This window comes from Bradyrhizobium sp. USDA 4341, assembly GCF_054063755.1.
The window spans coordinates 5,726,292-5,783,962 of record NZ_JBSSGO010000002.1 but is presented as its reverse complement, the minus strand read 5'-3'; the positions used below and the strand labels follow the sequence as shown (position 1 = coordinate 5,783,962).

Genomic DNA, 57,671 nt, shown 5'->3' with positions numbered 1-57,671 from the left:
CGGTCCGGCGCCGACCACCACGACCGGATGCTCCGCGACGTTGGCGCCCGACCGCTCCTGGTCGGGATGACGGCGATAGCCGAACTGGGTTTTGGCCTGTGCCGTATTGGCTGGTGCCATTGCGTGACCCTGATTGCGTGACCCTGGATGTTCCCTGGCGCCGCCGGCCCTTTTTGTAGCTTGGGCTGCGGCTTGTGTGACCGGTTTGCGACCGGGACCTTGCGGGCCGGGCGCGACCTTGCTAAATTAGTCTCACTTGCAACTATCTTAAACTCCCAGTCGGACCCGCCGTCAACTCAAATTGGAGGAATTTTTGGCCAGGACCTCTGCAAGCCAGCCTCCAGCCCGGCCACGCAGCGCCGTGGAAGCGGACGCGCGCGACAATGTCGCGCCAACCAAGAAGCGCCTCGACCTCTTCCACTTCATGCCGTTCCGCCTGAACCGGCTGGCGGCCGAGGTGTCCTCGGCGCTGTCGAGCGAATACCAGGCGCGGTACGGCCTCGACATTCCGGAATGGCGCGTGCTCGCGACGCTCGGTTTCCGCAGCGATCCCTGCAGCGCGCAATACATCGCGCATTGCACCCGCACGCATAAATCCACCATCAGTCGCGCGGTCTCGGCGCTGATGGAGCGCGAGGTCGTCGAGCGCGTCGAGAACGCGGACGACCGCCGCGAATTCCGCCTGCGCCTGACCAAAAAGGGCCAGGTACTCTACGAAGAGCTGATCCCGCGCCTGCTGCGCAAGGAGCAGGAGATCTTGTCCTGCCTCTCCGCGCAGGAACGCCGCGATCTCGCCCGCCTGCTCGGCAAGGTCGAGACCAGCCTCGAGCTGGTACAAACCAGCGAAGAGGCCGACGCCAAGGACGTGTATTAGCCTCACACTCCGCCGTCGTCCTGGCGAAAGCCAGGACCCATACGCCGCGGCCGGTGTTGTGGACGCGACTCGTCGTTCCTGCGAAGCACAACGAGTGACATCTGTGGTTATGGGTCCTGGCTTTCGCCAGGACGACGCTGAGGCTGGCTGCGCGCCCCAACGCAGCACTAACTCGCCCCGCGCAGCTCCATCTACCTGTCATTCCGGGGCGTGCGCAGCACGAACCCGGAATCCATTCATCCATGAAACGTGCGGGCCGATGGATTCCGGGCTCTCGCTTCGCGAGCCCCGGAATTACGACGGGGGGAGCTACGCCCGATCGATATGTTTCGCGATGACCGGGAAATAATTGTCCTTCGATCCCTTGTCGATCGCTTCCTGCAGTACCGTGCCGATCAGCTCCGCGCCGCGGATCTTGATGCCGGCGTCGGCGGCGAGCTCGAGCGCATAGGACAGATCCTTCAGCGCATATTCGGTCGAGAACGCGCGCTCCGGAAACACGCAGGGCACGATCGCCTTCATGCCGTGGTTGCGCAGCGCAAAGCTGTCGGCCGAGCCCTTCGACAGGGTTTCCAGCAAGAGCTTCGGATCGACGCCATTGTGTTTCGCCACAGCGACGGCCTCGGCCAACGCGTTCACCGTCTCGAACAGCACCATGTTGTTGAGGATCTTGGTCACCTGCCCCGCGCCGACGTCGCCGCAATTGGTGACGTCGGTGGCAAAGCAGCGGATCAAGGGCTCGATCGCGGCATAGAGCGCGGGCACCGCGCCGACCATCACGCTGAGCGTGCCGTCCTGCGCCGCCTGCCGGGTGCGCGCGATCGGCGCGTCGGCCCAGGCTGCGCCCTTGGCCTGCAATTGCCCGGCGAAGTCGCGGGTCTGGCTGACCGAAGAGGTGCCGAGATCGACCACGACCTGGCCGCTTCTGATGTTCTTTAGGATGCCGTCGCCCTCGAACACCGCGCGCACGTGCTTGGCGCTCGGCAGACAGAGGAACAGCACATCGCTCTGCTTGATGACATCGGCGACCGAGCCGGCAATCTCGGCGCCGTCGGCGCGCAGACGCTGCAGCGGCTCAGTCGACAGGTCGAACACGATAACGCGCTTGCCGCTCTTCTTGACCAGGTTGCGGCAAATCGGCTCACCCATTACGCCGAGGCCGATGAATCCGAGGGTCTTGTATTCAGTCATATCGCTTCTTCTTTTCGCTTCTTCTTTTTGACGTTTCTTGACGTGTTGCGGATGCGCCTCGCGCAGCTCGGCAAGGCTATTTCGCGAACGATCGCGACGGAGCCAGATGCAGCGCGAACGCATCGACCTTGTCGCTGGCGCGCGGATAGATCTCGCTGACGATCGGATCGTGGCCCGGGATGAAGCGGTCGGGATGACCGGCAAGCCGCTCGACGGTCTCCCAGCCCTGCGCCATGTCGCCGACATTGTAGACAATCGGGAACGGGCTGCGCTTGTGCAGGTTCGCGTAATAATGCGCGGCGTCCGACGCCAGCACGACCGGCCCGCGCGCGGTCTCGACCCGGACCACCTGCAAGCCGTCAGAATGGCCGCCGACGCGATGCACGGTCACGCCGGGCGCGATCTCGCCGTCGCCGGAATGGAAGGTGACGCGCTCGCCATACACGTGCCGCACCATCTGCGTGACGTGCTCGATCGAGAACGGATGGCGCAGCATGCCGTTGCACATGCAGCGGCCGGTCGCGTAGCTCATCTCGCGTTCCTGCAGATGGAATTTGGCATTCGGGAAGCGATCCAGATTGCCCGCATGATCGTAATGCAGATGGGTGACGATGACGTCGCGGATCGCATCGGCGCTGACGCCGAAGCCGGCCAGCGCATCGACCGGGTTGAGCGTCAGCTTGCGGGCGCGCGCCTTGGCCTCCTCGGCGTTGAAGCCGGTGTCGACCAGGATGTCGCGGCCGTGGCCACGGATCAGCCAGACGAAATAATCGAGATCCTGCGCCGTGGTGTCGTGCGGATCGGGCACCAGGAAGTTGAGGTGAGGCGTGCGCGGCGACATCGTCGCATAGCGCAGGGCGTAGATTTCGTAGGCGTTTCCCATCGGTTTCGCTCTTGTTGGCAGGACTTGTTTTGAACGGGTTGTTCTTGATTGGCTTGGCGTCCCGACCACAAAGCCATCGCCTCGCGCAAAGGTCAAACCGCGCGGCGTGCGACGAGCGCATGACAGGACGGCCGCAGCCTCTGTGAATGCAATCACACTATCCGGTCGCAGGAACCTGCACCATGCCACGGAGGCGATGGCCGCCATGACCGCGGCTGCTGCACTGCGGTCTCGTTATCGCCGCCGCGATTAGCGATGGTGCAGCAAGCCGTTGACGGGGGTTTGGCCGTGGTTTGATAATGGATTTTCGCTAGAGTAAGGTCCCCGGGGCGCAGGCCGAAAGCGGCGCCATTTCATTGCAATGCCGCGATCTGGATTTGCTGCGATTATGAAAATCCGCCTTGCCTTGCTCGCCACGCTGATTTTTTCAATCGCGTCGCCAACCCTGTCCGTCGCCGCCGGCGATCGCTTCGCGCTGGTCATCGGCAACGCCAAATATCCCGACGCCGACGCACCGCTGAAGGAGCCGGTCAATGACGCGCGTGACGTCGCCGACGAGCTCAAGCGGGACGGCTTCACCGTCGAGGTCGGCGAGAACCTGACCGGCGACGGCATGCGCCGTGCCTTCGACCGGCTCTATGGCAAGATCAAGCCGGGCTCGGTCGCGCTGATCTTCTTCTCGGGTTACGGCATCCAGTCGAACCGGCAGAGCTACATGATCCCGATCGATGCCCAGATTTGGGCCGAGGCCGACGTCCGCCGCGACGGCTTCAGCCTCGAGACCGTGCTCGGCGAGATCAACAGCCGTGGCGCCGGGGTCAAGATCGCCCTGGTCGACGCCTCGCGGCGCAACCCGTTCGAGCGCCGCTTCCGCAGCTTCTCGGCCGGGCTCGCCCCGGTGATCGCACCCAACGGTACGTTGGTGATGTATTCGGCCGCGCTGTCGTCCGTGGTCTCTGACAATGGCAGCGACCGCAGCCTGTTCGTGCGGGAACTGCTGAAGGAGATCCGCACCCCCGACCTGATGGCGGAGGAAACGCTGAACCGCACCCGCGTCGGCGTCACCCGCGCCTCGCGGCAGGAACAGGTACCGTGGATCTCGTCGTCACTGGCCGAGGATTTCTCGTTCAGTCCAGCCGGCGCAGCCACTCCAGCCGGCGCAGCCATTCCAAGCGGCGCAGCCGTTCCAGGCGGCGCACCGGGACCATCGAACGCTGCGCCCGCGCCGGCCGCATCGCCGTCGCCCGAGGTGGCAACGGCACCGCCGATCTCGCCACCACCGGCTCCGCCAGCCCCGCCCGCTGCAACGCCGAAGCCGACACCGACACCTCCAGCGGCAACCGCGCCGACGCCACCACCAGCGCCGCCAAAGCCAGCCGTCGCGACAACACCGGCCGCACCCCCGCCTCCGCCAAAAGCGCCCGAGATCGCGCTGCCGCCTCCCGCGCCTCCGCCGCCGGTGGTGATCCAGCCCACGCCGGCCCCGAGCAATTCGCCGGTGCTCGCCGATGACCCGACGATCAAGAGCCTGAACGACAGGCTGGACAAGAATCCGGATGACGCGGCTGCGCTGTATCGCCGCGGCCAGGTCTTTGCCAGCAAGGGCGCCTACGACCTCGCGGTCAAGGACTTCACCAATTCGCTGCGGCTGAACCCGAAGGATGTCGAGGCCTATAACAACCGCTGCTGGGTTCGCACCGTGATCGGCGACCTGCAGGCGGCCCTGAAGGACTGCAACGAGGCGCTGCGGCTGCGCCCGAATTTCGTCGATGCGCTCGACAGCCGCGGGCTGATGAACCTGAAGGGCGGGCAGAACAAGAACGCCATCGCCGATTTCGACGCCGCGCTGAAGATCAACCCGCGGCTGACCTCGTCGCTTTACGGGCGCGGCCTTGCCAAGAAGCGCAACGGCGCGGTCGCGGAAGGCGATCTCGACATCGCCAACGCCAAGGCGATGGACCCGAACATCGTCAAGGAATTCGCCGACTACGGCGTGCAGTGACAAATGAACGAGGCCTGCCCGCGGCTCGAACCACGGGCGAAATTGCGCGACTAATCAGAGGGTGCGTGCCGGGCAGCGATGCCCGCGATCAATCCGAAGAGTTGCATGGAACCGCGCCAGCCGGCGCAGGAGGGACCGAAATGTTCAAGCCGTCGGCAAGGACCGCGATCCTTTCAATCGCGACCGTCGGCGCCATGCTCTCGTTCGGCATGGCGGCCGCCCGCGCTGGTGACGTCACTGAGGATCAGATCATCAAGGCGCTGACGCCCGAGAAGAAGCCGCTGACCCGCGGCCTTTCGGCCGGCCCGCAGACCTCGCCCGGGCTGAACGCCGACCAGGCCAAATTCGTGCAGAGCGTCCGTGGCCGCGCCACCCGCTCGCTGTCCTCGACTGAGCGCGAGGAAATCGCGACCATCGTCCAGGACAAGCCGAAGATCGATCTCGAGATCAACTTCGACTACAACTCCGCCGACATCAGCGCGAAGTCGCTGCCATCGGTGCAGGCGCTCGGCCGCGCCTTGACCAATCAGGACCTGAAGGGCTCGACCTTCGTGGTCGCCGGCCACACCGACGCCGCCGGCGGCGAGGACTACAATCAGGGCCTCTCGGAGCGCCGCGCCGACGCTATCAAGCGCTATCTGGTCGACAAATATGGCATCAACGGCACCGATCTCGTCACCGTCGGCTATGGCAAGAGCAAGCTAAAGGACCCGAGCCACCCGATGGCGGACGTCAACCGGCGGGTGCAGGTCGTGAACATGGAAAACAAGGACACCGCCGCCAAGTGATCGGCGGTGGCGTGGCCCCTTTTTGAGGTTACAATGCGTCCCGCACCCCGGCGGGGCGCATTTGCTTTAGGGCCGAGCCCCAAGGCGGCCCACAGGTGACCCGCCTCACATGACATCAGGGCATGATCCGGAACAATGGACCCCGGCCTTTCCGATGCCCACGCAATACGACGGCGAGATGAGACTTCGACGAGCGCCCAGGACAATCACTGTCGATACGCGCCAAGCTCTGGATTGATCAGGCGATGAATTTTTCCCAATACCTCAAGCCTGCGCTCGGCACGGTGGTTTTCCTCGCGCTGGCTATCGCCTATTACGCGTTCGAGCACCGCTCCCATCCGGAGGAGAAGGAGACGCCGGGCCAGGCACTGGTCGTGGTGACGAAGTCGACCAATGCCTGCTTCTCCGACATGGTCCGCGTCACCGGCTTCATCGTGCCGCGCCGCGAGGCGCAGGTGAACGTCGACCAGGACGGCTCCAAGGTCACCGACGTGCTGGTCCGCGAGGGTGACACCGTGACCGAGAACCAGGAACTGGCGCGGCTGACCCCGCCGCCGCAGCAGGCGGCGCAGGGCAATGCCAAACCGATCGTGCTGCGCGCGCCGGCCGCCGGCCTCGTCACCGAGGTGCGCACCGCGCCCGGCGCTCCGGCCTCGCCGCAAGCTCCGCCGATGTTCAAGATCTCCGTCAACAACGAGATCGAGCTCGATGCCGAGGTGCCGGGCTTCCAGCTCCTGAAGCTCAATCCCGGCGCCAATGTCCGGATCAGCCGCGACGACGCGCCCGACATCGTCGGCAAGGTCCGCCAGATCTCGCCGCAGATCGATCGCGCCACCCAGCTCGGGCATGTCCGCATCACCATCAACAACAATCCGACGCTGAAGGTCGGCATGTTCGCGCGCGCCAATATCGACGCCAAGCGCTCCTGCGGCGTCGCGGTGCCGCGCACCGCGATCGACCGCCTCACCCTGCAAGTCGTGAAGGGCAACACGGTCGAGACCCGCAGGGTGCGCGTCGGGCTGACCTCCGACACCTCGACCGAAATCCTTGAAGGCCTCGACGTCGGCGAAATCGTCGTGGCCGATGCTGGCACCTCGCTGCATGACGGCGACCAGATCAAGACCATGTTCGTCGACGAACTCGATCGCACGCGATCACGCTAATTCGGGCACGCTAATGGCTTTGAACATCTCGGCATGGTCGATCCGGAACCCGCTTCCCTCGATCGTCTTCTCGATCATCCTGCTGGTCCTGGGCTGGGTCTCCTTCACCAAGCTCGCCGTGACGCGGCTGCCGAGCGCCGACATTCCGGTGATCTCGGTCGCGGTGTCGCAGTTCGGCGCCGCGCCCTCGGAACTTGAGTCGCAGGTCACCAAAACGATCGAGGACGGCGTCTCCGGCGTCGAGGGCGTGCGCCATATCTCCTCCTCGATCACGGACGGCCTATCGGTGACCACGATCCAGTTCGCGCTGGAGACCAATACCGACCGCGCGCTCAACGACGTCAAGGACGCGGTGACGCGGGTGCGCGCCAACCTGCCGCAGAACGTCACCGAGCCGTTGATCCAGCGCGTCGACGTGATCGGCCTGCCGATCGTGACTTACGCCGCGATCTCGCCCGGCAAGACGCCGGAGCAGCTCTCTTACTTTGTCGACGACGTCGTCAAGCGCGCGCTGCAGGGCGTGCGCGGCGTCGCCCAGGTCGAGCGCATCGGCGGTGTCGAGCGCGAGATCCTGGTCTCGCTCGATCCCGACAAGCTGCAGGCGGTCGGGCTCACCGCGGTCAATGTCAGCCAGATCCTGCGCGGCACAAATGTCGACGTCGCCGGCGGCCGCGCCGAGATCGGCAAGAACGACCAGGCGATCCGGACGCTGGCCGGCGCCAAGACGCTGAACGAACTCGCCGGCACCATGATTCCGCTGTTCGGCGGCGGCGAGATCCGCCTCGACGATCTCGGCACCGTCACCGACACCATCGCCGACCGGCGCACCTTCGCCCGCTTCAACGGCGAGCCGGTGGTGGCACTCGGCATCAAGCGTTCCAAGGGCGCCAGCGACGTCGTCGTCGCGGCCGCGGTGCAGAAGCGGATCGACGCCCTGAAGGTGTCCTATCCCGACGTCGACCTCAAGCTGATCGATACCTCGGTCGAGTTCACCAAGGGCAATTACGAGGCCGCGATCTCGACCTTGTTCGAGGGCGCGATCCTCGCCGTCATCATCGTGCTGCTGTTCCTGCGCGACATGCGCGCTACCATCATCGCGGCGGTCTCGCTGCCGCTGTCGATCTTCCCGGCATTCTGGGCGATGGACCTGCTCGGCTTCTCGCTCAACCTGGTCTCCTTCCTCGCCATCACGCTGTCGACCGGCATCCTCGTCGACGACGCCATCGTCGAGATCGAGAACATCGTCCGCCACATGCGGATGGGCAAGACGCCCTACCGGGCAGCCCTTGAAGCCGCCGACGAGATCGGCCTTGCGGTGATCGCGATCTCGCTCACCATCATCGCGATCTTCGCGCCGGCGAGCTTCATGTCCGGGATCGCCGGGCAGTTCTTCAAGCAGTTCGGCATTACGGTGTCGGTGCAGGTGTTCTTCTCGCTGCTCGCCGCGCGCTTCGTGACGCCGATGCTGGCCGCATATTTCCTCAAGCATCATGACCACGACGACCCGCCGCCCGGCCGCATCCTGCGCAGCTATCACGGCCTCGTCACCTGGTCGGTGAAGCACCACTACATCACCGTGCTGATCGGATTTGCGGTGTTCGCCGCATCGATCTGGAGCATCACGCTGCTGCCGCAGGGCTTCCTGCCCGCGCAGGACACCGCGCGCTCGCTGCTCGCGATGGAGCTGCCGCCCGGCTCGCAGCTTGCCTATACCGAGAAAGTCACCGAGGAGATCGTGGCGCGCCTGCGCAAGCGGCCCGAGGTGCGCAGCGTGTTCGTCGACGGCGGCCGCGTGCCGCCGGGCATCCAGGAAGTGCGCCGCGCCGCGCTGATCATCAACTATACGCCGAAGGCGGACCGCAGGATCACCCAGCGCGAGCTGGAGCTGTCGATCGGCAAGGAGCTCGATAACGTCCCCGATATCAGGTTCTGGTTCCTCGACGAGAACGGCCTGCGCGCCATCTCGCTGGTCGTCACCGGCACCGACAGCAACATCGTCAACAACGTCGCCAGCGAACTGGCGACGCAGATGAAGCGGATCCCGATCATCGCCAACGTGATCTCGGAGACCGCGCTCGACCGGCCCGAACTGCGCATCCGTCCGCGCGCCGAGCTCGCGGCGCGGCTCGGCGTCTCGACCGAAAGCCTGTCGCAGACCATCCGCGTCGCCACCATCGGCGACGTCGGCCCGGCGCTGGCCAAGTTCGACGCCGGTGACCGCCAGGTGCCGATCCGCGTCCAGCTCGAGGACAATGCGCGCAGCGACCTGCAGATGCTGGAGCAACTGCGCGTGCCGCTCGGTCAGCGCGGCGAACGCGGCGGCGTGCCGCTCTCCGTCGTCGCCGACATCCAGCTCGATCAGGGCCCGACCAGCATCAACCGCTACGACCGCGAGCGGCAGGCCACCGTCGCCGCAGACCTCGTCGGCAATGCCGCGCTCGGCGATGCCACCAAACTGATTTACGACCTGCCCGTCATGAAGAGCCTGCCGAAGGGCGTCAAGGTCAGCCCGTCGGGCGATGCCGAGAGCCTCGCCGAACTGTCCGACGGCTTCGCGACCGCGATCACCGCCGGGCTGATGATGGTCTACGCCGTGCTGGTGCTGCTGTTCGGCACCTTCCTGCAGCCGATCACCATCCTGTTCTCGCTGCCGCTCTCGATCGGCGGCGCGATCGGCGCGCTGCTTTTGACCGGCAAGCAGCTCACGACGCCGGTGTGGATCGGCATCCTGATGCTGATGGGCATCGTCACCAAGAACGCCATCATGCTGGTGGAATTCGCGGTGGAGGCGATCCGCGACGGCAAGCCGCGCGAGGAAGCCATGATCGACGCCGGCATGAAGCGCGCCCGCCCGATCGTGATGACCACGATCGCGATGGCCGCCGGCATGATGCCCTCGGCCCTGGCGTTCGGCGCCGGCGGTGAATTCCGCTCGCCGATGGCGCTCGCGGTGATTGGCGGCCTGATCTTCTCGACCGTGTTGTCGCTGGTGTTCGTGCCGGCGATGTTCATGGTGATGGACGACATCGGCGGCCTGATCTGGCGCTTCGGCAAGCGGCTCGTGGTCTCGCATGCCGACCACGAGCTGACCCCGAGCGAGCACCCGGCCGACCAGACCAAGCGGCCGCCCGGCCCGCCGAGCGTGATCTCACCTGCGGCGGAGTGAGCTGAGGGTGCGGCGCGTCAGCGCACGATGAAGGGGTGCCCACCAAAATATCGAAAACAACCCCATGCAAAGTAGCCGGCGACTGCCGGCGTTCGACACGGCAGCTTGACTCGTCGGGCAAATCAGCGGCATTCTTCCATTATACAGAAATCGTGCAGACACCCTGCGGCTATGGCATATGGGAAAGCCCTGCTGCGCCGCTTTCCTGCGGCCATCCGTCGCGACGCCCGCCGTTGAGTCCACGGCCCCTCCAACACGTCGTCCCTGCCTAGTGCGCAATTGCGCACGGGAGCAGGGACCCATACGCCGCGGCGGACCTTGTTGCAGGGACTCGTCGTTCCAGCATCGCCCAACAATTAGCATTTGTGGTTATGGATCCTGCTTTCGCAGGGACGACGATGAGGATGGTTCTCGATTCAAGGCGTCACACCGCGCGGTGTCATCACCCGCGCAGGCGGGTGATCCAGTATTCCAGAGACTGCAGTGCTTGAATCGCCAGGCCGCGGCGTACTGGATCGCCCGGTCGAGCCGGGCGATGACAGCGGTGGACGAGGATATACGTCTTGTTTCGCGCCTAAACTGTAGATCCTCATGGTGAGGAGCGCCGCTTGCGGCGCGTCTCGAATCACGAGGCTAAGCACCTGCGCGGCCGGCGAAGACGCATATGCGATTGCCCTGCGGGCAAGCGGGAGAGGCGTAACGAGTCCGCTGCTAGTCCGATTCAATCTGGTTTCATCAAGCTCTAATACAGCCGCGTGCGATAGGCCTCTTCCATCGTCTTCTCGGCGACCTCGACCTCGACGGCGGCGGTCTGCTCGGCGATGATCCGGCCGAGCGTCGGGAAGCTGTGGCGCTCGACCTGCGCGGCCGGATTCCAGAGCTTTGAGCGCATCAGCGCCTTGCCGCAATGGAAGTAGGTCTCATCGACATGCACCTTGATGCCGATGATCGGCGTGACGTTCTGCACCGTCAGCGGCGTCAAAAGATCCGGCTCCTGCGAAATCTCGGCCCGCCCATTGATCCGCAGGGTCTCGTTGATGCCCGGCACCATGAAGATCAACCCGATCCCGGGTGAAGCGATGATATTGCCGAACGTATCGACGCGGTTGTTGCCGCGCCGATCCGGAATCAACAGCGTCTTGTCGTCGAGCACCGAGACGAAGCCTGGCGCATCGCCGCGCGGGCTGGCGTCGGCGTGGCCCTTGCCGTCGCTGGAGGCGATGACCAGGAACGGCGACAGTGCGATGAAGTCGCGGCAGAACTTGTCGAGATGGTTGAGCACCTTCTTCTCGGCGAGCGGGCTCAACTGCCCGAAATGCGCGCGAAGATCCTCCTGCGACTTGACCGGCGGCTTGCCGCCTGCGCCCTCGTGACCCATACCGAACCTCCCTTTGTTGTTAGTTTATACCGCGTCGATGCCGGAATCGATCCTCGCCGTCTGGCGTGCGCCGTCCGCGGCCGCAAAGCCCGGCTGGTCGAAGAAATCGCGGCCGGGAATCGCATCGAGCAGATCGCGGGTATAGGCTTGGCGCGGCGCGGTGAAGACCTCGGCGGTGGTGCCTTCCTCGACGATGTGCCCCTTCTGCAGCACGATGACGCGGTCGGCGATCTCGGCGGCGATGCGCAGATCGTGGGTGATGAAGATCATCGCAAGCCGCATTTCCTGGCGTAGCTCGGCGAGCAGTGCCAGCACCTGGGCCTGCACCGAAACGTCGAGCGCCGACACCGCCTCGTCGGCGATCAAGACCCGCGGCTTCAGCGCGAGCGCCCGCGCGATGCAGATCCGCTGCCGCTGGCCGCCCGAGAATTCGTGCGGATAGCGATCCGCGGCGGCCTCCGACAATCCGACCCGTGCCAGCAGCTTCCTTGCCTGCGCCATCGCCTCGGCGCGCGAGGTGCCGTAGGCCATTGGCCCGCGCGCGATGGCATCGCCGACCTTCTGGCGTGGATCGAGACTGGCAAACGGATCCTGGAACACGATCTGGAGCTGCCGCCGCGCCTGGCGCAACGCTTCACCACCCAGCTGCCGGAGATCGGCGCCGCCGAAGCGGATGGCGCCGGCATCCGGCTCGGTCAGCCGCAGGATCATGCGCCCCAGCGTCGACTTGCCGGAACCGGATTCGCCGACGATCGCCAGCGTCTCGCCCTCGTGCAAGGTCAGCGAGATGCCATCCGCGGCGACGACTTCACGCGGCGGCTGCAGCCAGCCGCGCTTGACCCGAAAGGTCTTCTGCAGGCCGACGACGTCCAGCAGCGGCTGCGGTCGCACGATCGTGTCATGGATGTCCGCGAGCCGCGCCTTCGGCACCGCGTCGATCAATTCGCGCGTGTAGGCGGCCTGTGGATTGCGCAGCACCTCGCTTGCCGTGCCCTGCTCGACCACCTTGCCATGGCGCAGCACCACGACGCGATCGGCAACATCGGCGACGACGCCGAAATCATGGGTAATCAGCAACACGCCCATGCCGCGCTCGCGCCGAAGATCGTCGATCAGGCGCAGGATCTGACGCTGGGTCGTGACATCGAGCGCGGTGGTCGGCTCGTCCGCGATCAGCAGCGCGGGCCGGTTGGCCATGGCCATCGCGATCATCACGCGCTGGCGCTGGCCGCCGGACAGCTCGAACGGATAGCTTTTTTCCAGCAGCTGAGGATTCGGCAGCCCGACCTGCGTCAGCAGCGTCTGCACCCGCTCGCGGACTTCCGCCATCGACGGCGTGGGCCGCTGGTGCGCCAGGATCATCTCCTCGATCTGTTTGCCGACCCGCTTGAGCGGGTTGAGCGAGGACAACGGCTCCTGAAAGATCATCGCGGCATTGCCGCCGCGCAGGTTCCGCAGACCGCAGCCGTCGAGCTTCGACGGATCCTGCCCTGCGACCGTCACAGCACCGGACACGATGTCGACGCCCCGCGGCAACAGCTGCAACACCGCATGGGCGATCATCGACTTGCCGGAGCCGGATTCGCCGACCAGACAGACCACCTCGTTCGGCTTGATCTCAAACGACACATTCTCGACCGCGAAGGGCCGGTCGCCGCCCTTGGGGAGCGCGATCGAGAGATCATCAACCGCGAGAACCGGCGCGTTGGTCTCCATGGATTCGCTCATGACCGGCGCCTCGAGACACGCGGGTTGAGCACATCGGACAGGCCCTCGCCGAACAGGTTGATCGCCAGCACGGTGACGAGGATGGCAAGCCCGGGAAACACGCTCATCCACCATGCATTCCGGATCACGGTGCGCCCCGCGCCGATCATGAAGCCCCACGACATCAAATTGGGATCGCCGAGCCCCATGAAGGACAACGCGCTTTCCAGCAGGATCGCGGTCGCCACCGTCAGCGACGTCACGACCAGGATCGGCGAGATCGCATTCGGCAGGATGTGGCCGAGCACGATGCGCCAGGTGCGCTCGCCCTGGCACAACGCCGCCTCGACGAACTCACGATGGCGCAGGCGCAGGAATTCCGCGCGCGTCAGCCGCGCCAGCGGCGGCCAGCTCACCGCCCCGATGGTCAGGATGATCGTGAGCAGAGACGGATTGAAGGTCGCGACCAGCAGGATGGCGAGCACGAAGGCCGGAATGGTCTGGAACAATTCCGTCATCCGCATCAGCACCAGATCGACCTTGCCGCCGAAATAGCCCGAGATCGCGCCGACTACGACGCCGATCGCCATCGCAGCGAGCGCCGATGCGATGCCGATCAACAGCGAGACGCGCGCGCCATAGGCGACGCCGGCCGCGACATCGCGGCCGAGCGTATCGCCGCCGAGCCACAGCCCGTCCTCGCCGGGCGGCGTGAACGGCGCGCCGACCATCTCCCAGGGCGAGACCGGAAACATGATCGGCGCGATGATCGCGACAACCACGATGATCAGCAGCAAGACAAGCCCGATCATGCCGCTGGGATGACGCAGGAAGGCGCGCACCGTCTCCATCACGCCGCTCCCGTGGTCATGCGCGGATCGATCAGCCGGTAGACCAAGTCGGTCAAAAGGTTGAGCGCGATCACGACGATCGAGAGGATCAGGAAGATGCCGAGCAGGACCGGATAGTCGCGCTGCAGCAGGGCTTCGAAGGTCAGGCGGCCAAGGCCGGGCCAGGCGAACACCGTCTCGATCACCACGGCGCCGCCGACCAGCGCGCCGGCCTGCATGCCGGCGACGGTGACGACCGGCACCAGCGCATTGCGCAGCATATGACCGACGACGATACGCGTGCCGGACAAGCCCTTGGCGCGCGCCGTCTTGATGAAGTCCTGTTGCGCGACCTCGATGATCGAGGAGCGCATCAGCCGCGCGTAGATCGCCAGATAGATCGCCGCCAGCGACGTCACCGGCATGATCATGTGCTTCATGATGTCGAGCGCGTGCGCGATCGGCGAGAGCTGGACGTTGATGGTCTCGTAGCCGAACGGCGGCAGCCAGCCGAGCGTCACCGAGAACACCAGCACCAGCATCAGGCCGAGCCAGAACACCGGCGTCGCATAGAGCACGAGCGAGAGCACGGTGAACACCGTATCGAGCACGCTGCCGGCCGCGAGCCCCGCCAGCGCGCCGAGCGCAGTGCCGATCAGGAGCGCGAGACAGAACGCCGTGACCGTCAGCAGCAGCGTCGCCGGCAACCGTTCGAGGATCAGATCGACGACGGGGCGGCGCTGGCGATAGGAATAGCCGAGATCGAGCCTGACGACGCGGCCGAGGTGGCTCACGAGCTGGACGAAATACGGCTTGTCGAGCCCGTACTCCTTGCGCAGATCGTCGAGCAGCTTTGGATCGGACGCGCCGGATTGCCCGGCCATCACCTGGGCCGGGTCGCCGGGGGCGGCCCGCACCAGCACGAAGTTGAACGTCGCGATGACGAGGATCACGGCCACGAGCTGTGCGATGCGGCTGATCGCCTGGAGCCCGATCGCCGCTGCGCTCCCGAGTGGCGTCACGATTTGTAGACCGACCCGAAGGTTTCGTGCGATCCGATGCCCGTCGTCACGATGTTCTTGAACGCCTTGTCGTAGATGATGGGATATTCGATCTCGAGCGTCCAGGCCACCGGCACATCCTCGACCAGGATCTGCTGAACCTTGCTGTAGAGCTCCCGGCGCTTGGCTTCATCGAGCGTGATTGCGGCCTCGTCGAACAGTTTGTCGACCTCGGGGTTCGAGTACCCCTGCGTGTTCGAGAACAGGATGCCCTTCTTGATGTTCGACGAGATATAGGTGCGCGCGACGCCGAGCGCGGGATCGCCGAGCTGGTAGAGCAGGTTCTGGGTCATCTCATAGTCCCAGTTGCCGACCTTCTCGGCCCAGCCGGCCATGTCGGTGCCGACCAGCACGAGGTCGATGCCGACGCGTGCAAAGCTCTGCCGGAAGAATTCGCCGGCGCGTTGATAGGACTCGCCATAGGGCGGCACGATATACTTGATCTCGGCCCGCTTGCCGTTGGCGCCAGGCTTCAATCCCATGTCGTCGAGCAGCGCCTTGGCCTTGTCCACCGAGAACTCGTAGCGCTTCACGTTCGGATCGTAGAACCGCGTCTTCGACGAGATCGGGCCGGTCGCGACCTTTGCGTTGCCGAAATACACGCGCTTGCTGAACGCCTCGCGGTCGATCAGGTGCATCACCGCCTGCCGGAACCGCTTGTCGTTCATCGGCGCGATGCGGTTGTTCATCTCGAGCCACTGGTGCGGCGCGAAATACTCGTAGCCCTTGGTGGTGAATTCGAGGTTCTTCTGCGCCTTGAAGCGCTGCACGTCATAGAATTCGACGTCGGACCATTGCACGAGTTGCACGGTGCCGTTCTCCAGCGCGAGCGCACGCGACGCCGCATCGGGAATCACGCGGTAGACGATCTCGTCGAGATAAGGCTCGTCCTTCAGATAGTAACCATCGTGGCGGACGAGATGGACATGCGAGCCGCGCACCCATTCCTTCAGCTTGAAGGGGCCGGTACCGATCGCCTTGTCGTTCTCCGGGTTCTTGCGATAGTCGGTGCCGTCATAGATGTGCTTGGGCACGATCGGCGCGGACGTGCAATCGAAGCAGCCGATGAACGGCGCGAACGGCTGCTTCAGCTTGAACACGACGGTGAGCGGATCGGGCGCTTCGGCCGACGCCACGCGGGCGAAGTTCTGCCGCGCGCGCGGATGCGTCTCCACCAGCAGCTTCATGCAGGTGAAGACCACGTCCTCCGAGGTCATCGGCTTGCCGTCGTGGAAGGTGATGCCGGGAAACAGCTTGAATGTGTAGGTCAGGCCGTCCGGCGAGATCTCCCAGGACTGCGCCATGCCGGGCATCGGCTTGAGGTCGGCGCCGTATTTCAGCAGGCCTTCATAGATCTTGCCGCCGAGCGTCAAGGTCGGTTGCTGCTGGTTCAGCGCGGTCACCAGAACCGGCGGCTCCGGCTGGATGATGGTGTTGAGCGTTCCACCGCGGGTCTGGCCCGCCGCCCGCGTGATGCCGAACGGGATGGCTGCACCGCAGGCCAGCATCGCCTTGGTGAATTCGCGTCTGTTCATCGGACCTCTCCGTCGCCGCGCGTCAGGCATTCGATTTCGGCGAATGTCGCGGGGTGAGGCATTGTTGCCAAACGCCGTATCCCGCGCTACCTGATTGGGGACAACAACCATCGCGATCGGGCCAACTGGCCCGGAAGATGCATGAGCACCCTGCGAAAACGACGATCGATCAGGAGCTCACGACACTTGAAAGTCGCAGCGCGACGAAATGACACCGCCGGCCTGCGCGTGTGCCGCAAGCAATCCGGTCCCGTAGCTGCCGCGCATTATGCCGGACAATTGCAACAGGTCGAACGGCCGCTCGCGGCCATGGCGGCCTCCTATCCGAACGAAAGCACGAGCGCGCGACACGCGCATCGGCGCGATCAGTTCATCCTGCAGACCGCAGGCGTGACCTCGATGATGACCGAGCGCGGCCATTTCGTCGTGCCGCCCGGCCACGGCCTGTGGATTCCGGCCGGCGTCGCGCACCAGTCGCGTGCGTGGGGCGAGGTCGAGATCCAGACCATCTATGTCACGCCGGACCGTGTGCGGAATGCGCCGGCAACCTGCCGCCTGATCAGGGTCTCCGCATTGGTCGAAGCGCTGATGGAAGAAGCGGTGCATATGCCGACCCGTTACGATCCGGAAGGGCGCGACGGCCGGCTGGTCGATTTCCTGCTCGACGAGATCGGCAGGATGCCTGAAGTGTCGCTGCATGTGCAGGTACCGCCCGATCCGCGGCTCGCCGCGATCTGCGAAGCGGTGCTGGTCGATCCGAGTTCCGATCTGACGCTCGACCAATGGGCCGATCGCAGCCAGCTCAGCCGGCGAACATTGACGCGTCTGTTCCGTCGCGAGACCGGACAGAGCTTTGCGGCCTGGCGCCAGCGGGTGCGGCTGCTCGAAGCGCTGGCGCGGCTCGGCGCCGGCGAAGCCGTCACCTGCGTCGCGCTCGACGTCGGCTATGACAGCCCGAGTGCTTTCGCCGCGATGTTCAAGCGCGAGCTCGGCGCTGCACCGCGCCAGTATCTGCGCTGGGCCAATCCCGAAGTGGTGATGAGGTAGACGAATTCGCGTCACGCACCTGCCGGAATGCAAAACCCCTGCGGTCAACGGGAAAGACCGCAGGGGTTTGCAGGTGGATGGCGTGAGGCCAGCAAGGCTGGGTGTCACCCCAAGGACCGGCACGCGGATGAAAGCGATACCGGCCTGCTCATGCAAGCAAGTCTTTTAGGCAGGAGTGCGTCAACATTCGCAAGCAAGGCGCGCGAGAGGACGGCGATCCTCGCGGGCGCGTTGCATCCAACCGTTTAGTCGTTGCGTGCAACCGCTGTCAGCTTGGTCATGTTGTGCAGCATGATCCGGCCGCGCTGCAGGTCGACGATGCCGTCCTTCCGCCAGGTCTGCAGTTGCCGGTTGACGCTCTCGCGCGCCGCGCCGACAAAGATGCCGAGTTGTTCCTGCGAGATGTGCACCTCGGAACCGAAATCCTCGGCCAGCGCGCACAGCCGGCGTGCGAGGCGGACCGGCAACGGCTGCAGCACGGATTCTTCCATCCGCTCGCTCTGCCAGCGGATGCGCTGGCACAGCAATTCGATCAGGCGGACAGCGACCTTCGGCTCACGCTCGAGGAAGCCTAGGAAATCCTCCCGCCGCAGGACGAACAATTCGGTGGGCTCGCCCGCGGTCGCATCCGCGGTGCGCTCCTGACCGTCGAGGACGGCGACTTCGCCGAACAGGTCACCGGATCCCATGAAGTTCAGTGTGAGCCGGCTGCCGTCGGAGGCACCGGTTTCGATGCGCATCTGGCCGCGGCGGACCCCAAACAGGGCGTCGCCGGGATCGCCTTTCTGGAACAGCACCTCGCCGGTGGCGAGCTGCTGGGTGTGGCAAAGGCCCGAAAGCCGCGCCAATTCGTCCGCACCGAGATCGGCGAACATAGGGTTCATTTTCAGAATGACCGCAAATTCGGCCTGTTTGCTCATTGTATTGCCTTCCAAATCGATCCGAGCGGTCCCCCGACGCCCGGTTAGCAACAATCACCCTCATAAGAGTGTGTGAGAGGTCACATAAGTTCATGCTGGTAACGGATTATTTTTCCAACCGTTGGAGCGAGGTCCCGTTTGCGGGATAATCTCGTCCGTTCGGCCGCGCCTTTCCGCGGCGGAACCCTGTCTGCCCGGCCTGGAATATCGAGATGAGAGCACTGAAATTCGCCGGGGCCGCCATCGCTGCCGTGATCGTGATCATCGCGCTGGTGGCCGCGGTCGGGATCCCGTCCTCGTTCCTCATTTCGGCCATCACCGAGCGGGTCGAGCGGGAGACCGGCTACACGCTCAGCATCAATGGCGGCGCCAAAGTTAGTCTCTGGCCGGCCGTCACCCTGACGCTGAGCGACGTCGTGTTGCAGGACCCGCGGGAGCGCGAGGTCAACAACCGGTTCGCGGCTGATCGGGTCGAGGCCGAGATGACGCTGTCGAGCCTGTGGTCGGGCCAGCCCGACGTCACCGACCTCGTGATCGTCAAGCCGGTGATCAATCTGCCGCTGCAGCGCGAGCGCACCCGCGACCATCATCCGCCGGCGAAGTCTTCCGGCTCCGACAGCGGCGGCCTCACGATCCGGCATGTCAGCGTCGGCGGCGGCACCATCGTGTTCTCTAATGTGCGCGACCGGGTCGAGACCCGGATCGAGACGCTCAATGCCGATGCGACCATCGGCAACGACCGCAAGATCGTTGTCACGGGGAGTGCGAGCACCAGTGACAAGCCGCTGAAGTTCGAGATCCGCGCGACCGCGCCACAGGCGCCGCTGGAACGCCAGAACGTGCCGGCCGAGTTCAACATCGACGCACCTGGCCTGTTGCCCGCGGCGATCAAGGCGAACGCGGAAGCGCGCCTGAACGGCACGGTGCTGATGTTCAACGGCGTATCCGGCACGCTCGGCGATGGCGGCTTCACCGGCTGGGCCTCGGTCGACTTCGCCAGCAACAAGCCGCTGGTGAAGCTCGATCTCGACTTCCAGCGCATCTCGATGGCGCCGACGCCGAGCCAGCCCGATGCGGCGCAGCCATTGGGCACCAACATTTGGAGCAATACGTCGATCGACCTCGGCGGGCTCAACTACGTGGACGCGCAAGCGCGCATCTCGACGGCGGAGCTCGTGATCGGCGACGGCCGCTTCGCGCAGGCTGCGATCGACGCATCCGTTGACAGCGGTGTGCTGAAGGCCCGGCTCGGCAATCTCGGCGCCTATGATGGCACCGCCAATGGCGACCTCACGATCGACGCGAGGGGCGCTACTCCAACCTACGCGCTGCGGCTCGACCTCGCCGGCGTGCGCGCGCTGCCGGTGCTGAAAAGCCTTGCCGAATTCGACAAGCTCGACGGCAAGATGCAGACGAAGATCGCGCTGACCTCGCACGGCACGAGCGCGCGCGCGATCGTCGGCAATCTCGGCGGCACGGCCTTCGTCGTATTCCAGGACGGCAAGATCCTCGGCCTCAACGTCGCGCAGATGATCCGCAACCTCACCACCAGCACGCTGTCGGGCTGGCAACAGGGCGAGGAGCTGTCGACCGATCTCAGCCAGCTCTCGGCCTCGTTCAAGCTCGACAAGGGCCAGGCCGTGACCACCGATCTCAATCTGATCGGCCCGCTGGTGAAGATGAGCGGGGTCGGCACCGTCGATCTCAACACCCGCCAGATCGGGTTCCGCGTCGAGCCGCAGCTCGTGATGACCACCGAGGGCCAGGGCCGCGCCGGCAATCCGGTCGGCCTCGGCATCCCCGTGATGATCGAGGGTCCGTGGGTGTCCCCGCGGATCTATCCGGAGATGCAGGGCATCCTCGATAATCCAGAGGCCGCCTATGCCAAGCTCAAGGAGATGGGCAAGGGCCTGTTCGGCGCGAATGGCCAAGGCCTGAACCAGGGGTTGAGCCAAGGCCTGAACGGGCTCAGCAACCTCCTCAACGGCGTGCAGGGCGGCGGAACCGGCGCGCAGCCCGGCACGGGCCAGGCGCCTGGCGGTGCGGCCGCCGGCCAGACCAATCCGCTCGGCGGGCAGCTCGGCGACACCATCGGGAACCTGCTGCAGCAGGGCCTCTCCACCCTCAATCAAGGCAACGCCTCCCGCCCGAGCCGCAGCCTGGCCCAACCCACCCCGGACGCGCCGCCCGCCGCCGCGCCGCCGCCCGCCCCTCCGCCGGCCGACACCGCCGAGCAGCACGACAATCCCGCGATGAACGACGTGCTGCGACAGCTGTTCAACCGCTGAATATTCCCGGATATCCCCGCCCAGAATGCAGGGCTAACCATGCGACGGGAGGCCCCGCCTTGCCCGGCCGATCCGTGCTAAACAGCAGCGATACAGTGGCGCACCCGACTGATTGGAGGGGAACGGACGAGGCTGGATGAACGGGGCTACGGACAAGGGCAAGAACTGGTTCCTGCGCGGCGGCCTGTTCGCCAAATATGTCCTCGCGCTGGTCGGCCTCGTCGTGTTCGTGCTCGCGGTCAACGGCGCGCTCGAGACCTGGATCAGCTATCGCGGCATCAGGAGCACGCTGACCGACGCGATGAGCGAGAAGGCGGATGCCACCGCCAAGCGCATCGAGCAATCGATCGCCGATCTCGAGCGCCAGATCTCCTGGGTGACCCGCGCCTCCTCCAACACGATCGAGCTGCGGCGCGCCGATTATGCCCAGCTGCTCGGCCAGGTGCCGGCGGTGAACCAGCTCACCCTGATCAACGGCCAGGGCCGCGAGGTGCTGCGTCTGTCGCGCCAGACCTACACGCTGAATTCCAACGCCGACTTCTCGCGCGACCTCCGCTTCACCGAAGCTGTCGAGCGCGGCACCGCCTACGCGCCGGCGTATTTTCGCGACGAGCGGCCCTATATGTCGATCGGCGAGCAGCATTCCGGCTTCAACGCCGGCGTCACGGTGGCCGAGATCGACCTGCGTTTCCTTAACGACTATTTCGGCGATTCCCAGGTCGGCCGCACGGCCTATGCCTATCTCGTCGACGCCAAGGGCCGCGTGCTGGCGAGTTCGTCGAAGGGCCCCGAGATCGGCAAGGACCTCGCCGCGCTGCCGCAGGTCGCCGCGGTGCTGTCGCCGAGCGGCCGCCGGATCGCCTCCGGCAAGGATGTCGACGGCAACGCGGTGCTGACGACTGCAACATCAGCGCCGGACCTCGGCTGGCACGTATTTGTCGAGCAGCCGACCGCGCAGGCGCTCTCCCCGATCCGCGATCAGCTGGTGCGCATCGCGCTGCTGATTGCGCTCGGCCTCGTGGTCGCGATCATCGCCGGCACGATTCTGGCGCGGCGCATGCTGGTGCCGATCACGGCGCTGCGTACCGGCGCGCGGCGGCTCGGGGCCGGCGACTTCGGCCACCGCATCGAGGTGAAGACCGCGGATGAGCTGGAGGAGCTCGCCGGGCAATTCAACAGCATGGCCTCGCAGCTTGCCGAGACCTATTCCGGCCTCGAAGGCAAGGTGAAGGAGCGCACGCGGGATCTCGCGCAATCGATCAACGAGCTGAAGGTACTGGAGGAGGTCGGCCGCGCGGTGGCGTCCTCGCTCGACCTCAACGCAGTGCTGCCGACAGTCGCCGCCCGCGCGCTCGAGATCACCCATGCCGACGCCGTGCTGATCTATGGCTATGACGCCGCACAGCGCACGTTCAACCTGACGCAATCGATCGGCATCGACGCCGAGGCCGAGGGCCGTCATCGCGCGATCGACGCGGCGAACAGCCCGCTTGCCGAGGCCGCGGCCAATGGCGAGCCGCTGGCGTTTCCCGATCTCGCCACTAGAGCGTTTTCGAGCGAAGTGGATACCGGTTCGCGTGAAGAAAACGCGTCAGAACAAGAATCCAGTCCCGATCATCCGCTGCGCGATGTCGTGGTCGGCGCCGGCTTCCACTCCGTGCTGGTGGTGCCGCTGGTCGATCAGCAAGGCGTGCTCGGTTCGCTGGTGGTGCTGCGCAAGGCGGCCGGCGATTTCCCCGCGAGCCTGATCGGCCTGATGAAGACTTTTGCGCACCAGGCGGTGCTGGCGATGCGCAATGCGCGGCTGTTCACCGAGGTGGACCAGAAGAGCCACGCGCTGGAGCTGGCCAACGCCACCGTGCGCGAGCAGGCCGACAGATTGCAGCAGCAGACCGAAGAGCTCACCGACTGGAACAAGTCGCTGGAGGCGCGCGTCGAGACCCAGCTCACGGAGATCGAGCGCATCCGCAAGCTCGAGCGTTTCCTGGCGCCGCAGGTGGCGCAGCTGATCGCCTCCTCCGACGGCCATGAGGGGCTGCTGGACAGCCATCGCCGCGAGGTCACCGTGGTGTTCTGCGACCTGCGCGGCTTCACCGCCTTCACCGAGGCGACCGAGCCGGAAGAGGCGATGAACGTGCTGCGCGAATATCACGCCGCGCTCGGCAAGCTGATCTTCAAGTACGAAGGCACGCTCGACCGCTATGCCGGCGACGGCGTGATGATCCTGTTCAACGCGCCGATCCAACTCGCGGACCACACGCTGCGCGCCGTGAAGATGGCGGTCGAGATGCGCGACACCATCGGCGCACTGACCGAGAAGTGGCGCAACCGCGGCCACAGTCTCGGCTTCGGCATGGGGATCGCGCTCGGCTATGCCACGCTCGGTCAGGTCGGCTTCGAGCAGCGGCTGGAATATGCCGCGATCGGCAGCGTCACCAACCTCGCCTCCCGCCTGTGCGGCGAGGCCAAGGCCAACCAGATCGTGGTGAGCCGCCGCGTCTACGGCATGGTCGAGCCCCATGTCGAGGGTCGCGCCATCGACGACCTCGTGCTGAAGGGTTTTAATCACCCGATCCTCGCCGCGGAGATTTTGCGCTGGAAGGGCGAGCCGTCAGCGGAAGCGGCAGCGGAGTAGGCGACGCTTTCTCCACTCGTCGTTGCGAAGAGCGAAGCAATGACGGGCCCCGCCGGCCTCATTTCCGAGCGGGAACCCACTACCGTCGGAACCTTGCATTCGCGCGGAAAGTGTGTATAGTACCCGGCATTCGATTAGCCGTTGCGCCTTGTTGAATGGTCAGAACGGCCCTCCTCCAAAGACATCGTCAGTTGAATGGATGGCGCGCGATTCTGCGCAACACACGCGCAAACGCGCATTTTGGAGAAGAGAAGATGGCGACAGGTACAGTGAAGTGGTTCAACGGCCAGAAGGGTTTTGGTTTCATCGAGCCGAGCGATGGCAGCAAGGATGTGTTCGTTCACATCAGCGCAGTAGAGCGTGCCGGCCTGACCGGCCTGGCTGAAGGCCAGAAGGTGTCGTTCGAGCTGAAGACCGACAAGATGCGCGGCAAGACCAGCGCCGAGAATCTTCAGATCGTCTGAGCTTTTTACTTGGGCATGATTTCCGCGCAGACGCGTTCCGCGTTTGTTGCGATCATGCCGGTTCGTCATTCCACGGATGTACTGGGATGACGTTGCTGCCCGCTCGATCCACCCGGATTGGGCGGGTTTTAGCATGTCTTGCTGCGCGTGATCCCAAAGCACGCTGCATCGCGCCGTTCCGTGCAACAGACGCGAAGCGTTCGCAGCGGGATGATGCCTTGGAGAGATTGTCGATGACCGCCAGGAAGCCCACGCCATCGCCCGCGAGCCTCGCCAGGGCCGACCGCCAGCGGCTGGCGGCCGAGGAAGGCGCGCGCGCCATCGCCGAGGTCGAGCGCGACGGAGCCGCGATCCGCAAGAACATGGAGCGGCTGCGGGCGCTGCGCGAAGCCCGCGAGGCCAAGGCTGCGGCCGAAGCCGAGCTGGCGCCAGCCCCCATCGCCAGGAAGAAAGCGCGCGTGAAGCGCATCGTGCGCTGACGCTGCGCTGTGGCTGCTGCAATAACCGCCGTCATTGCGAGCGAAGCGAAGCAATCGATCCCACCTCGCATACGGAACGATGGATTGCTTCGTCGCTATCGCTCCTCGCAATGACAGTATCGCTCCCGTCATCCCCGCGCAAAGGCTTCGCCTTCGTCGCTGGAGGTGCGAGCGCAGCGAGCCTCGAAGGATGCACGGCGACCGCTGGGCCGTCGACCCTTCGAGACGCGCGCAACAGTGCGCTCCTCCAGCGACAACGGCAAAGCCGTTGCGCGGGGGTGACGGAGCGGCAGCACAACGGCGCTGCACCCAATCTAGTCCCCGATCAACATTGTCAAACAGCAGACGGGATATGCGTTCGCGATCTCGCGGCGCGTTGCGCCCGAGGGATGCGATCAAGTCACCCTCATTGACCGTGAGAGGGCGCAGGGAAGGCCGGGCGCCGATTGCACCAATGGGTCCCGTGCAACAAAAAGCACGGGAGGAAGGACCACAGGTGAAACCGAAACATCCGGCCTTCCCTGCGCGATGGGTTACGGCTTACTTCGTGCTCTTCCCGGTGAGACCGGGCTTGCTTGTCACCGACTTCGCAAAACGCATTAGCATCTCGCGAGGAGGCACCTGCCACTGGGGCGCCAGAACCACACGACTTCACCGTCCGCCGATCAGCGCATGTCGTCGCGCGCCGCCAGCGTCCATCGCATCCCGCCGCACGTTCGTGACGATTGCGATACGCCCCTCTTGCCGGGCGGGACGGGGGAAGTTGTACAGGTGAGTTGGGGGAGATGTTCAAGATAAATTCTGGTATTCAGAACAATGCAAGCGGCTAGAAAATAGCAATTGTTGCGACATTGCTTTCATTTTCCGCGAACTCCCACGAGCCTCAAATCAACATCCAGTGAATCTGTTTGCCTCCGCAATCACGATCACGACCCCACCCGCCCCTCCCAGGAATAACCCATCCCCCACCTCGCTCGCGTCCTAACGGCACGCGCAAGCGTCCGCTCACAACAAGAACACGCGAGGAATGGGTTTGATGACAGGATTGGACGGGACGCACGCTGCGGCGTCGGTGGTGGCGCTGCACTGCTCGCTGGGGTCGGGACGGCAATGGACGAAGCTTGCGGGCGCGCTTAGTGGCACTCCGTTCATGGCGCCGGATATTTCCGGCTATGGCGTCGCCGCCTGCGGGCGCGACTGGCCGCGGACGCTGGATGGCGAGATCGCGCGGCTCGAGCCCTGGCTCGCCAAAGCCAGGGGGCCGATCCATCTGATCGGGCATTCCTATGGCGGGGCGATCGCGTTTCGGCTGGCGACGGCATCGCCTTATGCGCAGCGCATCCGCAGCCTGACATTGATCGAGCCCGTGTTGCCGACGTTGCTGCGCGACGGGTCCGCCGACACGCGGCTGTACGATCGCTTCGCGCGGATCGCGCAGGTCGTGTCGCAGGATATTTTCGACGGCGCGGCGCTGGAGGCGGTCGAGGCGTTCACCGCGTTCTGGGCCGGCTCCGGCCCGCGCGAGCAGTTCTCGCCGAGCGGGCGGCTGCGGATGATCGAGCAGGCCGACAAGCTGCCTTACGATTTCAACGCCGCGCTCGATCTCGACGCCGTAGCGGCTGCCGCTGCCGCGTTGAGGGTGCCGACGCTGCTGGTGTCGGGCGGGCTGTCGCCCTATGTGACGCAGCGCATTGTCGCAAAACTCGCCGCGATCATCGATGGCGCCGAGATGCGGCATCTGCCGGCGGCCGGCCACATGCTGCCGGTGACGCATGCCGAGCGGGTCAATCCGGAAATCCTGCGGCACATCTGGCGCGCCGAGGAGCTGGCGAAGCTGGAGCTCGCCGCTGGTGCCGGGCCGACTGAGGCGGCTGCCGCCGCGGCGCAGCCGGCTGGCTCGGCGAGGCCGCATCTGGTATTCAGGAGGCCCTCATTTTGGGAATAATTTGCAGATGAGTTTGAGGCTCGAGCGATTGATGGGTTTCGCGGAGTTTATCATCGGGCCGCGCGTTGCGCGGACCCGTTGGCTCTACCCATCCTACGGACCGTCGATTGTCGTCGCGCTGCTTCTGCTCGCAGCCTCTCCCGCGCTTGCCGCGGGCGAGGCCGACGCCGTGCCGAAGGGCGCGGCGGTGACGGTGCTGAAGGCCTCGAAATTCTGCTTCGGCAATATCGTCGAGGTGTCGGGCATCGTGCTGCCGCGCGACGAGCAGCAGATCCGGCCCGATCGGTTCGGGCTGAAGGTGGCGGAGGTGAAGGCCGATCCCGGCGACACCGTCACCGCCGGCCAGGTGCTGGCGCGGCTGACCGACGGCACCAACGCGATCAACCTCACGGCGCCGGTGGCGGGCACCATCTCGGCGTCCTCGGCGATCGTCGGCGCGCCGGCCTCCGGCAAGGATGCGCTGTTCTCGATCATCGCCAGAAACGAATACGACCTGGTCGGCATGGTGCCGACCCGCGACATCGCCAAGCTGAAGACTGAGCAGACCGCGCGGCTGAAGATCATCGGCGCCGGCGAGATGGACGGCAAGGTGCGGACGATCGCGCCGACCATCGAGCCGAACAGCCAGCTCGGCCAGGTGTTCGTCGGCATCACCTCCAACAAGCGGCTGCTGGTGAATTCGTCCGGCCGGGCGCAGATCAAGACCGGGCAGAGCTGCGGCGTCGCGGTGCCGTTGACCGCGATCCTCTATTCCACCGCCGGCACCGTGGTGCAGGTGGTGCGCGGCGGCCGCGTCGAGACGCGGCGGGTCGAGATCGGATTGATGTCGGCCGGCCAGGTCGAGATCCGCGACGGCATCCAGGAAGGCGACATCGTCGTCGCCCGCGCCGGCGCGCTGCTGCGTGAGGGCGATCCGGTGCGGCCGGTGGGGGCGAGCGCGGACGCGAAGTAGGCGAAGTAGGCGCCGCCACACTCAGTGTCGTCCCGGGCAAGCGAAGCGCGACCCGGGACCCATAACCACGAATGTACGAATGGAAGCACGCTGGGGCCACAGCGCATCGCCACAGCAACCGGTCGTGGCCATGGGTCCGGCTTTCGCCGGGACGACGTGGGGAAGAGCTTGGCTCAGCCGCCGAGCTTGATGTCTTCCAGCAGCGAGGACGACACGCTCGGCACCTGCTCGCCTTCGCTGGCGCGGGAGATCGCGACGCGGGTCTTGTTGAAGGCGGTTTCGGCGCCGGCCTGGGCGTTGAGGTTGTTGATGAGCTCGGAGACCAGCACGCTGTTCGGCGCTGAAGAATCGTCGGCGACCTTGCCCGGCGTCGTCGAGGTCAGCACGATCGTGTTCTCCGGCGGGCTGATCGGGGCGAGGCCATGCGAGAAGGCGCGGAAGCGGCGCTCATAGGGATTGCGGCGCGAGGCATCGAGCACCACGAGCTTGGCCTTGGCACCACGCTCCTTCATCGCCTCAAGCACGGACTCGACGCTGACGCCGGTGCGCTTGACGTCGGCTTCCTTCCAGATCGTGGCATCGACCGGGATCATGTAGCTCTCACGGCCGACCTGCACGCCGTAGCCGCCGAAGAACAGCATCACGACGGTGTCGGGCCGGATCTTGGCCTTCATGCGCTCGACTGCGCGGAACATGTCGTCCTTGGTCGCGTCCTCGACCACGTCGACGTCAAAGCCCTCGCGGCGCAGCGCCGACGACAAAGTGCGGGCATCGTTGATCGGCTGGGCCAAAGGCGCCGCGGCGTCCGGATAATGGCCGTTGCCGATGATCAGCGCGAGGCGGGAGGAGCCGCCCGCTATGCTGCCGGTCTGCCCGGCGGTAACGGCGCCTGCGATCGTCTCCTTGGCAACATCCGGTGTCCGCTTGTTGAGCGCGGCGTGGGCGCCAATCGCCAGCGACACCGTGCCGGCCACCGCCACGCAGACGGCGATGGTGCGACGGGAAATATGAAGCTGCCTAAGGTTCATAACGTTCTAGTCCCAATCTCTATCCCGATGGCGTTCGAACGAAATCGCGCCAGTTAGTCGCGTCAGTGACGATCAGGTTTAATGGGGTTGAGGTGTGTGTGCCGTTGAATTCAGCTCAATTTGCGGCGCCGCAACAAACACTCCCTTAACCCGGCTGGACCGCCGGAGCAACCCGGTTTGCAGCATGCTGCCGCCCGGCACAGGCCATTGACGCCGTTAAGATCCCGTTACGTGACTTCGGTCACATTTGTATTCTGTACGGATTCATGTAGCTTTCCAAAGGCTTGCGAGTTTGGGGGAGGACCGGAGGAAACACCGCCGGGGGCGGCGGCGTTAACCGGTTCCTTGGGATAGGGATTCATGAGCCTTCACGAGATCGCTGGCGCCGTGTGTCGGGCGCTGACCGCCAAGAAGGACGGACCGTCGCTTTACGACGTCTGCGACCCCGTGCTGCAGGCCTATTGCGGCGGCGATGCCCATCTCGGAAAATTCTACCGGACCGCGCTCGGCAATCCGCCGCTGCGCGCGCTGCTCCGCCGCACCGGCCTGCCGGCGCTGAACGACCCCGACCGTCTGGCGGGCCTGCGCGCCGCGTTGACCGAGGCGCGCGACGCCGCGGCGCCGGACTGGGCCGCGATCGGCGCCCCGGTCGCCGACCTGATGGACGGCATCGGCGTGCGCCACCCGACCCCGCCGGCCGCGACCCCGCCTGGCCACCCGCCCGCGATGGCCGAGATCGACCGCGTGATCCGCTTAACCGGCGCGCATCTGCTCGGCTCGTTCGGCAGATGCGGCTTCATCCCGACCTATGCCGCTTTCAACCTGATCGGCGACCCCGACATCAGCGGGCGCGAGATGCTGATGGCGCTGACCGGGCTGAACGCCCGCGGCTACAAGAACTCGACCTTGCTGTTCAGCCTGGCGCGGGTCTTCATCGCGCATTCGCCGGCGCGCGCGCTGATCAACCCGCCATGGCGCGGCATCGCCGAGCCGATGTGGGAGCCGGTGCAGATCCGCCACCGCTCGGCCTATTACGACGCCTTCTTCACCGAGGCGCTGCTGAGCTATGTCGAGACCGGGCTTGCATCGCCGGATGAGGCGGGCGCGGCGCGGCGCGCGATCACCGAGATGGTGGACTTCTGCCTGAAGACCAGCGCCGAGGAGGTGCCCTCGCATGACGGCTCGGTCGTGAAGGTGATCACCGCGCTGGCGCCGGGACGGCATCCGCGTTTCTCGCGCTTCTTCGCCCAGATCAAGCAGGACCTCGGCTTCGGCGTCTATGTGCCCGACTGCGACACCACCGCGTGCGCGTTCTCGGCCGCGACGCAGGCCGGCTCCGACGATCCGATCCTGCAGCAGCCGCTGCTGGATTTCTACCGCGGCTACCAGGTCCGATCAGGCGCCAACGAACCGCGCGTCACCGTGCCGCTCAACGACAACATCGACTATGAGGGCGGTGTCGTCACCTGGATCGACAATCTCAGGGGCGAGCGGCCTTATGGCAACGACCTCGATCCGACGCTGAACCTCGACATTCTCGAGGTCTCGTTCCGCAACCTGGTCCGCTGGCAAATCCTCGAGACGCCGCAGCGGCTCGAGACCGTGCATCGCATCATCGCCTTCCAGAAGAATCTGGTCGAAAGCGGCGCGTTCAGGAATCCGCGTTCGCACATCTATTATCTGCCCGAGCTCTATTCGGCCTATTTCGGCCGCTGCTACGCCGCCTTCGTCGCGCTGCCGCTGGCGGCGCAGCGCGTGATCGATCCCGGCAATGTGTTCGCGCTGATCCGCGCCCGCGTGCTCGGCTACGTCCAGGGCGAGCTGATCGCGCATGAGATGAACCCGTTCGACGCGGCGCTCGCGCTGATGGCGCTGGCGCATCTTGGCGCCGAGGTCTCGACCTTCACGCCGGCGCTGCACTGCATCGTGCAGGGCCTCGGCGAAGGCGGCCGCAAGGGGCCCTACAGGGCCTATGAATGGAATAAGATGAAGACGCCGACGCGGATCCTGGTCGGCGGGCCCGAGGTGACGTCGGCCTTCGTGCTGATGGCCCTTGCGCTGGCCAGGAAGCGGATGGTTGCGGTGTAGGATGGGTAGAGCGCAGCGAAACCCATCATTGACACCGCCGATGCGAACGATGGGTTTCGCTTCGCTCTACCCATACTACGGACCGTCGGGGCGACGGCTGGCGCACAGGCACGGGGATGACGCGAAGTTGAAACTGGCGGAAACACAACACCACTGGCAGGGTTGCCCAATTGCCCGCACAATCCTCGCCGATCCTTTGGGCCCTGAACGCTGAACGAAAGACTGGCCGGAAACGCCGATGCTCAAGACGCTGCTCACTGCTGGCCTGCTGCTGTCGCTGCCGACGCTGGCTGTCGCCGCCGACATCACCGGCGTGCCGAAGATCCGCGACGGCGACCAGCTCATGATCGGCAGCATCAAGATCCGGCTCGGCGGGATCGACGCGCCGTCGACCGACCAGCTCTGCCTCAACACCAAGGGTGAGCGCTGGACCTGCGGCGTCGCCGCGCGCGACGAGCTGATCAAGCATGCCGGCAACAAGAGCTGGAGCTGCCACGCGCGTTCGGTCGATCGCCGCGGCCGCACTATTGCGCGCTGCGAGGTCGACGGCGAGGACATCCAGAAATGGATGGTCAGCAATGGCTGGGCGCTGGCCTACACCCGTATCTCACATGACTACGAGCCGGACGAGAAAGCGGCGCGCGAGGCCAAGGCCGGGATGTGGCAGGGCGCGTTCATCGCGCCGTGGGACTGGCGCGTGCGCAACAAGAAGACCACCGTGCTCGGCACCGTGAAAGTGCCAGAGAGTGCACACTCGATCCTGCTCGCCTCGGCCTCCGGCCCGGTGGCGCCCTCGCCCGACTGCACCATCAAGGGCAACGTCAACCGCTCCGGCGAATGCATCTTTCACCAGCCGACCAGCCGCTGGTACGCCAAGATCGAGATGAAGATCAGCAAGGGCACGCGCTGGTTCTGCTCGGTCGAGGAAGCCGAAGCCGCCGGCTGCCGCGAGACGCGGCGCTAGAGCATGATCCGGAAAAGTGCGAAGCGGTTTTCCGATAAGACCATGCTCAAACAAAGAGCTAAGGCGCGATGACGATTCAACCCAATCTCATCGCGCTTTAGGGCGCCACGCACTGATCCGGAAGCGTGTGCCGTGACTGACGTCGAAATCAACCCGCCTGCGGCGCGCCGTCGCAAACGCGTGCGCTATCTGCAGCTGCTGCTGTTCGTCCTGGTCACCTATCTGATCGCGGCCTATCTGGTGCTGCCGGCGCTGTGGACGCATTACGAGCACCAGAAGGGCCTCGCCAATCTGCCGATGGTGACCCGCACCGCGCAGGGCATTCCCGGCGATCCCATGAATGTCGGGCTGATCGGCGACACCAAGGACGTGGTCTGCGCGATGCACGAGGCCGGCTGGTTCCCGGCCGATCCGGTCACGCTGAAATCCTCGATCGAAATCGTAGGCAGCGTGCTGCTCGACCGTCCCTACAAGGCGGCGCCGGTGAGCAGCCTGTTCTATCTCGGCCGCCGCGAGGACCTCGCCTTCGAACGGCCGGTCGGATCGAGCGCGGATCGCCGCAACCATGTCCGTTTCTGGCGGGTGCTCGATCAGGGTCAGGAGAAGCGCCCGGTGTGGCTTGGCGCTGCGACGCTCGACCGCAGTGTCGGCATCAGTAGCTACACTGGCGCGGTGACGCATCACATCGCGGCCGACCTCGACGCCGAACGTGCGCTGCTCGCGACCGACCTCGAATCCGCCGGCATGGTCACCGCGAAATACCAGGTCACCGGGATCGGCCCGACCTTCGACGGGCATAATGGCGGCGGCGACCTCTATTACACCGACGGTGAAATCTGGGTGATGCGGCTGGTCGAGGCCTGCCGCAAGAACGACGGCACCGTCGAGCAGATTCCAAGCCCCGCCGCGACCCAGTTCAAGGACCAGATCTGGCGTGCGGTGGTCGAGACCATCGACAAATAAGGCTGTGTCCCGCGCTTTTGGAAACGCTGGATTGCTTCGTCCGGCTCGCAATCGCGGCCGCGATGGCATATCCTTCACCCTTGACCCCTCAGACGCATGATTTGCGTAGCTTTACCCAAAAGGAACAGGACGATGACCGTTCGCGCGGGCCGGGAATTTCTGGCCATCCCCGGGCCCACCACGATGCCTGATCAGGTGCTGCAGGCGATGCATCGCCCGGCGCTCGATATCTACTCCGCCGAGATGTTCGAACTGACCGAAAGCCTGCTGCGCGATCTCTCGAAGCTGTTCGCCACCATGGGCAAGTCCTACATCTACATTGCCAACGGCCACGGCGCCTGGGAGGCGACGCTCTCCAACGTGCTGTCGCGCGGCGACAAGGTGCTGGTGCTGGAGAGCGGGCGCTTTGCGATCGGCTGGGGCCAGGCCGCGGCCGCGATGGGCGCCGATGTCGAGGTGCTGAAGGGCGACTGGCGCCGCGCGATCCGCCCGGCCGAGGTCGAGGAGCGGCTGCGCCGCGACAAGGAGCACAAGATCAAGGCGATCCTCGCCGTGCAGGTCGACACCGCCTCGGGCGCCTATAACGATATCGAGGCGATCGGCAAGGCGATCAAGGCCGCCGGCCATCCCGCGCTGTTCATGGTCGACACCGTGGCCTCGCTCGGCTGCATGCCGTTCGAGATGGACAAATGGTATGTCGACGTCGCGATGTCCGGCTCGCAGAAGGGCCTGATGACGCCGCCCGGCCTCGGCTTCGTCGCCGCCAGCGACCGCGCCTGGGACGCGCACAAGAAGGCCGATCTGCGCACGCCTTATTGGGACTGGACCGAGCGCGAGGGCTCTGAGCACTACCGCAAATATGCCGGCACCGCGCCGGTGCATCTGCTGTTCGCGCTGCGCGAGGCGATCAACATGCTGCACGCCGAGGGCCTGGAGAATGCGTTCGAACGGCACCGGCTGCTCGGCGAAGCGGTGCGCCGCGCCGTCGCCGTCTGGGGCGAGGGCCAGGTGCTCGGCTTCAACATCGCTGAAGCCGCCGAACGCTCCAACACGGTGACGACCGTGACCGTGAAGGGCGCCGATCCCGCCGCGATCCAGCGCTATGCCAAGGAGAAATGCGGCGTCGTGCTCGGCACCGGCATCGGCGACCTGCAGGGCCAGGCCTTCCGCATCGCGCATATGGGCCACGTCAACGCGCCGATGATCCTCGGCACGCTCGGCGTCGTCGAGGTCGCGCTCACCGCGCTGAATATCCCGCACGGCAAGGCCGGCGCCGACGCCGCCATCCAGTGGCTCGGCGAGAACGTGAAGGCGTAGGCCAAGCGCAGGCAGCGACCGGTCATCCTGGGTACGATCGAGGCTACACGCTCCGCTGTCGTCCCGGCGAAAGCCAGGACCCATAATCCGCGGCGGAGGTTGTGGGCGGACTCGTCGTTCCGCCGGCGCCCAACAATGACCATCGGTGGCTATCGGTCCCGGCCCCCGTGCGCAACTGCGCACTAGGCCGGGACGACACTGAATGTTTGGCGTCGCTTGTGAAAGATGCGCTCACAAGGATGACGGGAGGCAGTGCATGCAACGCATTGCTAAGGCACGAACACTTTTCGTCGTCATCGTTTTCCGCTTTACTGCCGGCAACAGCCGGGCACGGATCCCTGCGACACAACAAAATGGAGGGATCGCTTGGCATCGGTGGAACTGCGCGGCCTGGTCAAGCGGTTCGGATCGTTTGTCGCGGTTGATGACGTCTCGCTCACGATCGATCACGGCCAGCTGGTCTGTCTGCTCGGGCCGTCCGGCTGCGGCAAGACCACGACGCTGCGGCTGATCGCCGGGTTCCTCGAACCATCCGGCGGCGAGATCCGGGTCGGCGACCGCGTGGTGTCATCGAAGGCGCGCACGCTGCCGCCCGAGCAACGCAACATGTCGATGATCTTCCAGAGTTATGCGCTGTGGCCGCATATGACGGTGGCCGAGAACATCGTCTATGGCCTGCGCTTGCGCAAAATGGATCGCGACACCATTGCGAAGAAGCTCGCCGCGATCCTGGCGACGACCAAGCTGGAACCGCTGGCGCAGCGCTATCCGGGCGAATTGTCCGGCGGCCAGCAGCAGCGCGTCGCGCTGGCGCGTGCGCTGATCGTCGGCCCCGAGACGCTGCTGCTCGACGAGCCGCTGTCCAATCTCGACGCCAATCTGCGCGAGGAGATGCGGTTCGAAATCCGCCGCCTGCACGACGAATATCGCTACACCACGGTCTACGTCACCCACGATCAATCCGAGGCGATGACCACGGCCGACCTGATCGCAGTAATGAATGCCGGCAAGATCGACCAGCTCGGCAACCCTGAGGACATCTATGCGCGGCCGGAATCCGAATTCGTGGCGCGCTTTATCGGCGCCGCCAATGTGATCAAGGGCACCGCGCGCGATGCGACCCATGTGGAGTTCGCCGGCGCTGTTCTCGCGGTGGTCGGCGCCAGGCTCACAGCCGGCCAGAGCGCGCCGGTCGCGATCCGCCAGCACGAAATTCAGCTCTCGACGCAAGCACCCCTCGCGCAGCAGAACACGCTCAAGGCCGTCGTGACGCGACAGGTCTATCTCGGCATGAACCGCGACTACATGGTCGAGACGCCTGACGGCACCTCACTGCGGGTAACCACGCCGACGGAAACCGCGGTCGAGAAGGGCAGCGAGGTCTGGCTGACACTGCCGCCCGAACGCTGCCGGGCGCTCAGTCGATAACGAACAAGAAACCGAGCAACGCGATGCGGAAACAAATCTCCAGACGCCACGTCCTGAAAGGCTCTGCGGCGCTTGCGTTCGGCAAGGTGTTCGCTTCGCCGGCGCGCGCCGCGGCACCCGAGCCGGCCACGATCACGCCCGATCTGGTGGCGGCCGCGACCAAAGAAGGCAAGCTCGTGTTCTATTCGTCGATGGACCTGCCGGTCGGCGAAAAGCTCGGCAAGGCGTTCGAGGCCGCCTATCCCGGCATCACGGTGCAGATCGAGCGCTCCGGCTCGGAGCGGCTGTTCCAGCGCGTGGCGCAGGAATTCGATTCCAATATCCACGCCGCCGACGTCGTCAACAGCGCCGATGCCTCGCACTTTATCCCATGGAAGAAGAGCGGCTGGCTGATGCCGTTCGTCCCCGAGGACGTCGCCAGGCACTTTCCCGACGGATATCGCGATCCCGACGGCATGGCCGTGACCACGCGGCTGTGGCTGTCGTCGATCGCCTACAACACCAATCTGGTGAAGGCGGAGGATGCGCCGAAGAGCTTTGCCGATCTGCTCGACCCGAAATGGATCGGCAAGATGGTGAAGGGCCATCCGGCCTATAGCGGCACCATCATGACCACGACGTTCCAGATCGTGCGCGAGCTCGGCTGGCCCTATCTGGAGAAACTCGCCAAGCAGCGCGTGATGCAGGTGCAGTCCTCGACCGATCCGCCCAAGAAGCTCTCGCTCGGCGAGCGCGCGGTCATGGCCGACGGCAATGAATACGGCATCGTGCTCCTGAAGGAGGCCGGACAGCCGGTCGAGCCGGTCTACCCGACCGAAGGCACGCCGACGATCTCGGGACCGACCGGCATCTTCGCCGGCGCGCCGCACCCGAACGCCGCAAGACTGTTCCAGGCCTGGCTGCACACCCGCGCGACCCAGCAATTCTTCGTCGACTTCACCGGGCAGTATTCGGTGCACGCGCAGGTGCAGCCGAAGGCCGGCCGGCGCAAGCTCGCCGACATCAAGCTGATGAAGGAGGACCCGGCGGGGGTCGAGGCGATGACCGAAGAGATCAAGACGCGCTATGCGCGGCTGTTCAGGGTTTGAGCGATGGAGAGCCGCAAACGTTTTCGTCATTCCGGGCTCGCGCTGCGCGCGCCCCGGAATGACGAAGGGAGAGTCTTCGCATGAAAACAACTACCACCGCCCGCCCCCGCGTCGACTGGACGCGCCCCGTGCTGTGGCTGTTCGCCGCGGTGCTCATTCTCTTGATCCTGCTGCCGCTGTCGTGGCTCGCGGTCTACGCTTTCACCGACAAAAATCGCCATCCGACGCTGCAGAACTTCGTCACGCTGTTCAGCAATCCGGATTTTCTCGATCCGCTGCTGACCACCGCGATCATCGCAACGACGTCAGCGCTGATCTGCTGCATCGTCGCGGCGCCGCTCAGCTGGCTGGTGTCGCGCACCGATATGCCGGGACGGCAGACCATCCGCGCGCTGGTGACGGCCTCGTTCGTGACGCCGCCGTTCCTCGGCGCGGTCGCCTGGGAATTGCTGGCGGCGCCGAATTCGGGGCTGCTCAACCAGCTCTACCGGCTGTTCGCGGGCGAGGATGCGGACGCGCTGTTCAATATCTATTCGATGACCGGGATCATCTTCGTGATCTCCTGCTACACGTTCCCGTTCGTGTTCGTGATGGTGGCCAATGCGCTCGACACCATGCCGGGCGAGCTGGAAGACGCCTCCGCGATCCTCGGCGGCAATGCCTGGACCACGGCGCGGCGGGTCACCATCCCGCTGGCACTGCCCGCGCTGGTCGCGGGCGCCTTGATCGCCTTCCTGCAGGCGATGACGCTGTTCGGCTCGCCGGCGATCCTGGCGCTGCCGGCCGGCTTCCACACCATGACGACCAAGATCTGGAGCCTGTTCCAGTATCCGCCGAAACTCGAGCTCGCGGCGGCCGCCGCGGTGCCACTGCTGGTGCTGACGATCCTGCTGCTGCAAGGGCAGAAGGCGCTGCTCGGCCGCCGCGGCTATTCGGTGATCGGTGGCAAATACGGCGCGCCGCGCCGGGTCGAGTTGCGCGGCTGGCGCTGGGCTGCGCTCGGCTTCTGCCTTTTGGTGCTGCTCAATCCCGTCTTCCTGCCTTACCTCGCGCTGCTCAACGCCGCGTTCTCGCCGAACGCGACCACGCTGGTGACGCCGTCGACGGCAACGTTGCACAACATCGTCTTCGTATTCACCGAACTGTCGTCGACCCAGCTCGCGCTGAAGAACACCGTGATCCTCGGCACCGCCACCGCAACAATCGGCACCATCCTCGCGCTGGTCATCGCCTATGTCACGACGCGGAAGGTGATCGCGGGCCACCGCATCCTCGGGTTCCTCGCCACGGCGCCGGTCGCCGTCCCCGGCATCGTGCTCGGCGTCGGCCTGTTCTTAAGCTATACGCGGCCGCCCTTCGTGCTCTATGGCACGCTCTGGATCCTGCTGCTGGCGTTCCTCACCATCAATCTGCCGTCGGCCTATCAGCAGCTGCAGGCGGCATTCACGACCATTCATCCCGAGCTCGAGGAGGCGAGCCGCATCCTCGGCGCGACGCGGCTGCAGGCGCTGCGCCAGATCACCGCGCCGCTGCTGCGCACCGGCGTGATCGCAACCTGGTGCTTCATCTTCATCGGCGTGATGCGGGAACTGTCGGCGGCGATCGTGCTGTTCACCTCGCAGACCAAGGTGCTGTCGGTCCTGATCTACGACCTCAACGAAGGCGGCGACCTCGCCGCGATCGCGGTGCTCGGCATCGCGATGCTGGTGATCACATTCGCAGTGGTACTGGCGGTGAACCAGATCCCGATGTCCGGCGGCAATGCAGGTGCGAAGCTGCGGAACGGCTGACGACGCTCCACCCCGTCATTGCGAGGAGCGAAGCGACGAAGCAATCCATCCTATCCCGTCGGCGAGAGATGGATTGCTTCGCTGCGCTCGCAATGACGACCTATCCCATCTGGCAATCGCCACATTCATCCCGATATAAGGCGGAACCCCGCACCATGAGGATCGTGTGACCAAATCCGCCACCACAACATCGCCCCCTGTCGCGCCGCGCCGGCCGCATTCCTTCACCACCCACGGCATCACGGTGACGGACGACTATGCCTGGATCAAGGATCCGAAATGGCAGGAGGTGCTGCGCGATCCCTCGATCCTCGATCCTGACATCCGCAGCTATCTCGAAGCCGAGAACGGCTACACCGACAGCCTGCTCGGCCACACCGACAGCTTGCAGAAGCGGCTGGTCAAGGAGATGCGCGGGCGGATCAAGGAGGACGATTCCAGCGTGCCGTCGCCGGACGGCCCGTTCGCCTATTTTCGCAAGTTCCGCGAAGGCGGCCAGCACGAACTGTACTGCCGCACGTCGCGCGATGGCGGCGAGGCGCATGTCGTGCTGGACGGCGACGCGCTGGCAAAGGACCACGAATATTTCAAGTTCGGCGGCAGCCGGCATTCCAACGATCACCGGCTGCACGCCTGGAGTGCCGACACCAAGGGCTCCGAATATTTCTCGATCCGCGTGCGCGACTGGGCAACCGGCGGCGACCTCGACGACCTCGTCGAGGAAACCGATGGCGGCGTGGTCTGGGCCGCGGACTCCAGGAGCTTCTTCTACGTCAAGCTCGACGACAATCACCGCCCGATGCAGGTGTGGCGGCACAGGCTCGGCACCAAGCAGGCCGACGACACCCTGATCTATGAGGAGCAGGATTCCGGCTGGTTCACCCATCTGCACGAGAGCGCCAGCGGCCGCTTCTGCGTGATCGCGGGCGGCGACCACGAGACCTCGGAGCAGCGGCTGATCGATCTTTCCAATCCCGACGCCCCGCCGCGGCTGGTCGCGGCGCGCGAGGAGGGCGTGCAATATTCGATCGCCGACCGCGGCGACGAGCTGTTCATCCTGACCAATGCCGACGACGCGATCGACTTCAAGGTGGTCACCGCGCCGCTCGCCGCGCCCGAGCGCGCCAACTGGCGCGACCTGATCCCGTATCGCGAGGGCGTCTATGTGCTCGACGTCGAGCTCTATGCTGGCCACATGGTGCGGCTGGAGCGCGCCAATGCGCTGCCGGCGATCATCATCCGCGACCTCAAGAGCGGCGAGGAACACGCGATCGCCTTCGACGAGGCGGCCTATTCGCTCGACACCATGGGCGGCTACGAATTCGACACCACCAATCTGCGTTTTGCCTATTCGTCGATGACGACGCCGTCGGAGGTCTATGACTACGACATGGCGACGCGGACGCGTGTCCTGCGCAAACGGCAGGAGATTCCCTCCGGCCACAACCCGGCCGACTACGTCACCACGCGCATCATGGCGACCTCGCATGATGGCGCGCAGGTGCCGGTCTCGATCCTGCATCGCAAAGATTTTGTTCGCGACGGCAGCGCGCCGCTCCTGCTCTACGGCTACGGCTCCTACGGCATGGCGATGCCGGCGTCGTTTGCGGCGAACCGGCTGTCGCTGGTCGATCGCGGCTTCGTCTACGCGATCGCGCATATCCGCGGCGGCGCCGACAAGGGCTGGGGCTGGTACCTCGACGGCAAGCGCGAAAAAAAGACCAACACGTTTGACGATTTCGCCGCCGCAGGCCGCGCGCTCATCGAGGCGAAATACACGGGTGAAAAACGCATCGTCGGCCATGGCGGATCGGCCGGCGGCATGCTGATGGGCGCGGTCGCCAACCGCGCTGGCGAGCTGTTTGCCGGCATCGTCGCCGAGGTGCCGTTCGTCGATGTGCTCAACACCATGCTCGACGACACCCTGCCGCTGACGCCGCCGGAATGGCCGGAATGGGGCAACCCGATCGAGAGCGAGAAGGATTTTCGCACCATCCTGTCCTACTCGCCCTACGACAATGTCGCGGCGAAGGACTATCCGGCAATCCTGGCGATGGGCGGGCTGACCGATCCGCGCGTCACCTATTGGGAGCCGGCGAAATGGATCGCGCGGCTGCGCGCCACGATGCGCGGCGGCGGTCCCGTGCTGCTGCGCACCAACATGGGCGCCGGCCACGGCGGCGCCTCCGGCCGCTTCAACCGCCTCGACGAAGTCGCGATCGTCTACGCCTTCGCGCTGTGGGCGGTCGGGATGGCGGACAAGGCGGAGGCGTAGCGAGGTCCCGTAGCCCGGATGAAGCGCAGCGAAATCCGGGGCGGCCTCGCCGCATGCATGAGTCCCGGATTACGCTTCGCTCCATCCGGGCTACGAGCTTCGTCTGGGCTACCGATTACGCTTGGCTTGCCCGGTCCCATCCCCATCGTCGTCCTGGCGAAAGCCAGGACCCATACCGCGTGATCTATCGATGAAGCGCGGTGGTCGTACCACGGCGATGGATCACTGACAGTCTTCGCCAAACTCCTCCCTGTGGTTATGGGTCCTGGCTTTCGCCAGGACGACGGTGGAGGATGTGGCTCCAGCTACCGCCCCTTCGCCTTCCGCCAGGCCGCAAAATCCTTCAGCGTCTGCTCGTCGGTCGCCGGATAGAGGCCGAAGATGCCGCGGCCGTTCTGGACCTGCTCGGTGACGAAATCCTCGAACGCGGTCATCTCGAAAGTCTCATTCGCGATCTCGTCGGCGAGATGCGCCGGGATCACGATGACGCCGTCGCTGTCGCCGAGGATCACGTCGCCGGGAAATACCGGCGCGTCGCCGCAACCGATCGGGACATTGATCTCGATCGCCTGGTGCAGCGTCAGATTGGTCGGCGCGCTCGGGCGATGATGAAACGCCGGGAAGCCGAGCCGCGCGATCTCGGCCGAATCGCGGAAGCCGCCGTCGGTGACGACGCCGGCGCAGCCGCGCTTCATCAGCCGTGTCACCAGGATCGCGCCGGCCGACGCCGCGCGCGCATCCTTGCGGCTGTCCATGACCAGCACGCTGCCGGGCGGACAATCCTCGATCGCCTTGCGCTGCGGATGCGCGCGGTTGCGGAACACCTCGATCGTGTTGAGATCCTCGCGCGCCGGCATGTAGCGCAGCGTGAAGGCCTCGCCGACCATGGTCGGCTGATCCGGGCTCAAGGGGTGAACATCCTGGATCATCTGGATGCGCAAGCCGCGCTTGAACAGCGCGGTCGCGACTGTCGCAGTGGAGACGGATTTCAGCTTGTTGCGGGTGGTGTCGCTGAGTTTTGACATCGGTGTTCTCTTCGTCATTCCGGGGCGCGCGTAGCGCGAGCCCGGAATCCATCGGGCCGCATGGGCTTTGGAGAAATGGGTTCCGGGATCACGCTACGCGTGCCCCGGAACGACGGTCAATAAATCGACGGCTCTCCGACCGGCTTGCCAAAGTCGGTCTCGAGGAAATCGAAGTCGCAGCCTTCATTGGCCTGCTTGATGTGTTTCGAGAACATCCAGCCATAGCCGCGCTCGAAGCGCTGCTCGGGCTGCTTCCATTCGGCGCGGCGCCTGGCGAGCTCCGCCTCCGGCACGTCGAGATCGATGGTGCGCGCGGCGACGTCGAGCGTGATGCGATCACCGTTCCTCACCAGCGCCAGCGGGCCTCCGACGAAGGACTCCGGCGAGACGTGCAGGATGCAGGCGCCGTAGCTGGTGCCGCTCATCCGCGCATCCGACAGCCGCACCATGTCGCGCACGCCCTGCTTCACGAGCTTGGTCGGGATCGGCAGCATGCCCCATTCCGGCATCCCCGGGCCGCCCTGCGGGCCGGCGTTGCGCAGGATCAGCACGTGATCGGACGTGACGTCGAGATCGGGGTCGTCGACCGCCTTCTTCATGGAGGGATAGTCGTCGAACACCAGCGCCGGTCCGGTGTGCTTGAGGAAGCGCGGATCGCAGGCGGACGGCTTGATGACGCAGCCGTCGGGCGCAAGATTGCCCTTCAGCACCGCCAGCGCACCCTCCTTGTAGATCGGGTTGTCGACGGTGCGGATGACGTCGTCATTATGGACCTCCGCGCCTTCGATGTTCTCGCCGAGCGTCTTGCCCGTGACGGTCATGCAGTCGAGATGCAGATGCTGCTTGATCCGGTTCATCAGGCCGGGCAGCCCGCCGGCATAGAAGAAATCCTCCATCAGATAGAGGTCGCCACTCGGCCGCACATTGGCGATCACAGGCACCTTGCGGCTCGCGATCTCGAAATCGTCGAGCGAGATGTCCTGGCCGGCGCGGCGCGCCTGCGCAATGAGGTGAATGATGGCGTTGGTCGAGCAGCCCATCGCCATCGCGACCGTGATGGCGTTCTCGAATGCCTTGCGGGTCTGGATCTTCTGCGGGGTCAGATCCTCCCACACCATCTCGACGATGCGGCGGCCGGCTTCCGAGCTCATCCGGATATGGTTGGCGTCGGCCGCGGGGATCGACGAGGCGCCGGGCAGCGTCATGCCGATGGCTTCGGCGATCGCGGTCATGGTCGAGGCCGTGCCCATGGTCATGCAGGTGCCATAGCTGCGGGCGATGCCGGCCTCCATGTCGACCCAGTCCTTGTCGGAGATCTTGCCGGCGCGGCGCTCGTCCCAGTATTTCCAGGCATCCGAGCCGGAGCCGAGCGTCTTGCCCTTCCAGTTGCCGCGCAGCATCGGACCGGCCGGCAGATAGATCGCCGGCAGGTTCATGCTGGTGGCCCCGAGCAGCAGGCCGGGCGTGGTCTTGTCGCAACCGCCCATCAGCACCACGCCGTCGACCGGATGGCCGCGCAACAGCTCCTCGGCATCCATCGCGAGCATATTGCGGTAGAGCATCGTGGTCGGCTTCAGCAGCGATTCCGACAGCGACAGCGCCGGCAGCTCCAGCGGAAAGCCGCCGGCCATCAGCACGCCGCGCTTGACGTCATCGACCCGGCTCTTGAAATGCATGTGGCAGGGCTGCGCATCCGACCAGGTGTTGATGATCGCGATCACCGGCCGGTCGCGCCATTCCTCCGGCGCGTAGCCCATCTGCATCGCGCGCGAGCGATGGCCGAAGGCGCGCAAATCGTCGGGCGCAAACCAGCGCGCGCTGCGCAATTGATCCGGGGTCTTGTTCTTCTTGGTCATCTTGGATGCGCCATATGCTTCGATATTGCGTGTTTCGATATCGCGTGTCTCGACATTGCTCGCACGCGCGGTCTCGGCGGGCATGCCCTGCGCCACGCATATACAGGATTTCCGGACGTCTCGTCCCGCGCGCGGCGCAGACGTGCCGTTCGCCGCCGGTGTGCCGGGCGTGCGGCGCACAAACCCCGCGATGTGGAAACCGGAGCGTAAACCGGCCTTGGCCGACCTTGGCTTACTTTTGCTGCGCCGTCATCACGATGCGGACGAGGTCGGCGGCGTTGCGCGCGCCGAGCTTCTTCATGATGTTGGCGCGGTGATCCTCGATCGTGCGCGGGCTGATCCCGAGGTGACGCCCGGCCTCCTTGTTGGAGGCGCCCGCGGTGAATTGCTCGAGCACCTCGCGCTCACGGCGGGTCAGCGGCTCGCGGCCAGGAAAGTGCAGCGCGGCGATGCGCGATGCCGAGGTCTCGGCCTGGCGTCTTGTATAGGCGTCGATCGCCTCATTGAGGCGGCTGACGATCTCGTTGCCGCGGAACGGCTTCTCGATGAAGTCGAGCGCGCCGTTCTTGATGGCGCTGACCGCCATCGTGATGTCGCCCTGGCCGGAGATCATGAAGATCGGCGCCGGATAATCCTCGCCGTGAAGCTCCTTCAGGATATCGAGGCCGGATTTGCCCGGGATATGCACGTCGAGCAGGATGCAGGCCGGCGTCCGGCTGCGCGCCACCGCGAGCAGCGCCGCGCCGTCCGCAAAGCAGATCACCTTGTAGCCGGCGGTCGACAGGACCACGGAAAGCGTCTCGCGAACGGCGGGGTCGTCGTCGACTACAAAGATTTCCCCGCGAGGAGCGCCATTCTCAACCATATGTCTCGTCCATCAGTGGTGAAGCGTGCTGCCCAGACTGCACAAGAAGTAACTCGACCATCTCGATCAATGGACCCGTATTTGTACGGGACGTCCGCTTAACGCACAAGTAGCACCGCGTTCCCTAAAAGTGGGAGCAGTGGAGAAACATGCATGGAAAATGCAGCGGCGGACGGCGTTGCGGTGTGCCTGGACGAGGGCAGCGATCCCTACAGCCTGATCGTGACGGACCTGGTCGCGCTGATCGGCCATGTCCAGGCGAGCCTGCGGCTGATCGAGGCGGCGATTGCGCGCGAGGCAGTTCTGGCCGAGCAGGACGCCGCTGCCGACATCTTCGTGCTTGATGACGTCACCCCGCGCTACGCCGTGGCGTCCACGGCCCTGAAAGCCTGTGACACCGGGCTCGGCATGGCGCTCGATCGGCTGCGCGATTCAGAGGCACCGGCACGTCTGCTAAACTGATCAGCCGGACCGGCCAACGCCAGGTTCGACACAATCACGCAGATTGTCCCGACGACGCCCCAACCCTCGAGGCGACGATCCGTTCCACGTTCGGATTGGCGGCAGGCATGCCCCGCCCAGCCGGGTCAGGCCTTCTTCACGTCAGGCCCTCCTCAAGTCAGGCCTTCTTGATGTCAGGCTCTGGCCCGCTCTTCGTCGGAGCCCGACCGCCGCTTGCTCGGCTTGCCCTTGAGGAAGCTGACGTCCATTTCGGTGCCGTTGACGCGGACCAGTTCACACCGGCGATAGGCGAGCCCGGTCGACGACAGCAAGAGGAAGAACTCCTTCAGGTTGAGCCCCTGAATGGAACCCTCGACGGTCAGCGCCGCGTCATTATCGGAGATGGCATTGAGCTGGCAGTCGCGCCGCCAGGTGCCGTCGATGGCCATGATGCAGACATCGACGCCCCGGCTGAACGTGACACGCTCAATGGATTTGCCGTCCTCCGTCATCGCTCAATATCCGACCGCCATGGCAGGCCTCGGTATCGCAAGCGCCGCCCGCACCCCGCTCGGCCGGTACAGGCCACGCCGCTCGGGAATCGGCTTGAACGTGTCGGTCAGGCCGACCACGGTTTCGGCGGCGCCGAGCACCAGGAAGCCGTCGGCCTCCATCAACCGGGCGAGCCGGTTGAAGATGTTGATCTTGGTGTCCTGATCGAAATAGATCAGCACGTTGCGGCAGAAGATCACATCGAACGTGCCGAGCTGGGAGAAATCGTGCAGCAAATTGAGCTGACGGTGCTGCACCATCGCGCGCAACTCGGGATTGATCTGCCAGAGTTCTCCCGACTGCTTGAAATACTTCACCAGCAGCTGGATCGGCAGCCCGCGTTGCACCTCGAACTGGCTGTAGATGCCGACCTTCGACTTCTCCAGCACCTCCTGCGACAGGTCGGTCGCGATGATCTCGACCCGCCATCCCGCAAGCGCCGCGCCCATCTCCTTCAGGCACATCGCCAGCGAATAGGGCTCCTGGCCGGTCGAGCCGGCGGCGCACCAGATCCGGATGCTGCGGCGCGCGGCACGCGCCTTCAGGACCTCGGGCATGATGGTGTCGCGGAAATGGTCGAACGGCACCTTGTCGCGGAAGAAGAACGTCTCGTTGGTGGTCATGGCCTCGACCACCTGGACGGTGTGCGTCGATGAGCCGGCCCTGATCTTGGCGATCAGGTCGGGGATGCCGGACAGGCCGCATTTGCGCGCCAACGGCAGCAGGCGGCTCTCGATCAGATATTGCTTGTCCGCGGACAGATCGAGACCGGAATGGTCCTTCAGGAGCTTACGCAGATACTCGTAGTCGGGGGGCGTCACGGGAGCCTCGCAAGGACTAAAGGGTGAAACTGGTCAGGCTTCGGCCGACGCGTCGAGCGCCAGCAGGCCGACTTCCTGGAATTTCGCGATCACGATGTCCTTGTCGAACGGCTTCATGATGTACTCGTTGGCGCCGGCATGCAGCGCTCGCGAAATATGGTCGATGCCGTTCTCGGTGGTGCAGAATACGACCTTCGGCTGATCGCCGCCCGGCATGCGGCGGAGCTGCACGAGGAATTCGAAGCCGTCCATGACAGGCATGTTCCAGTCGAGCAGCACCGCGTCCGGCAGCGCCTGCTTGCAGGCCTCGAGCGCGACCGCGCCGTCCTCGGCTTCGATGACGGTGAATTCCATTCCTTCGAGGATGCGGCGTGCGATCTTTCGCACCACACCGGAATCGTCGACGACAAGACATGTCTTCATATGTTGGCCTCCTTGTAGAGTCCGCCGTCTCCGCGGCGGAGCGTTACGCTGCAGCTGCTGTCATGGGAGTTATCTTGGGCACCAGTTCGAGCACGCGATCGACATCGAGGACGACCATGAGCTGGCCGTCGAGGCGGTGGACGCCGCCGGCGAGCCTGGCCATGCGGGGATCGAGGTTGACCGGATTGTCCTGACGGCTGTCGTCGGGCAGCCGCAAGACTTCACCGATCTGGTCGATCAGCAGGCCATAGGATTCGCCGCGCTGATCGACGCCGACCGCCATCGGCGGCTTGCCGTCGTCGGCCTTCGGCAGGCCGAGCCGGGCCCGCATGTCGACCACGGTGACGATGCGGCCGCGCAGATTGAGCACGCCGGCGATCTCGCTGGAGGCCAGCGGCACCCGCGTCAGCCGCTCCGGCATGAACACGTCCTGCACCCGTGAGATCGGCAAGCCGAACAGCTGCCCGCCGATCACCGCGGTCACGTATTCGGCCATCGCGCCTTCACTGGTCTCGGTCTTGCTGCTCATCGATCCTGTTCCTCGCATCCCCTCACGCCGCCCGGCGCAGTTCGGCGGTCTGCTCTTTCAGCGCCGCGATCAGCCCGGGACGATCAAACTTGGCAACATAGTCGTGGAAGCCGGCCTGGCGGCCGCGCTCGATCGCCGCCGGCGACACCATCGCCGACAGCGCGATGATCGGCAGCCCGATGAGGTTGTGGTCAGAGCGGATGTTCTCGGCGAACTCAAAGCCGTTCATCTCGGGCATCTCGATGTCGGTCAGCACGACGTCGAAGGCCTGCCCCGAGCGCAGGGCGGCGAGCCCTTCCTGCGCATTCGGCGCGGTCCGCACCTTGTAGCCGGCAGCTTTCAGCACCGGCGCCAGCATGTTGCGGAAGAACGCGCTGTCATCGACCAGCAGCACCGACTGCGCCGAGGCCGACGGGCGCATCTCCTTGCGCGAGAACCAGTCGGCAAACGCCATCGGCAGGAAGTGGCCGACGTCGATCACCTCGGTGGCCTGGCCCTTGATCACGGCCGAGCCCAGAATGCCGTCCTGCGAGCCCGCGACCTCGATGTTGAGCCGCTCCTCGACGATGTCGATGATCTCGTCGACCACGAGCCCCATCGAGCGACCGTCGTCGGCGAACACCAGGATCGGCTGCGCGCCCTGGGTCTGCACCTCGACGCCTACCATCTGCACCAGCGGCATCAGCTGTTCGCGGTACTGCACCATGTAGCGGCCGTTCGAGAGCTCGATCTTGTCGGTTGCGATCTCCTCGAGCCGGGTGACGAGGCCGAGCGGCACCGCCTTGGGCTGGCTGGAACCGGCGCGGAACACCAACAGCGAGGTCAGCTGCTCGCCGCTCGAGGCATGCGCCGCGGCATTGTCGTCGGCCATGTCATGGGCCGAGGAGCCGGACGCGCCCAGCGCCTTGGCGATCCCGTTGGGGTCGATGATCATGATCACGGCGCCATCGCCCAAAATGGTGTTGCCGGAGAACATGTCGATGTGACGCAGTTTGGTCGACATCGGCTTGACCACGATCTCCTCGGTGTGGAACACGCCGTCGACCACGATGCCGAAGGTCTGGCTGCCGACTTGCGTCACCACGATGAAGCCGTTCTCGGCATCCGAGGTGGCGCCGTCGTCGATCTTGAGCAGCTTCTTGAGGTGGATCAGCGGCAGCAGCTTGTTGCGCAGCCGCAGCACTGCCGTATCCTTGATCCGCTCGATGCGGTGCTCGGAGTTGGCGCGGGCCCGCACCAGCTCGACCACCGAGAGCTGCGGGATGGCAAAGCGGTCGCCGCCGGCTTCCACGATCAAAGCGGAGACGATGGCCAGGGTCAGCGGGATCTTGATGGTGACGGAGGCGCCCTCGCCGGCCACGCTCTTGATGTCGATGGTGCCGCCGATCTGGTCGATATTGGTGCGCACCACGTCCATGCCGACGCCGCGGCCGGACACCGAGGTCACTTGCGCCGCGGTCGAGAAGCCCGGCGCGAAGATGAACTTGTGGATCTGGGCTTCGGTCATCTTCTCGAGCTCGGCCTCGGTGACGAGACCGTTCTGGAGCGCCTTGGCCTTGATCCGCTCGGTGTTGAGCCCGCGGCCATTGTCGGCGATGCAGATGATGATGTGGCCGCCCTCGTGATAGGCGCTTAGGCGAATGGTGCCCTGTTCGGGCTTGCCGGCAGCGACCCGCTCGGCGGTGGTCTCCAGGCCATGATCGGCGGAGTTGCGCACCATGTGCGTCAACGGATCCTTGATCAGGTCGAGCACCTGGCGGTCGAGCTCGGTGTCGGCGCCGTGCATTTCCAGTTCAATTTGCTTGCCGAGTTCGCCGGAGAGATCGCGGACGATGCGCGGCAGCTTCTGCCAGGCATTGCCGATCGGCTGCATCCGCGTCTTCATGACGCCTTCCTGCAGCTCGGCGGTGACGTTGGAGAGCCGCTGCAGCGGCACCTTGAACTCGGTGTCCTCGTTGCGCCGTGAGATCTCCAAGAGCTGGTTGCGGGTCAGGACCAGCTCGGAGACCATGGTCATGAGGTGTTCGAGGGTGTCGACATTGACCCGGATCGACTGGTTGGCGATCTTGTCGCCTTCCTGGACATCCTCGGTGGCGGCCTTGCGGGCCGGCTTCTTTGCAGCCTCAACCGGCTCGGCTGCGGGCGCAGCGGCGGCGGGCTTTGCGACCGGCGCGGGCGCCGGTGCTGCGACTTCAATCTCGGTCTCGCGGAAGGCGCGCTCGAGCTCGTCGAGCGAGACCTCACCCGGGCGCAACGGACGCTCCAGCGTCTGCACCACCAGCGTGCCTTCAGTCATCGCCGCCTGCACGGATGGAGATTCAACGACAGGCATGTCTTCAGGAGCAGCCTCACCGGCCACCATCGCCGCCATGCCGTGCTCGACCATCGCCTCGAGCTGATCGATCAGGTCGCGGTCGTTGCCCTCGGGCTCGGCCTCGGTCGCCTCGAGCCCGCCGAGGATCTCCTTGATGCGGTCGATCGAGGACAGGATCAGCGTCACGGCTTCCGCCTTCACCGGCATGCCGTCGCGGAATTTGCCCATCAGGGTCTCGCCGGCATGCGCCAGCGCTTCCAGCCGCGGCAGTCCGAGGAAGCCGCAGGTCCCCTTGATCGTGTGCACAAGCCGGAAAATGTTATCCAGGATCTTCGCGTTGTTCGGATCCTGCTCGAACTGCACCAGCTGGTTGTCGACCGTATCCAGGCTCTCGCTGCTCTCCGTCAGGAACTCGCGCAACAGATCGTCCATGAATCGGTCCCCTCAAGGTGCTACGGAACGCACGCCTCGCATCGATAACTTGGCCGGCTTCACGGCGACGTTAATTTCGTCGTCCGTGCAAATACGGACGATGAGGCCGTTCAAGGACGACGCATCACGACATCGCGGCCGGTTTCACAGCAACAAGCCCTTACCACCCGGACGGGAAAGAGCCCGTTCCACCTGTCGTCGCAATTTGAACGAAATGCGATCGAGGGACGGTCAAATCCCGCCAAATGCCGGCGGCCATGACATCCGCCTGCAGCAGAGCGCGATCGCCCATGGGTTGAACATGGGTTGAAACCGGCGGGATGGTTAAGCGAACCCAAAGCAAAGGCGGCGGAGTTTCCTCCGCCGCCTCGATAGTCGTTGTCTGTCGCGGCTACGCTTAGCGGAGCAACTGCAGAACGCTCTGCTGCGACTGGTTGGCCAGAGCCAGCGCGGACACCGCGATCGACTGGCGGGTCGACAGCGCCTGGCTGTTCGCCGCTTCCTCGTTGGTGTCGGCCAGCGTCAGGTTGGACGAGCCGGTCTGCAGCACGTTGATCAGGTTCTTCGAGAAGTCCTGGCGGATCTGCACGATCGACAGGTTCGAACCGAGGGTCGAAGCCTGGGTGCGCAGCAGGCCGCTCGCGCTGTTGAGCGTCTTCAGCGTGGCGTTGGCCGAAGCGTTGTCGATGAAGTCCGTGCCAGCGGTCAGCTTGGTGAGGTTGAGGCCGGAGGCATCGAAGGTGACGCCCTGGATCTTCAGCGTCGAGGAGCCCGTCTCGTTGAAGGTCAGCTTGAGCTGATCGCCATTGAGCAGGTTGATGCCGTTGTACGACGCGTCCTGGGCGGTCGTGGTGATCTGGTCCAGGATGTTGTTGTACTGGTTGACCAGGTTGGCGCGGTTCGCCAGCCCATTCGGATCCTGCACCGGGGCGCTGCCCACAAGGGCGTTGAACAGCTTGCCGGCGCCGGCTGCCGTGCCACCGATCGTGCCGATGGTCGCGGACGCAGCATCGTTGGTGGTGCTGATGGTGAGCGCTCCGCCCGCGCTGAGCGACGCCTGCAGGTTGTTCGCGGACAGTGCGTTGTTCAGGTCGTTGAGGGACTTCACCTGGCCCGCGCCGCTACCAAACGTAATGTTGGTGGCCTTGCCGTTGCCGGTCGCGCCGATCGTCAGCGTCAAGCCATCCAGCGGCGAAGGCGTTGCCACGGTGCGTGCCTTGGTTCCGGCGGTAAGGCCGAAAGCGGCGAGGCCCGAGCCGGAGATGTTGAGATCCTGGTTGGTGCCGGTGCTGATCTGGAGCGCACCAGCCGCCACGGTGGAGGCGGTGGCCGTGCCGGTGATGCCGTCGATCGCGGTGAGCAGGTCGCCGACCGTCAGCGTGCTGCCCGCGCCCGTACCGAGGGTCACGTTGCCGGACGAATCGGTCGTCGACGTGGTCTGCGTGTTCGAGAACGTGATCGACTTGCCGTTGACGCTGATCGTACCGGTCGGGGTCGCCGCCAGGCTATCAGAGTTGGCCGCAGTGACGAGCTTGGTGGCGGCCGTGATCGGCGCCGGCACCGTGAGATTGTTGTTGACGACCGTACCAGCAAGGGTCGCGTTGCTGTAGGTGGCGGTACCGCGGATATCGTCGGTGGTCGCGCCGGTGACCACGGCGGTCGTCACTTGCGATTTCTGGGAATAGCCGACCGCGGCCTGCAGGGCCTGGTTCGCGACCGACTTGGCGCTGTCAACGAGCTTCTGCAGCGAGGTGATGCCGGTGTTGGCGGCCTGCAGCACCTGCACGCCGTTGCCGATTCCGTCCAGCAGGTTGTTGATGTCGCTGGCGCGGTTGTCGAGCGACTGCGCCGTGAAGAAGTTGGTCGGATTGTCGAGAGCGGTGTTGACCTTCTTGCCGGTGGACAAGCGGTTCTGCGTGGTGGCGAGCAGGTCGGCCGTCGACTGCAGCGAAAGCAGGTTTTGACGGACCGATGCCGAGAGGACGATGCCGGACATACTGATACCCTTCTGGATGAACACGATTGACGCGACGCCGTAAATTTCGCACGGCGACCGATGCCACACTGGTCTGTCCGCGCTACCCGTTCGTTAAAGGGCTGCTCCGTACAAATACCCAGGATGGCTTTTGCCGGTAATTCTATGGCCGCCGTGCAGACGCTCAGCTAAGCGGCGCATGTTCGCCGCCGGATCAATCTCGTGACAGCGAATTTGTCCTCGCATTTGCGGGACTTGCCGCATGCTCGCGCTGCCGACGGGGGCCTTCGACATCCGCAATGGCCATCGCGACGGCACACGTTTCGGTACGCATCAGAGTTAATGGAAATCAATAAATGCGAGACAATGTCGCAACCGTCTCGTCCGGGATACGCGGCATTCGAATCCGCCTCGAACGCCGCGCAGGCCGATGCGATTGCCGACCGTTTGCCCCCTAGAGGGTATAGAGTTCGCACCACAACCCTTGTGCTATTGGACAGGCAAGCTATGTTCGCTCTCCACACGCCAAGAGTAGGTGATGCGAGACCGTAGTGCTCCCGCCCTCGGCAGGAGCTCCAATGTCTGCGGTATCGCGTCCGCCCAATCGTCTGTTGCAAGCACTTCCCTCCACGGAATACGGGCAACTTCATCCCCTTCTGGAAACCGTCGACCTGACCAAGGAAACGGTACTCGCCGATGCGGGCGCGCCGGTGCAGCGGGTCTATTTCCCGCACGGCGGCGTGGTCTCGATGATGGTCAATCTATCCGACGGGCAATCCGTCGAGATTGCAACCATCGGTCGTGACGGCATCGTCGGCGCATCCGCCGCCCTGCATGAGCGGCCGCTGCTCGCCGACGCGATTGTCGTGGTGCCGGGCACAGCATCGATGGTGCGGGCGGAAGATTTCCGCGAGGCCGCCAATCGCAGCGCGGAGTTCCGGACCCTGGTTGCTCTCTATGAGCAGGCGCTGATGGCGCAGACCCAGCAATCCGTCGCCTGCAACGTGTCGCATCCGGTTGAGGCACGGCTGTCGCGCTGGCTGTTGCGCGCGCGCGACCTGTGCGGCAGCGAAGCCCTGCCGTTGACCCAGGAGATGCTGGCGCAGATGATCGGTGTGCGGCGCAATGCGGTTTCGATCGTCGCGCATGGGTTTCAGCAGGCCGGTATCCTGCGCTACAGCCGCGGCCATATCGAAATCACGGATATCGACGGTCTGCGGAAGGCGGCGTGTGAATGCTATGCGACCGTCAAGGCGCACGCCGAACAATTGATCGGGCCCGAAGATTGATCGCAGCGACCTGCTGCAGCCGCGGATAACGTGACGCTGCGGCGATCGGCGTATTCCTAATGGAACCAAGATATGTTTCCATTGGAACCAAGACGTGCCAGAATAAGTTGCATAACGGTCCAACTGCACGCGTCAGCCCTGATGACCAGAGGCAAGCTTTGCCGGGAGGCAGGAGGTTGCTTTGGATACGGTTCCGCGATCGCCCAACGGATTTCTGTCTTCGCTCTCGGAGAGCGATTTCGGGCTGATCCGGCCTTATTTGCGGACGATCGACCTCGCCGCCGATTCGGTCCTGATCGAGACCGACGAGATGCTCAAGCGGACATACATGCCGCACAAAGGGGTGATCTCGCTGGTGGTCAGGCTGGCAAGAGGCGTGTGCGTGCAGATCGCAATGGTCGGCCGCGGCAGTATCTATGGTGCGTTCGCGGGGCTTGGTGAAGCCCCCACGCTGAACAGCGCCGTGGTGCTGGTGCCGGGCGTCGCTTCGACGATCGAGGTCGAAGCCTTGCGGACGGCCGCCGGCCAGAGCCCGACCTTGCGAGCGATGCTGATTCGGCACGGTCTCGCCGTCTATGCCCAGATCCAGCAGACGGCCGGCTGCAACGCCGCGCACACCGTGGAGTCGCGGCTGGCGCGATGCCTGCTGCACACGCGCGATCTCTCCGGCAGCAACAAGATCGCCCTGACGCAAGAGGCAATGGCCCAGATGATCGGCGCACGCCGCAACAGCGTGTCGCTGGTCGCGCATACCTTGCAACAGGCCAATTTCATCCACTACAGCCGCGGCCACATCGAGATCACCAATGCGGATGGACTGATCAGGACCGCGTGCGAATGCTATGCCACGGTCAAGGCGCAGTATGCGGGGCTGCTGAGCTGCCAGGAAGCCGGCGGCTAGAGCTTGCTATTCTTGACGCGTCTTCTACCGCTACCCACTTCGCGCGAAACCGCGCCCGCCGGCGCACAAGCCGTACTTCTACGGCGTACGATTTTCACCGTCGGATAACGCTGCATCCGCAAAGTCGCGTCGACGCACGGGGGAGCCGATGTTCACGTACGAGACGACCGACCGGAAGGAAGCCCGGCGCTTCCGCATGGCCCAGTTCAACGGCCGGCCCGCCACCATCAGGTCCGCCGGCGCGACAGTGACGGGACGTGTGCGCGCGATCGTCGAAAGCAAGTCCGGCGCGACGGCGGCATGGGTGGTCACGATCGTTCCGGACGAGCCGAAGTCAGCCGCCTCCGCCGCGCGGCTCGCGCCGCGCCTGTGCTTCGCCGCGGAAGACGATTTCTGAGAACCGCGAACACCGCTCATAGCCCGCTCCGATCGAATCGGAACGGGACTCTGGACTTTAGTTTTGACGCGTTTCTTTGCGCGAACCGGTGCCCACCCCGCATCAAGTGCGGGACAGGCTTCGCTTGAAAGCGCTCTATGCGGAATGCAACAAGGCCTTGCGGACGAGATCTGCGGTGTTGCGTGCACCCAGTTTGCGCATGGCCTCGGCGCGATGGCTCTCGAACGTGCGCGGGCTGATGTTCATCCGCAACGCGCCCTGCTTGTTGGAATAGCCGTCGCTGATCAGGCTGAGCACCTCACGCTCGCGCTTGGTCAGCGGCTTGCGGCCTGCCTCCGGCGTGAACATGACATCGGGTGACCGGGCGCCTGCCGGCTTGTCGTCGAGCGGCGGCCTGAGATCGGCGGCCGGTATCACATTCGGATAGAGATCGGAGATCTGCTTCAGCATCGCGGACACCCGCTCGGTCTGCTCGAGCGCGTTCTCGATCACCTGCCGCAGATAGACGCCATTGCCGGGCGCATGCGCGAACTGCTGACTGTGCTGTTTGAGCTCGTTCATGTAGAGCAGCAGCGCTGTCACCGGCCCGTTGAACTGCCGGACGATCGCCGCCCCGGCGTCCGCGGTCACCTGCGGTCGCGGCACGGCGGCTCCCTGAATCTCGGGCGGCTGCGCCTCGAACGTCGCGGTTCCGCCCATCCATGGCGGAAGGCGCGCCTCGGCTCGATTGTCATGTTGCGTCATAAGTATGGTTTACCGAAGGTGAACTTGTGGCCGCGTTAACACGGGACTCCGTAAAACTACGGGTGACGCAACTGTGACCTCGGGCCCCGACCTGCCAAGCAGGCGCAGATTACCGCTGATTTGGCAACGAATCTCGCTTGTTTTGAGCCGAAGGACAGTAGTCTTACGGGACATCGAGGCACTTCATCCCGATGATGCCCGCAGGTGGGCCTTTACCTTCCCGACGCGCTCCCGTGCGCATCGGCGCCCACATCCGCCCCTGGCTTCAGGTTGGATGCGCGCCGCCCCTCAGACATCAAGGGCGCCGCAACCGGAGGAATTTCTGCAGGAAGCGTCCCGAAAGGACGAACCTGAGCCACCAATACGCCATTCGCCGGGTCGTCATCGATCAACCCTCCGGGCATCGGGATCGCATCGGCTTACCTCACGCCGGCCGACGCGCGTATGAGACGGATCACATCGGCCCAGGGGTGGCGCGGGCGGGCGTCGGGGTCAGGCGAATGTCAATTTACAGCCCCGGCATGCGCCGCGATGATCGCCGCCTCTCGATCAACAACAAAAGGGCGCGACAATGAAGCGAGGGCGGAACGGGCGGCATGGATCCTGGATGACGATTGCGGCGCTCGCCGCAGCACTGCTGTTCGGCACCGGCGCGCAGGCCCAGACCACGCCGATCAGCAATGCCGCGCCGACGTCAGACAACGCGATCATGGTCACCATCTTCTTCAAGCATGATCAGTCACGCCCGCTCAGCGAGTTGAATGCGCAACTCGAGCGGCAGGGCTTCTACAAGGCGTTTCCGCCCGAAGGTGTCGAGGTCGTGAGCTGGTACGTGATGATGGGGGTCGGCCAGGTGGTGACCCTGCGGCTGCCGGCCTCGCGGCTGCGCGAGGTCAATCGCGTCATCGAGAACAGTGCCTGGGGCGCCTACCACACCGAGTTCTATCCGACCTACGATTACAAGGCGGTCGGAGTCGACAAGCACGAAAAGGCAAAACAATAGCCGGTCGCGAGAGTAGAGTTGAAGCCATGCGCCGGACTTACCGGTTCTGAATCAGTCAGAACCGGCTCACCTTTGACCCGATGCACTGCCTATGCGTGGGCCCGCGTGCGCTGGCTCAGCCGCTTTGCCAGTGTCCGCAGATCCTGGCGGCGCCCGCTGCAAAGCAGGCGGCTGAATTCGTCGGGATCGATGGAGGCAGGTGGAAGATCGGCTGGGTTGCGTGCGACGCGGCGTAGCCAGGTCAATCGGAAGAGACGCTTGAGCATCTTCATGGTTGTTAGCCCCGATGAGCGTCTTTGTTAAATCGCGGCAATGAAATTTGGTTCCGCTCCCTATGGTCGCCCGGCAGAAAATTTGGTTCAATGCCGTCAGGCGAGCAGTGCCTTGCGCTGTTGCACCCGCGCAATGGAGCGCTGCACCGCGGCCTGATGCAGTGATCCGTCCTGCACGGCACCCGCGACCGCGGTGGCGATCCCGGCCATCGCCTGCTCCTGGTCGAACAGATTGTTGCCGATGCAGATCATGTCCATGCCGGCAGCGATCGCCTGCAGGCTGGCCGCGCTTGTGCCGAGCGCCTTCTGCAGCCCCTGCATCTGCATGTCGTCGGTGATCAGCAGCGTCTCGGGCAGTCGGCGGCGAAGCCGGTCGATTCCCGCCGACGACAGTGTCATCGGATGCTGCGCGTCCCACTGGCGGACGATGGCGTGGCTGACCAGCACCGCATCGCCGAAGATGTGCGGCGCCAGTGTGTAGAACAGTTCTTCCTGCTCCGGCCGCAGCGCATCGGAGATGTCCATGAACTCCAGATGTGAATCGACCTGCGCGCCGCCGATGCCCGGATAATGCTTCAGGCAAAGGCCCACACCTGCCTGCCGCGCCGCGGCGTCGACCAGGCGGGCATTGGCCTCGACCTCGCCGATATCGGACGAATAGGACCGCTTAATCCTGCCGATATTGGGATTGTCGGGATTGTAATCCACGTCGATGACGGGCGCGAAATTGTAGCGGATGCCGAGCCGCCGCAGCTCGCCATAGCTCGCGGCCAGGATCGCCTGCCTTTCCGCATGCGTGAGCCGATTGAAATCCTTTGCGCTCGGCAGCGGCTGAAAGCCCAAGCCATCCTTGAGCCGGCGCACCAGACCGCCCTCCTGGTCGATGAAGACCAGCGGCTGCGACGGCAGCGCCGCGATCTCGGCACAGAGCGACTGCAGCTGCGCGGGCGAGGCGATGTTGTTGTCGTATTGCCGGGTCTGGCAGGAGTAATCGAACAGGATCACCCCGCCGAGCCCGAACTGCGCGTTAAACTCCCTCAGCCAGGGCGGGATGACCTTGCCGTAGAAGCCGAGGATGAAAAGTTCGCCGACGGTCATGGCCGCTCGCTCACCGGATACGCATGGAATCAGCCCGCACCCCTACGGAATAGCACGCTGCGACGGCGGTAAGAATATGACGCAAGCCGCTGCACGACTGCGTTCCCCGTGCTCGCATCACTATGTTAAGACACGCCGGCACGCCTTGATCGCGGCTGCCACACCACAAGACATTTCGGAAACGCCCATGACAGCACCTTACGTCCCGCAAATGGCCCTTTACCGGCAATGGCTGAAGGACACGCGCGGCCTCGCGTTTGCGGATTTCGAGGCGATGCGACGCTGGTCGGTCACCGATATCGACGCCTTCTGGCAGAGTGTCTGGGATTATTTCGACCTGCGCTCGCCGACGCCGCATTCGGCGATGCTGGCCGAGCGCAAGATGCCGGGCGCGGTGTGGTTTCCCGGCGCTTCGGTGAATTATGCGCGGCAGGTTTTCCGGCACGTCGCGCCGGCGCATGCCGCCGGCCTGCCGGCCCTGATCT

48 protein-coding genes (2 of these 48 cut by a window edge) are annotated in these 57,671 nt (G+C 65.0%); 26 read left to right on the top strand and 22 right to left on the bottom strand.

All coding sequences use genetic code 11. The annotated features are described in order from the left end of the window. On the bottom strand, positions 1-120 hold the 5' end (the start) of the coding sequence (locus ACVIGB_RS33545; RefSeq protein WP_456719449.1) for an FAD-dependent oxidoreductase. It extends 1,509 nt beyond the left edge of the window; only the first 120 of its 1,629 coding nucleotides appear in the window; the start codon lies at positions 118-120; its stop codon lies beyond the left edge, outside the window. Between the two features lie 193 nt (positions 121-313). On the opposite strand from ACVIGB_RS33545, the gene ACVIGB_RS33540 reads away from it, so the two are divergent. Beyond that, the gene (locus ACVIGB_RS33540; RefSeq protein WP_456719450.1) at positions 314-874 is read left to right on the top strand and encodes a MarR family winged helix-turn-helix transcriptional regulator; all 561 of its coding nucleotides are present in this window, start codon (positions 314-316) and stop codon (positions 872-874) included. A gap of 309 nt (positions 875-1,183) precedes the next feature. Here the strand turns inward: ACVIGB_RS33540 and ACVIGB_RS33535 are convergent, their stop codons facing one another. Together ACVIGB_RS33535 and ACVIGB_RS33530 are read right to left on the bottom strand one after the other, a co-directional pair. Next, positions 1,184-2,188 carry an NAD(P)-dependent oxidoreductase gene (locus ACVIGB_RS33535; protein ID WP_456719451.1) on the bottom strand — a complete coding sequence of 335 codons (1,005 nt, stop codon included), beginning with the start codon at positions 2,186-2,188 and terminating at the stop codon, positions 1,184-1,186. Further along, positions 2,142-2,948, bottom strand: coding sequence for an N-acyl homoserine lactonase family protein (locus ACVIGB_RS33530; protein ID WP_050401745.1), 807 nt, complete (start codon positions 2,946-2,948; stop codon positions 2,142-2,144). Before ACVIGB_RS33530 ends, ACVIGB_RS33535 begins: the two co-directional genes overlap by 47 nt. A gap of 388 nt (positions 2,949-3,336) precedes the next feature. On the opposite strand from ACVIGB_RS33530, the gene ACVIGB_RS33525 reads away from it, so the two are divergent. The 4 genes from ACVIGB_RS33525 (at position 3,337) to ACVIGB_RS33510 (ending at position 10,067) form a co-directional block, all read left to right on the top strand. Then, a complete protein-coding gene (locus tag ACVIGB_RS33525; protein ID WP_456719452.1) occupies positions 3,337-4,950 on the top strand; it encodes a caspase family protein in 1,614 nt (537 codons plus the stop codon). Positions 4,951-5,090: 140 nt separating this feature from the next. Beyond that, on the top strand, positions 5,091-5,738 hold the full coding sequence (locus ACVIGB_RS33520) for an OmpA family protein (RefSeq protein ID WP_456719453.1): 648 nt from the start codon (positions 5,091-5,093) through the stop codon (positions 5,736-5,738). 245 nt (positions 5,739-5,983) lie between these two features. Further along, positions 5,984-6,901: an efflux RND transporter periplasmic adaptor subunit gene (locus ACVIGB_RS33515; RefSeq protein ID WP_456719454.1), complete on the top strand. Its 918-nt coding sequence runs from the start codon at positions 5,984-5,986 to the stop codon at positions 6,899-6,901. Between the two features lie 13 nt (positions 6,902-6,914). After that, positions 6,915-10,067 carry an efflux RND transporter permease subunit gene (locus ACVIGB_RS33510; RefSeq protein ID WP_456719455.1) on the top strand — a complete coding sequence of 1,051 codons (3,153 nt, stop codon included), beginning with the start codon at positions 6,915-6,917 and terminating at the stop codon, positions 10,065-10,067. A 742-nt stretch (positions 10,068-10,809) separates the two neighbouring features. On the opposite strand, the gene ACVIGB_RS33505 is transcribed toward ACVIGB_RS33510, so the two are convergent. Genes ACVIGB_RS33505 through ACVIGB_RS33485 form a run of 5 tightly spaced genes read right to left on the bottom strand, consistent with a single transcriptional unit; the run spans position 10,810 to position 16,578 of the window. Next, positions 10,810-11,445 carry a pyridoxamine 5'-phosphate oxidase family protein gene (locus ACVIGB_RS33505; RefSeq protein WP_375778091.1) on the bottom strand — a complete coding sequence of 212 codons (636 nt, stop codon included), beginning with the start codon at positions 11,443-11,445 and terminating at the stop codon, positions 10,810-10,812. A 24-nt stretch (positions 11,446-11,469) separates the two neighbouring features. Further along, positions 11,470-13,173 carry a dipeptide ABC transporter ATP-binding protein gene (locus ACVIGB_RS33500; RefSeq protein WP_456719456.1) on the bottom strand — a complete coding sequence of 568 codons (1,704 nt, stop codon included), beginning with the start codon at positions 13,171-13,173 and terminating at the stop codon, positions 11,470-11,472. Continuing rightward, positions 13,170-14,003, bottom strand: coding sequence for an ABC transporter permease (locus ACVIGB_RS33495; RefSeq protein WP_456719457.1), 834 nt, complete (start codon positions 14,001-14,003; stop codon positions 13,170-13,172). Before ACVIGB_RS33495 ends, ACVIGB_RS33500 begins: the two co-directional genes overlap by 4 nt. After that, positions 14,003-15,004, bottom strand: a complete 1,002-nt coding sequence (locus ACVIGB_RS33490) for an ABC transporter permease (RefSeq protein ID WP_456719458.1) — start codon at positions 15,002-15,004, stop codon at positions 14,003-14,005. Before ACVIGB_RS33490 ends, ACVIGB_RS33495 begins: the two co-directional genes overlap by 1 nt. Next, the gene (locus ACVIGB_RS33485; protein ID WP_456719459.1) at positions 15,001-16,578 is read right to left on the bottom strand and encodes an ABC transporter substrate-binding protein; all 1,578 of its coding nucleotides are present in this window, start codon (positions 16,576-16,578) and stop codon (positions 15,001-15,003) included. Before ACVIGB_RS33485 ends, ACVIGB_RS33490 begins: the two co-directional genes overlap by 4 nt. A 186-nt stretch (positions 16,579-16,764) precedes the next feature. Here ACVIGB_RS33485 and ACVIGB_RS33480 point away from each other — a divergent pair, with 186 nt between their 5' ends. After that, positions 16,765-17,625, top strand: a complete 861-nt coding sequence (locus ACVIGB_RS33480; RefSeq protein WP_092121857.1) for an AraC family transcriptional regulator — start codon at positions 16,765-16,767, stop codon at positions 17,623-17,625. Positions 17,626-17,870: 245 nt separating this feature from the next. On the opposite strand, the gene ACVIGB_RS33475 is transcribed toward ACVIGB_RS33480, so the two are convergent. Next, a complete protein-coding gene (locus ACVIGB_RS33475) occupies positions 17,871-18,545 on the bottom strand; it encodes a Crp/Fnr family transcriptional regulator (protein ID WP_176534276.1) in 675 nt (224 codons plus the stop codon). A gap of 212 nt (positions 18,546-18,757) precedes the next feature. On the opposite strand from ACVIGB_RS33475, the gene ACVIGB_RS33470 reads away from it, so the two are divergent. From ACVIGB_RS33470 to ACVIGB_RS33445, 6 genes are all read left to right on the top strand, one after another. Next, positions 18,758-20,833, top strand: a complete 2,076-nt coding sequence (locus tag ACVIGB_RS33470) for an AsmA family protein (protein WP_456719460.1) — start codon at positions 18,758-18,760, stop codon at positions 20,831-20,833. A gap of 136 nt (positions 20,834-20,969) precedes the next feature. Continuing rightward, positions 20,970-23,468, top strand: a complete 2,499-nt coding sequence (locus ACVIGB_RS33465) for an adenylate/guanylate cyclase domain-containing protein (protein ID WP_456719461.1) — start codon at positions 20,970-20,972, stop codon at positions 23,466-23,468. A 254-nt stretch (positions 23,469-23,722) separates the two neighbouring features. Then, a complete protein-coding gene (locus ACVIGB_RS33460; protein ID WP_029084280.1) occupies positions 23,723-23,932 on the top strand; it encodes a cold-shock protein in 210 nt (69 codons plus the stop codon). 233 nt (positions 23,933-24,165) lie between these two features. Next, positions 24,166-24,411 (top strand): hypothetical protein, encoded by a 246-nt coding sequence (locus tag ACVIGB_RS33455; RefSeq protein ID WP_092121846.1) that lies wholly within the window; start codon positions 24,166-24,168, stop codon positions 24,409-24,411. Positions 24,412-25,447: 1,036 nt separating this feature from the next. Continuing rightward, the gene (locus ACVIGB_RS33450; protein WP_456719462.1) at positions 25,448-26,356 is read left to right on the top strand and encodes an alpha/beta fold hydrolase; all 909 of its coding nucleotides are present in this window, start codon (positions 25,448-25,450) and stop codon (positions 26,354-26,356) included. 7 nt (positions 26,357-26,363) lie between these two features. After that, entirely contained in the window at positions 26,364-27,308 is a 945-nt protein-coding gene (locus ACVIGB_RS33445; protein ID WP_456719463.1) for an efflux RND transporter periplasmic adaptor subunit, read from the top strand. Between the two features lie 173 nt (positions 27,309-27,481). On the opposite strand, the gene ACVIGB_RS33440 is transcribed toward ACVIGB_RS33445, so the two are convergent. Beyond that, positions 27,482-28,336 carry a caspase family protein gene (locus ACVIGB_RS33440; RefSeq protein WP_456719464.1) on the bottom strand — a complete coding sequence of 285 codons (855 nt, stop codon included), beginning with the start codon at positions 28,334-28,336 and terminating at the stop codon, positions 27,482-27,484. Positions 28,337-28,696: 360 nt separating this feature from the next. Here ACVIGB_RS33440 and ACVIGB_RS33435 point away from each other — a divergent pair, with 360 nt between their 5' ends. The 8 genes from ACVIGB_RS33435 (at position 28,697) to ACVIGB_RS33400 (ending at position 40,249) form a co-directional block, all read left to right on the top strand. After that, complete coding sequence (locus tag ACVIGB_RS33435; RefSeq protein WP_456719465.1) at positions 28,697-30,424, top strand: hypothetical protein; 1,728 nt, start codon at positions 28,697-28,699, stop codon at positions 30,422-30,424. Between the two features lie 238 nt (positions 30,425-30,662). Further along, positions 30,663-31,388: a thermonuclease family protein gene (locus tag ACVIGB_RS33430; RefSeq protein WP_456719466.1), complete on the top strand. Its 726-nt coding sequence runs from the start codon at positions 30,663-30,665 to the stop codon at positions 31,386-31,388. A gap of 132 nt (positions 31,389-31,520) precedes the next feature. Next, entirely contained in the window at positions 31,521-32,351 is an 831-nt protein-coding gene (locus ACVIGB_RS33425) for an LssY C-terminal domain-containing protein (RefSeq protein WP_092121831.1), read from the top strand. Between the two features lie 132 nt (positions 32,352-32,483). Further along, complete coding sequence (locus tag ACVIGB_RS33420) at positions 32,484-33,668, top strand: pyridoxal-phosphate-dependent aminotransferase family protein (RefSeq protein WP_456719467.1); 1,185 nt, start codon at positions 32,484-32,486, stop codon at positions 33,666-33,668. 375 nt (positions 33,669-34,043) lie between these two features. Continuing rightward, entirely contained in the window at positions 34,044-35,096 is a 1,053-nt protein-coding gene (locus ACVIGB_RS33415; RefSeq protein ID WP_456725021.1) for an ABC transporter ATP-binding protein, read from the top strand. 23 nt (positions 35,097-35,119) lie between these two features. Beyond that, positions 35,120-36,184 (top strand): ABC transporter substrate-binding protein, encoded by a 1,065-nt coding sequence (locus ACVIGB_RS33410; protein ID WP_456719468.1) that lies wholly within the window; start codon positions 35,120-35,122, stop codon positions 36,182-36,184. Between the two features lie 80 nt (positions 36,185-36,264). After that, positions 36,265-37,974 carry an ABC transporter permease gene (locus ACVIGB_RS33405; RefSeq protein ID WP_456719469.1) on the top strand — a complete coding sequence of 570 codons (1,710 nt, stop codon included), beginning with the start codon at positions 36,265-36,267 and terminating at the stop codon, positions 37,972-37,974. 166 nt (positions 37,975-38,140) lie between these two features. Beyond that, positions 38,141-40,249, top strand: a complete 2,109-nt coding sequence (locus ACVIGB_RS33400; RefSeq protein WP_456719470.1) for a S9 family peptidase — start codon at positions 38,141-38,143, stop codon at positions 40,247-40,249. A 305-nt stretch (positions 40,250-40,554) separates the two neighbouring features. Here ACVIGB_RS33400 and ACVIGB_RS33395 read toward each other — a convergent pair whose 3' ends face one another. The 3 genes from ACVIGB_RS33395 to ACVIGB_RS33385 all read right to left on the bottom strand — a co-directional run bounded on the left by ACVIGB_RS33395 (position 40,555) and on the right by ACVIGB_RS33385 (position 43,995). Beyond that, a complete protein-coding gene (locus tag ACVIGB_RS33395; RefSeq protein ID WP_456719471.1) occupies positions 40,555-41,274 on the bottom strand; it encodes a ribonuclease activity regulator RraA in 720 nt (239 codons plus the stop codon). A gap of 116 nt (positions 41,275-41,390) precedes the next feature. Then, positions 41,391-43,130: an L-arabinonate dehydratase gene (araD, locus tag ACVIGB_RS33390; protein ID WP_456725022.1), complete on the bottom strand. Its 1,740-nt coding sequence runs from the start codon at positions 43,128-43,130 to the stop codon at positions 41,391-41,393. Positions 43,131-43,362: 232 nt separating this feature from the next. Further along, entirely contained in the window at positions 43,363-43,995 is a 633-nt protein-coding gene (locus ACVIGB_RS33385) for a response regulator transcription factor (RefSeq protein WP_092121810.1), read from the bottom strand. Positions 43,996-44,148: 153 nt separating this feature from the next. Between ACVIGB_RS33385 and ACVIGB_RS33380 the strand changes: the two genes are divergently transcribed. After that, positions 44,149-44,457: a hypothetical protein gene (locus ACVIGB_RS33380; RefSeq protein WP_092121807.1), complete on the top strand. Its 309-nt coding sequence runs from the start codon at positions 44,149-44,151 to the stop codon at positions 44,455-44,457. 173 nt (positions 44,458-44,630) lie between these two features. Here ACVIGB_RS33380 and ACVIGB_RS33375 read toward each other — a convergent pair whose 3' ends face one another. From ACVIGB_RS33375 to ACVIGB_RS33350, 6 genes are all read right to left on the bottom strand, one after another. Beyond that, positions 44,631-44,948: a pilus assembly protein PilZ gene (locus tag ACVIGB_RS33375; protein ID WP_092121804.1), complete on the bottom strand. Its 318-nt coding sequence runs from the start codon at positions 44,946-44,948 to the stop codon at positions 44,631-44,633. Positions 44,949-44,951: 3 nt separating this feature from the next. Continuing rightward, positions 44,952-45,809 (bottom strand): CheR family methyltransferase, encoded by an 858-nt coding sequence (locus ACVIGB_RS33370; protein WP_456719472.1) that lies wholly within the window; start codon positions 45,807-45,809, stop codon positions 44,952-44,954. A 33-nt stretch (positions 45,810-45,842) separates the two neighbouring features. Continuing rightward, a complete protein-coding gene (locus ACVIGB_RS33365; protein ID WP_092121798.1) occupies positions 45,843-46,232 on the bottom strand; it encodes a response regulator in 390 nt (129 codons plus the stop codon). A gap of 43 nt (positions 46,233-46,275) precedes the next feature. Then, positions 46,276-46,761 carry a chemotaxis protein CheW gene (locus ACVIGB_RS33360; RefSeq protein WP_456719473.1) on the bottom strand — a complete coding sequence of 162 codons (486 nt, stop codon included), beginning with the start codon at positions 46,759-46,761 and terminating at the stop codon, positions 46,276-46,278. A gap of 22 nt (positions 46,762-46,783) precedes the next feature. Beyond that, entirely contained in the window at positions 46,784-49,507 is a 2,724-nt protein-coding gene (locus ACVIGB_RS33355) for a hybrid sensor histidine kinase/response regulator (RefSeq protein WP_456719474.1), read from the bottom strand. Between the two features lie 397 nt (positions 49,508-49,904). Next, complete coding sequence (locus tag ACVIGB_RS33350) at positions 49,905-51,503, bottom strand: flagellin N-terminal helical domain-containing protein (protein WP_207833921.1); 1,599 nt, start codon at positions 51,501-51,503, stop codon at positions 49,905-49,907. 557 nt (positions 51,504-52,060) lie between these two features. Here ACVIGB_RS33350 and ACVIGB_RS33345 point away from each other — a divergent pair. The 3 genes from ACVIGB_RS33345 to ACVIGB_RS33335 all read left to right on the top strand — a co-directional run bounded on the left by ACVIGB_RS33345 (position 52,061) and on the right by ACVIGB_RS33335 (position 54,069). Then, positions 52,061-52,771 carry a Crp/Fnr family transcriptional regulator gene (locus tag ACVIGB_RS33345; protein ID WP_456719475.1) on the top strand — a complete coding sequence of 237 codons (711 nt, stop codon included), beginning with the start codon at positions 52,061-52,063 and terminating at the stop codon, positions 52,769-52,771. A gap of 181 nt (positions 52,772-52,952) precedes the next feature. Next, positions 52,953-53,672 carry a Crp/Fnr family transcriptional regulator gene (locus ACVIGB_RS33340; protein ID WP_456719476.1) on the top strand — a complete coding sequence of 240 codons (720 nt, stop codon included), beginning with the start codon at positions 52,953-52,955 and terminating at the stop codon, positions 53,670-53,672. Positions 53,673-53,820: 148 nt separating this feature from the next. Beyond that, positions 53,821-54,069 carry a hypothetical protein gene (locus tag ACVIGB_RS33335; RefSeq protein WP_092121780.1) on the top strand — a complete coding sequence of 83 codons (249 nt, stop codon included), beginning with the start codon at positions 53,821-53,823 and terminating at the stop codon, positions 54,067-54,069. A gap of 135 nt (positions 54,070-54,204) precedes the next feature. Here ACVIGB_RS33335 and ACVIGB_RS33330 read toward each other — a convergent pair whose 3' ends face one another. Then, positions 54,205-54,813: a LuxR C-terminal-related transcriptional regulator gene (locus ACVIGB_RS33330; RefSeq protein ID WP_456719477.1), complete on the bottom strand. Its 609-nt coding sequence runs from the start codon at positions 54,811-54,813 to the stop codon at positions 54,205-54,207. A gap of 607 nt (positions 54,814-55,420) precedes the next feature. On the opposite strand from ACVIGB_RS33330, the gene ACVIGB_RS33325 reads away from it, so the two are divergent. Beyond that, the gene (locus ACVIGB_RS33325; protein ID WP_456719478.1) at positions 55,421-55,816 is read left to right on the top strand and encodes a hypothetical protein; all 396 of its coding nucleotides are present in this window, start codon (positions 55,421-55,423) and stop codon (positions 55,814-55,816) included. A gap of 89 nt (positions 55,817-55,905) precedes the next feature. On the opposite strand, the gene ACVIGB_RS33320 is transcribed toward ACVIGB_RS33325, so the two are convergent. Both ACVIGB_RS33320 and ACVIGB_RS33315 read right to left on the bottom strand, forming a co-directional pair. Beyond that, positions 55,906-56,088 carry a hypothetical protein gene (locus tag ACVIGB_RS33320; RefSeq protein ID WP_092121771.1) on the bottom strand — a complete coding sequence of 61 codons (183 nt, stop codon included), beginning with the start codon at positions 56,086-56,088 and terminating at the stop codon, positions 55,906-55,908. A 96-nt stretch (positions 56,089-56,184) separates the two neighbouring features. Then, on the bottom strand, positions 56,185-57,186 hold the full coding sequence (locus ACVIGB_RS33315) for a glycoside hydrolase family 3 N-terminal domain-containing protein (protein WP_456719479.1): 1,002 nt from the start codon (positions 57,184-57,186) through the stop codon (positions 56,185-56,187). 187 nt (positions 57,187-57,373) lie between these two features. On the opposite strand from ACVIGB_RS33315, the gene ACVIGB_RS33310 reads away from it, so the two are divergent. Then, positions 57,374-57,671, top strand: partial view of an acetoacetate--CoA ligase gene (locus tag ACVIGB_RS33310; protein WP_456719480.1) — the 5' portion only. 1,748 nt of this gene lie beyond the right edge of the window; 298 of the gene's 2,046 nt are visible here — the first part of the coding sequence; its start codon is at positions 57,374-57,376; its stop codon lies beyond the right edge, outside the window.

Coding starts and splice junctions, on each gene's coding strand:
- ACVIGB_RS33395 (WP_456719471.1), bottom strand. CDS start 41,274: ATGTCAAAACTCAGCGACACCACCCGCAACAAGCTGAAATCCGTCTCC.
- ACVIGB_RS33365 (WP_092121798.1), bottom strand. CDS start 46,232: ATGAAGACATGTCTTGTCGTCGACGATTCCGGTGTGGTGCGAAAGATC.
- ACVIGB_RS33320 (WP_092121771.1), bottom strand. CDS start 56,088: ATGAAGATGCTCAAGCGTCTCTTCCGATTGACCTGGCTACGCCGCGTC.
- ACVIGB_RS33460 (WP_029084280.1), top strand. CDS start 23,723: ATGGCGACAGGTACAGTGAAGTGGTTCAACGGCCAGAAGGGTTTTGGT.
- ACVIGB_RS33500 (WP_456719456.1), bottom strand. CDS start 13,173: ATGAGCGAATCCATGGAGACCAACGCGCCGGTTCTCGCGGTTGATGAT.
- ACVIGB_RS33475 (WP_176534276.1), bottom strand. CDS start 18,545: ATGAGCAAACAGGCCGAATTTGCGGTCATTCTGAAAATGAACCCTATG.
- ACVIGB_RS33375 (WP_092121804.1), bottom strand. CDS start 44,948: ATGACGGAGGACGGCAAATCCATTGAGCGTGTCACGTTCAGCCGGGGC.
- ACVIGB_RS33520 (WP_456719453.1), top strand. CDS start 5,091: ATGTTCAAGCCGTCGGCAAGGACCGCGATCCTTTCAATCGCGACCGTC.
- araD (WP_456725022.1), bottom strand. CDS start 43,130: ATGACCAAGAAGAACAAGACCCCGGATCAATTGCGCAGCGCGCGCTGG.
- ACVIGB_RS33345 (WP_456719475.1), top strand. CDS start 52,061: ATGTCTGCGGTATCGCGTCCGCCCAATCGTCTGTTGCAAGCACTTCCC.
- ACVIGB_RS33350 (WP_207833921.1), bottom strand. CDS start 51,503: ATGTCCGGCATCGTCCTCTCGGCATCGGTCCGTCAAAACCTGCTTTCG.
- ACVIGB_RS33450 (WP_456719462.1), top strand. CDS start 25,448: ATGACAGGATTGGACGGGACGCACGCTGCGGCGTCGGTGGTGGCGCTG.
- ACVIGB_RS33410 (WP_456719468.1), top strand. CDS start 35,120: ATGCGGAAACAAATCTCCAGACGCCACGTCCTGAAAGGCTCTGCGGCG.
- ACVIGB_RS33445 (WP_456719463.1), top strand. CDS start 26,364: ATGAGTTTGAGGCTCGAGCGATTGATGGGTTTCGCGGAGTTTATCATC.
- ACVIGB_RS33330 (WP_456719477.1), bottom strand. CDS start 54,813: ATGACGCAACATGACAATCGAGCCGAGGCGCGCCTTCCGCCATGGATG.
- ACVIGB_RS33530 (WP_050401745.1), bottom strand. CDS start 2,948: ATGGGAAACGCCTACGAAATCTACGCCCTGCGCTATGCGACGATGTCG.
- ACVIGB_RS33455 (WP_092121846.1), top strand. CDS start 24,166: ATGACCGCCAGGAAGCCCACGCCATCGCCCGCGAGCCTCGCCAGGGCC.
- ACVIGB_RS33440 (WP_456719464.1), bottom strand. CDS start 28,336: ATGAACCTTAGGCAGCTTCATATTTCCCGTCGCACCATCGCCGTCTGC.
- ACVIGB_RS33470 (WP_456719460.1), top strand. CDS start 18,758: ATGAGAGCACTGAAATTCGCCGGGGCCGCCATCGCTGCCGTGATCGTG.
- ACVIGB_RS33355 (WP_456719474.1), bottom strand. CDS start 49,507: ATGGACGATCTGTTGCGCGAGTTCCTGACGGAGAGCAGCGAGAGCCTG.
- ACVIGB_RS33435 (WP_456719465.1), top strand. CDS start 28,697: ATGAGCCTTCACGAGATCGCTGGCGCCGTGTGTCGGGCGCTGACCGCC.
- ACVIGB_RS33420 (WP_456719467.1), top strand. CDS start 32,484: ATGACCGTTCGCGCGGGCCGGGAATTTCTGGCCATCCCCGGGCCCACC.
- ACVIGB_RS33495 (WP_456719457.1), bottom strand. CDS start 14,003: ATGGAGACGGTGCGCGCCTTCCTGCGTCATCCCAGCGGCATGATCGGG.
- ACVIGB_RS33510 (WP_456719455.1), top strand. CDS start 6,915: ATGGCTTTGAACATCTCGGCATGGTCGATCCGGAACCCGCTTCCCTCG.
- ACVIGB_RS33515 (WP_456719454.1), top strand. CDS start 5,984: ATGAATTTTTCCCAATACCTCAAGCCTGCGCTCGGCACGGTGGTTTTC.
- ACVIGB_RS33525 (WP_456719452.1), top strand. CDS start 3,337: ATGAAAATCCGCCTTGCCTTGCTCGCCACGCTGATTTTTTCAATCGCG.
- ACVIGB_RS33485 (WP_456719459.1), bottom strand. CDS start 16,578: ATGAACAGACGCGAATTCACCAAGGCGATGCTGGCCTGCGGTGCAGCC.
- ACVIGB_RS33535 (WP_456719451.1), bottom strand. CDS start 2,188: ATGCGTTCGCGCTGCATCTGGCTCCGTCGCGATCGTTCGCGAAATAGC.
- ACVIGB_RS33430 (WP_456719466.1), top strand. CDS start 30,663: ATGCTCAAGACGCTGCTCACTGCTGGCCTGCTGCTGTCGCTGCCGACG.
- ACVIGB_RS33385 (WP_092121810.1), bottom strand. CDS start 43,995: ATGGTTGAGAATGGCGCTCCTCGCGGGGAAATCTTTGTAGTCGACGAC.
- ACVIGB_RS33465 (WP_456719461.1), top strand. CDS start 20,970: ATGAACGGGGCTACGGACAAGGGCAAGAACTGGTTCCTGCGCGGCGGC.
- ACVIGB_RS33360 (WP_456719473.1), bottom strand. CDS start 46,761: ATGAGCAGCAAGACCGAGACCAGTGAAGGCGCGATGGCCGAATACGTG.
- ACVIGB_RS33325 (WP_456719478.1), top strand. CDS start 55,421: ATGACGATTGCGGCGCTCGCCGCAGCACTGCTGTTCGGCACCGGCGCG.
- ACVIGB_RS33380 (WP_092121807.1), top strand. CDS start 44,149: ATGGAAAATGCAGCGGCGGACGGCGTTGCGGTGTGCCTGGACGAGGGC.
- ACVIGB_RS33405 (WP_456719469.1), top strand. CDS start 36,265: ATGAAAACAACTACCACCGCCCGCCCCCGCGTCGACTGGACGCGCCCC.
- ACVIGB_RS33335 (WP_092121780.1), top strand. CDS start 53,821: ATGTTCACGTACGAGACGACCGACCGGAAGGAAGCCCGGCGCTTCCGC.
- ACVIGB_RS33505 (WP_375778091.1), bottom strand. CDS start 11,445: ATGGGTCACGAGGGCGCAGGCGGCAAGCCGCCGGTCAAGTCGCAGGAG.
- ACVIGB_RS33315 (WP_456719479.1), bottom strand. CDS start 57,186: ATGACCGTCGGCGAACTTTTCATCCTCGGCTTCTACGGCAAGGTCATC.